Genomic DNA, 53,912 nt, shown 5'->3' with positions numbered 1-53,912 from the left:
ACCCGGAAGCTAAGCCCTCCAGCGCCGATGGTACTGCAACGGGGACGTTGTGGGAGAGTAGGACGCCGCCGGACAAACATCGCAGCTCAAGGCCCACCCCTCACGGGGTGGGCCTTGACGCGTATCCACACCCTTATTCGGGCCCCGTAGCGGGGCCCCTTTTTTATGCCCGCCGGCCGGCCGCCGGTGGTTTCCACCGCCGGCTCAAGCGTTGATCGCTGTCTGATGTCACGACCTCGGGTCCAACCGCAGTATCCGACCCGAAACAGCGATCAAGGAGCCAGTGCCCTGTTTGGGGTGGGCTCAGTGGTGTAGCAAGTGAAGGAGGCGTGCGGCTTGGGTGTCGGCGGCGCCTGGTGGGTTGCGGTGGGCGGAGCGGCCGCCGGGCAGAAGCAGCCGCAGCCAGAACATCGCCCACAGCCGGCGGGCCGCCAGCAGTCGCGAGCCGTCCACGTCGAACTTTGCGCAGAACGCCTCGGTGTCGGTCGCGCGCAGCGACAGGTGCTCGGACAGGATCGCCAGTTCCGTCGCGGGATCCGAGACTGCGGCATCCTCGAAGTCCACTATGCGCACCCGGTTCCCGTCCCACAGATAGTTGCCCAGGTGCGGATCGCGCTGCCCGAGCACCACGTCGGTCGGCGGCCTGCGCAGCGACTCCGGATCGGGGCCGTCCCACCAGGACACGGCGGCGTCGTACGCCTCGGCGGGGAGACCGCCGTCGGGTCGTGGCCCGTCAGTCAGCATCCGTGCATAACGGAGGTCATCCGACCAGGGCCAGGCAGTCGCCAGCTCCTCGTGCGGGACCCGCCAGAGCGCGGCCAGGGCAGCGTGGAGTGCACGTGCCTGTGCCGGGGTGAACGCGCCCGAGAGAGGCTCACCCGGCACGACCGACATGGTCACGGTCGGCGGCTTCGCGGTGAGATCCGCGTCCAGGGGCTGCGGCACCAGGCCGGGTTCGTGGCGGTGTGCCAGCTGCAGTGCCGTCCACTCGCGCAGATGCTCATCACGGTCCCAGGAGACGTAGCGCTTCGTCAGCCGCGTTCCCTCGACGGTCAACTCATGGGTATGGACCATGCCGGGCACCCTAGCCAACGCTGATCACCGCCGGGGACCCTTCGTCCGGGCATGGGCTCACCGGTAATCATCGTGCCGCCGCTGACACAGAACAGGGTGACAATCGCCATCGCCGTAGGGAGTTCGCATGGGCCCGCCGCCCGGCCGCGACGAAGACTGGTTCACCAAGATCTACGAGGACCACTATCAGCAGCTCCTCCAGTACGGCCGGCGTCGGCTGGCTGACGCGGACGCGCCCGCCGAGCTGGCACAGGAGGTGTTCGCCGTTGCGTGGCGTCGGCGCGACGAGGTGCCCGAACGTTGTCTGCCCTGGTTGTACGGGGTGGCTCGACGCCTGCTGGCCAACCATTGGCGGGCACTGCGGGCTGCGGGGCGGCAGGTGCCGATCGCGGAGGCGGACGTCCTGCGGGAACGGGGCGCGGTCGGTGCCGACGCGACCGTGATGGTGGCCGACGTCCGGGCTGCCATGCGTGCGCTTTCCGAACTCGACCAGGAGATCCTCCGGCTGATCGGCTGGGAGGAGCTGACGGTCTCCGAGGCCGCGCAGGTGCTCGGCTGCAGCCGTACCACCGCGGCGGTGCGGCTGCACCGTGCCCGTGGTCGGCTCACCGCCGCCATGTCGGCCGCGCACACCTCGCCCGTGCCACACCGCAAGCTGGCCCGATCGTGAAAGGACCTGTGATGTTCGGAGAGCAGCGGACCCGCACCCTCCTCGGCCCTGCCGACCCGGCTCGCCGTACGCCGCCCGAACCGCCCCGGCTCTCGGCACGCGAGCTCATCGCCTGGGCCGAGTCGACTGCCGAGTCGACTGCCGAGTCGACTGCTGAGCCGTCCGCCGTGCGGCGCGACGTGCGACTGCCCCGGCGGATGGTCTTCGCCACCGGGGCGATCGCCGTGGCCGCCGGAGCGGTGGCGGTGATCGTGACGCCGGACCTGCCCGCCGGTGTGGAGCCGGGTCCCGCCGATCCTTCCGGCGCGGGGGCGGGGCGGGTGCTCGTTCCGGTGGCGTACCGGCCGGGCACGGACGTGCCGGCGGGACCCCGGCTGCGCGCGCTGGCCGACGGGCTGGTCGACGCGCCGTACGAGAGCAGTGCGGGCAGGTTCACCTATCACCACAAGCAGGTATGGGGTGATCCGGTGATGACCTCGCCCGACGGCCGGTTCTCCATCGCCTTCTCCCGGGAGTCGAAGGTCTGGTGGACTCCCGGTGCCACGGGTCGGCAGACGACCACCATGGGTGTGCCGGAATACCCGGACCGGGCCTCGCGTGACTACTGGGCGGGCCGCCTGCCCGTCGCCGAGGCCTCCTCGACCGACGACCTCCCGCTGCCGGCGTTCGACCCCGTGCTGCCTTCGGCCCGGCCGGGGCTGACCGCACTGCTCAAGACCGACCTGGGTGCGGGGGTGGTCAGCAAGGAGACCGGCAATGTCTTCGGCCGGTACGCCGTCGCGCGGGGTACCCGCGCGGAGATCCTGCGCATCCTCGCCGACGTGCCGGGGTTCCGGTGGCGTGGTGAGGTGACCGACCGGGCCGGCCGCGCCGGAGTCGCCGTCACTTTCGACGACCGTGCGCACGGCCAGCAGCACCTGCTGATCTTCCATGCCGGTACGGGTGAGCTGCTCGCCTGTGAGCTGCTGACCGTCGGCCCGCTGCGGATGGCCGCCTACCAGGTGATCCTGGCGACCGACCGGACCGACCGCCTCGGCTGATCCCCGCATGCCGGGCCGCCTGCTTCGGGTGGCCCGGCAAACGCCAGGCGAGCGCGGTCGATCATGAGGTTATGGCGCCGACACGCCGTCGAACCGTGCCATAAGTTCATGATCAACGCGAGCGGGGTGGGTCAGGGGCGGGTGAGGGTGGTGGTGCGGATGGTGGTCATGAGGGGGGCGGCTTCGGCGGGGGTGCGGCCGGGGAAGAGGGCCAGGGCGATGCTGCCGTGGTCGGCCCAGCCGCAGACGGCCATCACACCGTCGGGGGCGTCGGCGGACCCGCACTTGAGGACGCCGCCCAGGTCGCCGGGTTCGTACTCCTTGAGGCCGGTGACGCCGCCGGTCTCGTCCTCCATGAGCTTGAGGACGGTGTCGAGTTCACGCTCGGGGCTGAACATCGTGGTGGTGCCGCCGAAGACCATGACGCTCTTGGCGGTGCCCTCGGCCGGGTCGGTGTAGATGCCCGTGGCGGTGGTGTCGAGCTCGATGTCGGCGGCCAGCGCGGTCAGCAGGTAGCCGGCGGTGTCCTTGGCCGCGGGGCTGTCGTCGCGGACCATCGCGCCGATCTTCTCCGGCATGGTGAGCTTGGCGTCGTTCTGCTGCGTGATCCGGAACAGGGTCGGGCCGAGCGTGAACGCGGCGGCCACCGCGCCCGCGCCGAGCACTGCCATCACGGTGAGGGTCCAGCGGCGGCGCTTGCTGTGCGCCGCGGGCTCGTCCTCGGGTTCCGCGGCCGCGGGGCCGGGCATCATCCGCACGGCGGGACGGGCGTACTGCGGGATCTCGTCGGGCAGCGCCGCTGGTTCCGGCGTCGCCGCTTCCTGGCGTACCTTCGCGTCCTGCTCTGACATGTGCCCACCTTCCGCCGACCCGCGGAGCCTAGCAAGCGATGGCCTGCCAGCGGTGGACGTAGTGACGCTTCGTAGACTTGGCGGGTGACCGAACTCAGCCAGCAGCCGCGCGAGCCGCGCGCCCCGTTGTCCTCCGAGCTTGCCGCCGCGTACCAGCCGGGCGAGGTAGAGCAGCGGCGGTACGAGTCGTGGGTAGCCGCCGGTCACTTCGACGCCGACGCCAAGAGTGACAAGCCGCCGTTCGCCATCGTGATCCCGCCGCCGAACGTGACGGGTTCGCTGCACGTCGGCCACGCGCTCGATCACACCATTCAGGACTCGCTGATCCGCCGCAAGCGGATGCAGGGCTTCGAGGCGCTGTGGCTGCCGGGCATGGACCACGCGGGCATCGCCACCCAGAACGTGGTGGAGCGCAAGCTCGCCGCGGAGGGTCTGTCGCGTCACGACCTGGGCCGGGAGACGTTCGTCGAGCGGGTGTGGCAGTGGAAGGCCGAGTCCGGCGGCGCGATCCTCGGGCAGATGCGCCGCCTCGGCGACTCCGTCGACTGGTCGCGTGAGCGTTTCACCATGGACGAGGGCCTGTCGCGGGCCGTACAGACCATCTTCAAGAAGCTGTACGACGACGACCTGATCTACCGCGCTGAGCGCATCATCAACTGGTGCCCGCGCTGCCTGACCGCGCTGAGCGACATCGAGGTGGAGCACAGCGACGACGAGGGCGAGCTGATCTCCATCCGGTACAGCGACGAGATCGTGGTCGCCACCACCCGGGCCGAGACGATGCTCGGTGACACCGCGGTGGCCGTGCACCCCGACGACGAGCGCTACAAGCACCTCATCGGCACCGAGGTGGAGCTGCCGCTGACCGGCCGGCGCATCCCGATCGTGGGCGACGCGCACGTCGACCCGGCGTTCGGCACCGGTTGCGTGAAGGTGACCCCGGCGCACGACCCGAACGACTTCGAGATCGGCCAGCGGCACAACCTGCCCTCGATCACGATGATGGACGAGCGGGCGATCATCACGGTGCACGGGCCGTTCCAGGGCCTGGACCGGTACGAGGCCCGCCCGGCCGTGGTCGCCGCGCTGCGCGAGCAGGGGCTGATCGTGGCCGAGAAGCGGCCGTACGTGCACGCGGTGGGGCACTGCTCGCGCTGCAAGACGACGGTCGAGCCGCGGCTGTCGCTGCAGTGGTTCGTCAACACCGGCCCGCTGGCCAAGGCGGCCGGCGACGCGGTGCGCGACGGCCGGACCAAGATCGAGCCCGCAGAGCTGTCCAAGCGCTACTTCGCCTGGGTCGACAACATGCACGACTGGTGCATCTCGCGCCAGCTGTGGTGGGGGCACCGCATCCCGGTCTGGTACGGCCCGGACGGCGAGGTCGTCTGCGTCGGCCCCGACGACCAGGTGCCGACCGGCGAGGGCTGGCGCCAGGACGAGGACGTGCTCGACACCTGGTTCTCGTCGGCGCTGTGGCCGTTCTCCACGCTGGGCTGGCCCGAGCAGACCGCCGACCTGGCGAAGTTCTACCCGACCAGTGTGCTGGTCACCGGGTACGACATCCTGTTCTTCTGGGTCGCCCGGATGATGATGTTCGGCCTCTATGCCATGGACGGCAGGCAGCCGTTCGACGTGGTGGCGCTGCACGGCATGGTGCGCGACCAGTACGGCAAGAAGATGAGCAAGTCGTTCGGCAACGTCGTCGACCCGCTGGACTGGATCGAGCGCTTCGGCGCGGACGCGACCCGGTTCACCCTGGCCCGCGGCGCGAACCCGGGCTCGGACGTGCCGGTCAGCGAGGAGTGGTGCCAGGGCTCGCGCAACTTCTGCAACAAGCTCTGGAACGCCACCCGGTTCGCGCTGATCAACGGCGCGCACACCGAGGGCGAGCTGCCCACCGAGCTGTCGACGGTCGACAAGTGGATCCTGTCCCGGCTGCAGCACACCATCGGCGAGGTCGACGAGTACTTCGAGAACTACGAGTTCGCGAAGGTCTGCGACAGCCTGTTCCACTTCGCCTGGGACGACGTCTGCGACTGGTACGTGGAGCTGGCCAAGCCGGTGCTGACCGGCGACGACGCCGCCGCGGCCGAGCGCACCCGCCGGGTGCTGGGGCACGTGCTGGACCAGCTGCTGCGGCTGCTGCACCCGGTCATCCCGTTCGTCACCGACGAGCTGTGGTGCGCCCTGAACAAGGTCGAGGGCGACAATTCGATCATGGTCGCGGCGTGGCCGACGGCGAACTCTGCGCTGATCGACGACACGGCCGAGGCCGAGCTGGAGACGCTGCAGCGGGTGGTGACCGAGGTCCGGCGCTTCCGTGCCGACCAGGGCCTCAAGCCCGGTCAGCGGGTGGCCGCGTCCCTGGACGGGCTGGCCGGCGCCGGTATCGCCGCGCACGAGCCGCTGATGCGCTTCCTGGCCCGGCTGGACGCGCCCGGGGACGGCTTCACGGCCACCGGCACGGTCGCGGTCGCGGGTGGCGTCACGGTGTCCCTGGACACCCGGGGCAGCATCGACGTGGCCGCCGAGCGGGCCCGCCTGACCAAGGACCGGGCCGCCGCGGAGAAGGAGATCTCCCAGGCGACGGCGAAGCTGGGCAACGAAGGATTCCTGGCCAAGGCTCCGGAGCAGGTGGTGGCGAAGCTGCGCGAACGGCTCGCCACGGCCGAAGCCGACGTGACTCGCATCGACGCCGCGCTCGCGCAGCTAGGGTGACATTCGTGAGCTCTTCCGCTCAAGACGGGCAGGACATGTCCTACGCCGAGGTGGAGGCCGCGCTGGACCGGCGCGGCTTCACCCGGATGGTGTTCGACCTCGGCCGCATCGAGGAGCTGCTGGACGTGCTCGGCAGCCCGCAGCGGGCGTACCCGTCGATCCATCTGACCGGCACCAACGGCAAGACCTCGACGGCTCGCATGATCGACAGCCTGCTGCGGGCGCACGGGCTGCACACCGGCCGGTACACCAGCCCGCACCTGGAGACGGTGCGGGAGCGGATCAGCCTGGACGGGCAGCCGGTCGACGAGGAGCGCTTCACCGCGGTGTACGCCGAGGTCGGCCCCCTCGCGGAGCTGATCGACGCGCGCAACGACGAGCCGCTGACGTACTTCGACATGACCACCGCGCTGGCGTTCGCGACCTTCGCCGACGCCCCGGTGGACGTCGCCGTGGTCGAGGTCGGGCTCGGCGGGGCCGAGGACGCCACCAACGTGATCCAGGCCGGCGTCGCGGTGATCACCCCGATCGGGCTGGACCACACCGAGTGGCTCGGTGACACGGTCGCCGACATCGCGCTGGCCAAGTCGGGCATCGTGCACGAGGGCGCCACGCTGATCTGCGCGCTGCAGCCGGAGGAGGCGATGGAGCCGATCCTGGAGCGCTGCGCCGAGGTCGGCGCGACCGTCGCCCGCGAGGGCAGCGAGTTCGGCGTCATCGAGCGCAACCTGGCACTCGGCGGGCAGGTGCTGACGCTGCAGGGCCTGGGCGGGGTGTACGACGAGATCTTCCTGCCGCTGCACGGCGCGCACCAGGCGCAGAACGCGGCCCTGGCGCTCGCCGCGGTGGAAGCCTTCCTGGGTGCGGGCAAGGACCGGCAGCTGGAGGTGGAGGTGGTCCGCGAGGGCTTCTCGTCCAGCTCCTCGCCCGGCCGGCTGGAGCGGGTCCGCAACGCGCCGACCGTGCTGGTCGACGCCGCGCACAACCCGCACGGCATGGCCGCCACCGTCGCCGCGCTGACCGAGGAGTTCTCGTTCCGCCGCCTGGTGGCCGTGGTCGGCATGCTCGGCGACAAGGACGCCGACGGGGTGCTGGATCTGCTGGAGCCGGTCGTCGACGAGCTGGTCTGCACCCGCAACTCCTCGCCGCGGTCGCTGCCCGCCGAGGAGCTGGCGGAGATCGCGTACGAGATCTTCGGTGAGGACCGGGTGCACATCCACCCGGAGCTGCCCGACGCGATCGAGGCCGCGGTGACCCTGGCCGAGGCGGACATCGACGCCGGCATCAGCGGCGTCGGTGTGCTCATCACCGGCTCGGTCGTCACCGTCGCCGACGCCCGGAAACTGTTCCAGCGATGAGCGAGCGGCACGGGGAGCGCGGATGACCGAGCACAGCCACCCGGACGAGGCCGCGGCCGGCACCGCCCCGGAGGGCCCGGCCGGCCACAAGCCCGGTGAGGCCCGGGAGCGGGACCTGCAGCTGACCCTCGGCGGCAAGCCCAGCGGCCTGCGCAACCCGTCCCGGGCGGTGCGCGGGCTGGGCGCGGGCACCCTGGTGCTGGAGGCGCTGGTGCTGCTGCTGGCGCTGCTGCCGATCTGGGTGCTGCGGCCGCCGGGCGGCAGCATGACCGCGGTGACCGTGGCGCTGGTCGCCGTGGTGGTGGCCGTGGCGCTGTCGGCGACGCTGCGCTTCCCGTGGGGCTGGTGGGCGGTCTCGGTGTTCCAGGTCGCGCTGTTGCTGCTGGGCTTCCTGCACTGGGCGTTCGCCGTGGTGGGCGTCGTGTTCGGGCTCACCTGGGCTTACGTGCTGTACGTGCGCCGGACCGTGGCCCGCTAGCCGCGCGCCTTCCACTCGATGACCGCGATGCCGTGGCCGTCGGGGTCCTTGAACGAGGCCGCCCACAGTTCGAGGCGCTCGCCGTGGTTGACCACGCGCGGGGCGTAGGTGAACTTGACGCCGCGCACCTTCAGCTCCCGGTAGACCGCGTCGACGTCGCCGACCTCCAGGTTGAGGTGCACGTGGCGGCGGTTCACCGGGGCCAGCTCCGGAGTGGTGCGCAGGACCAGGCGGGTGTCGCCGGAGGCGAGCACCAGGTTGCCCGGCCCGCCGTCGATCTCGTAGAAGCCGAGCAGGTCGTGGTAGAAGCCGCGGGAGCGGTCAAGGTCGGTGACCAGCAGCGTGATGCCCACACCCTGGATCGAACCGGCCGAGGCGGGGCGGGCGTGCGGTGACGCGACGAGCAGGTCGTCGATGCCGGCGCCGGTCGCGGGGGGCAGCGCCACCGGGCCGGTGAGGGTGTCCGAGATCGCGGGTGCGGTCGGCTCCGGCACGTCCGCGAAGTCGATCATGTCGATGTGCGTGAAGTCCGGCGACTCCGCGTCCATCGGGGTGCGCGGGCCGGGCACGTCGCCGGTGTACAGCTCGCCCTCCAGCACGGCGACCTGCGCGGGATCCGGCATGGGGTCCTGTGTGGGGTCATGGCGCGGCGCGGGCGGGCGGCGGTGCGGGCTCGGCTGGCGCCGGGGCAGCGGATCGTTCACCGGCACCGAGTCGAGGTCGATCGGGTCGTCGTCGCGGAAGCCGGCGTAGGTGTCGTCGGATCCGTGGTGGTCGTCGTGTCCCGGGTCGTCGTCATGGTGCGGGTCGTCGAAGTGCGGATCGTCGTAGTCGTCGCCCGGATCGTGGTAGAACTCGTCGTCGCCGTGGTCGAACGCCTGCTCGTAGCGCTCGCCGTGGGTGCCGACCTTCTCCCACTGGATCTTGATGCGCCGCGCGTCCGCGACGGCGACCAGGGCGGGCAGCGTGTCACCGGCGTCCGGCCACTTCAGCACCGGCACCCGGGGGTCGTTCATGACCACGGTCTGCCCGGGATGGCCGGGCGCGTCCACCAGCACCTGCATCTCGCAGCGGCCGTACTCGGCGCTCAGCGGCGGCTCGGAGGCCTTCACCACGTGCACGGTGCCCACCACGTACGCCTTGTCCGCGCCGAGCATCGAGGCGGTGGTCAGCAGGGCCACTGCGACGACGACCATCGCCGCGCCGACCGCGCCCAGCGGCCAGCTGCCCAGACCTGCGGACATCGAGATGACGAACAGCCCCAGCGCGCCCAGGCACACGGCGGTGGTGACCCGGCCGGGCCGGACCGGTTTGCGCCCTAACCGTGCCACGCGTGCCTCCCCGAGCGCTGTGTGCACGACCACAGCGCGCCGCCTCCCCGCAACGCTGTGTCTTCAATCCATGACCTTAGGCGGGTCCGTCGATCGAGGAAAGTGCAGTTCGGTAGGCTGATGAGCCCACCTCGTGTTGCCGCAGGTGGGGACATGTGTCGCCTTCAAGGAGGAAGTTCGTGGCGGAACGTTCGCTCGTGCTGATCAAGCCGGACGCGGTGCGCCGTGGCCTGGTCGGGGAGATCATCTCGCGCTTCGAGCGCAAGGGTCTGACCGTCGACGCGCTCGTGCTGCGCACGATGGACGCCGACCTCGCCGACGCGCACTACGCCGAGCACGTCGAGAAGGCGTTCTACCCGCCGCTCAAGGCGTTCATGACCGCCGGCCCGCTGGTCGCCGCGATCGTGTCCGGCGACGAGGCCGTCGCGGTGATCCGCCTGCTGGTCGGCGCGACCGACGGCCGGGCCGCGGCCGCGGGCACCATCCGCGGCGACCTCTCCCTGTCCAACCGGGAGAACCTGGTGCACGCCTCCGACTCGGCCGAGTCCGCCGAGCGCGAGATCAAGCTCTGGTTCCCCGAACTGTCGTAGCCCGTCCCTACGGTGGCCGCCATGTCGGTAGCCACCTATTCGTACCCGGGGCCCTCCGCGCTGACCGCGGAGGGTCTCGCGTTGCAGACGTCCGGCGGGTGCGGCACGCACCCCCGCTTCTTCGACGGGTTCATGACCACCCCGCAGACCGTCGCGATCGGCCTGCTCGCCGTCGCCGAGGTCGCCCGCGCCCGCTACCACCAGCGCACCGACTGGACCAGCCTGGACCCGGTGGTCACCGGCAGCGAGGACATGCTGCGGTTCGAGTCGTTCAGCGGCTGCTGCGGCGTGTACGCCCGGATGGACGTGCTGCCGTCCGGTCTGGACGGTGAACGTCCCGAGCACGGCACCACCAACGTCGACGTGAACGTGCCGCTGCAACTCGCGCTCGCCCGGGTCGGCGGCCTGGACCCCCTGCATCTGGCCGTCGGACCCCAGGATCTGACCGTGTCCACGATGGACGGCAGCGTCGTCGAGCGCAAGGTGCCGCTGCCCGGCCGCTGGCTGCGCGGCTTCGCGCAGGTGCACGCGGTCACCGCGGGCATGGAGCCGCGGGTGCGGATCAGCGCCGCTGCGGCGGCCGACTTCCTGCGCCGCCTGCCGAAGGGCCGCGACACGTTGTGGGTGGTGCCCGCCGGGCAGGGCCTGCGGCTGACCGCCCGGCCCGTGCCGGGAGCGGTCTGCCTGGCCGGCACGGACCGGCTCGGCGCGCTGCGCGGGCTCCTGCGGCACGCGGGCGACCTCACCGTGTACGGCCCGGCCGTGCGCCCCGGCAGCAGCGCCGTCGCCTCGGTGTGGGAGCTGGAGACGCCGACGCTGCGGCTGTCGCTGACGCTGTCGCCCGAGCCGTACCGCGGCTTCTCCGGCGAGGGCTCCGTGCTGTCCGCGCTGGCCTCCGACGACGCCGCCGACGCGGCCGACCGGATCAGCGAGCTGCTCGCCCTCGCGCCCACCCTCGACGCCGACGCGCTGGCCACCGCCACCGGCCTGACCGCGGCACAGGTCCGGTCCGGGCTGGCGCTGCTGGGCACCGCCGGGCGGGTCGGCTACGACGTCGCCGAGGCCACCTACTTCCACCGGGTGATGCCGTTCGGCACCGCGGCGGCGGAGAAGCTCAACCCCCGGCTGGCCGGGGCGCGGGCGCTGCTGGACGCCGGTGCGGTCACCGTGTCCGGCGACGTCGCGTCGGTGGGCGGCACCGAAGGGGTGTACCAGGTGCGGCTGGTCGGCGGCGCGCCCGCCGGATGCACCTGCCAGTGGTGGGCCAAGCACCGCGGCGACCGGGGACCCTGCCGCCACCAGCTCGCGGCCCGGCTCGCCGTCGCCGACCGGGTGCCCGCATGAGCGCCCCGGCCGACGTGCAGAAGCTGCATGCGGCGCTCGCCGCCAGGGATGCCCAGGCGGTGATCGCCTGGGTGCGGGCGGCGGACGAGAAGCAGCGCCGGGCGGCGTTCCCCGAGGTCGTCGCCTACCTGCGGACCGGGCGCCCGGACTGGCAGAACTGGCAGCGTGAGGCCACGACCCGCGCGGTCGCCGTGCTCGGCTGTGCGCCCACCGCGAAGCGGGCGGCGACTGTCCTGCGCCGCCGGGAGATCGCCTGGATGTCGTTGCCGGGCGACCCCGCGTGCGAGGTGCTGCGGGTGCGCGGCGTGCCGTGGGCCGGCGACCTCGCGCACGCCCTCGCCGCCCATCCGAGGGCCGGTGGCGACCACTGGACGCTGATCGACGCCCTGGTCCGGGAGAGCGGCTGCGCCGTGCCCACCACCGAGGGCTTCGTCGGCGGCTGGGTGAACACCGTGCAAGCTGCCGCCGACACCGACGCGGTGCTGCGGGATAGCCCGTACACGCGGGTGCTGCTGCCGGCCCTGTTCCACCACGACCGGCTCGGGTCGAGCATGGACCAGCCGTACGGGCGCAACGGATTCCTGCCCGCGCTGGCGCGGTTGAGCGCCGCGGACCCGTCGCTGCGCGAGTTGCTGCTGGCGGGTTGCCGGGCCCGGTTGCTGCGGGGCGGCAAGCCTGGCGAGCTGCGGGCGTACACCCGGTTGCACGAGGAGCTGGCCCCGTCCCCGGCCGAGGCGGCACCGAGCGTCGCCGATTACCTGAGGCTGCTGGAGGCGGGCAACGCCACCGTCGCGGGCATCGCGCAGCGGGTGCTGCGCGGGGTCGACGAAGCCGGTCTGCTGGCCTGGGACACGTTGCGCGAGGTCGCCGGGGTCGCGCTGGCCCGACCGGAGAAGACGCTGGTCAAGACGCAGACGACGTGGCTGAGGCAGGCCGCGCGGCGGCGGCCGGGGCACACGGCCGAGATCGGTGCGCTGCTGACCGGGCCGGTGGCCGAGCCGTCCGCGCCGGTGCCGGCCGCCCTGCCGGTGCCTGTTCCCGCACCGCTGGGCCCGCCGCTGGGTTCCGTGGCGGAACTGGGCGAGGAGCTGGCGGCGCTGCTCCACGGGGACCGGTCGGTGCCGACCGTGGAGCGGGTGCTGGCCGCGATCGCGTACTGGCGGGTGCGCGACCAGGAGGCGCTGGCGCGTACGGTGCGTCCGCTGGTGGACGCTGATCGGGGCTGGTGGGGCAAGCTGTCCGAGCAGCTGCGGGAGGTGCTGCTCACCGCCGCCGTCGCGAGTGGGCGGTCAGACCGGTGGCGGCAGCTCGCCGACCTGTTCCGCACCGGCGGTGGGGTGTCGGTCCAGGCGCTGCGCCAGATGCGTGGCAACAGCAGCGGGCTGCACCTGGTGCTCGCGGCGCGGCTCGCGGAGATGTCCGTGCAGCTGAACCGCCAGCCGGTGCCGCTGCTCATGGCCACGCCCACCCATGCCAACGGCCGATTGGAGCCGGCGGAGCTGCTGCGGCGGCTGGAGCAGGCCGAGCGTGACGGTTGGCAGCCGTGGGCGCTGGACTTCGAGCAGGCCCTGCTGCGGCTGCCCCGCCAGACCGATCCCCAGGTGGTCGCCGCGGCGCTGCGGCTGCGCTCGGCCGCCGGAGCCGCCTTCGCCCGGTGGATCAGCGGGCCCGTGCCCGACCCCGTGTCGCTGCGGCGAGACCAGTTCGCCGACCCCAAGCCGTCGAGCTGGTCGTGGCAGCGCCAGCCGGCGGTGCGGCGGGTGGTGGCGCTCAAGCCGCCGGAGCACGCGGGCCCGCTGGTCCTGGAGATGATGACGATCGCCCGGTGCGACCGTCCGACGTGGGCGCCCGGGCACATCGAGGAGCCGCAGCTGTGGGCGGCCGCGCTGCCGTCGCACCGGGAGGTGGTGGCCGCGTCGGCGCTGCCGATCCTCGCCGCGCAGGCCGACCTGGACTTCGAGGGCGGCGGGCTGCTGCTGGCCCATCTGGCGGAGTGCGGTGGACCAGTGGGCCCGGCGGTGACGCTGGCGCTGGCGTACGGCCTCGCGGCGCGCTCGGCGACCGACCGGATCGCCGCCGTCGACGGGCTGCTGGGCCTGGCGGCGACCGGCGACCTCGACGCGGCGGCGATCGGGCGGGAGCTGGGCGAGCTGGCCGCTGCTGGCGTGCTCAAGGTGAACCGCTTCGCGTCCGCGCTGGACGAGGCCGCACAGGCGGGTGCGGTTGCCGCCGTCTGGCAGATCGCCGTCGCGGCGCTGGCGCCCCTGCTGGCGCTGGACAAGGCCCGCCCGGCGACGGCCGACCTGATGGCGCTCGCCGTCCGGTGCGGCCGCGCCTGCGGGGTCGTGCAGCTGCCGTCCGAGGTCACGGCGCTCGCCGGGCGGGGCGGCACGAGCCGCCTCGTCGCCCACGCCCGCGAACTTCAGGCGCTGGTCGCGGCGTGACCGACGGCGCCGCGCGCTCGTCCGGCCACCAACCGACCGCAACGGCGCAGGCCAGGAACGAGCAAAGTTAAGAAGGGCACCTTCTTATACGCCCAGCGATAAGAAGGTGCCCTTCCTTCGGCTCGGTCAGCCCTTGCCGTTGCTGACCGAGGTGTTGGTGAGGGTGATCGCGGTGTCGGCGGCTACCTTGGTGCCGGCCTTGACGGACTGCTTGGTGACCTTCCAGCTGACCAGGAGGGTCAGTTCCTTGCCGTCGTCACCGACGAACTTCACGTTGGTGAAGCCGGCGTCGGTCAGGATCTTCTCGGCGTCGGTGGCCTTCTTGCCGACCACGTTCGGCACCGTGATCAGTGCCGGTCCGGCGGTCGGGGACGGCGACGGAGCGGCGGTGGGCGACGCGGCGGCGGTGGGCGACGCGCTCGCACCGGTGCCGGCGCTCGCACTGGCGTTGGGGTCGGTCGCGCCGCTGGGGCTGGCCGCCGGGGGCGCGACGGTGGCGGTGGCGGCCACGGTCGGCGACGCCGCCGGGTCCACGTCCTTCTTCTGCCACCACTTCATGTAGGCGAAGCCGCCGCACAGCAGCAGGAGCAGGATCAGCAGGAGGAGCAGCAGCAGGAGCAGCCAGCGCTTGCGGCCGCCCTTGTCGTCGTCGTCCTTGTCGTCCTTGTCCTTGTCGTCCGCGTGCACCGGCTTGTAGTCGCCGCCCTTGTCGTCAGCGGGCGGCGGGGTCGGGGAGGGGGTGGTCTCGTCGGGGTCTGACACGTCAGGTGCCTCTCGCTATCCGATGTGTACTCACGCAGCAGCACGTATGCAAACATCGGCCATGATGGCGGTCGCGGAACGCCAGGTCACTAGACCGCCGGTAGCGTCCCCGGCCACCGAACGGTCAACCCGGACCGGCGGACCCCCGCCCGACCGGCCCCGGCCGTGCTTTCGCGCCTGTCCGGCCCCTGCCGACGGGTCCTGCGCGGCACTGCCAGCACCTGCTGATCACTGTCGGATTCCCGCGTGTTGTGGCTTACGCCACCGATCGGCTGAGGTGGCACGTCCGAGGGATTGACTCCGATCTTTGTGACTTGTGTAATGGATCGTGAACTCATCGTGACGGGGTGTTGTGCTGTGCGCGGCTCTCCCCGCATCCCGCCTCCCGGAACGGAGGACCGCCGTGTTCGCCATCCCCCCGGTCGACTGCCCCCTCACCTCCCGCATGTCGCCGTATGTGGCGCTCGCCGAACAGGACCTGACCGGCTGGGCCCGCAAGTGCGGCCTGATCAGTGACGGCGACGGGCAGACCTGGCTGGCGGGTGAGGCGTACGCCGGACACGCGGGCCGGATCTTCCCCGATGCGCAACCGCCGGACCTAGCCCTGCTCGCGATGATCTTCGCGTGGTTCTACCTGGTCGACGACGTGTGCGACGGCACGGCGCACCCGGAGCCGCCCCGCCTGCGCCGCTTCGTCACCGAGCTGCTGGCCCTGCTGCACGGCTCCGACCGCCCGACCGAGGTCTTCGCCGGGCCGGCCCGGCTGATGCTCACCGAGATCTGGGCCGCGCTGCGCGAGCGCATGCCCGACACCTGGCAGGGCCGCTTCACCGACGCGGTGGCGGTGCACCTCGACGGGGTGATCACCGAGGCGGAGAACAAGGCCGCGGGTCACCTGCCGGGCGTCGACGAGTACGTCGAGCTGCGCCGGGCGGCGTCCGCGGCGGAGATCTCGCACCTGCTCACCGAGCTGGCCACGGACACCCACCTGCCGGACGCGATCTACCACCACCCGGCGCTGCGCGAGGTCCGGCTGGCCGGCACGGACCTGCTGTCCTGGTTCAACGACCTCTACTCGCTGGACCGGGACATCGCCACCGCGGGCGGCCACAATCTGGTGCTGGCGATCTCCCACGAGCGCGAGCTGTCCATCGAGGCGGCCGTGCAGGAGGCCGTGGACATGTGGCAGCAGCGCATGGACGGCTTCGCCCCGCTGCGCGCCCGGGTCCCGTCGTTCGGCACGCAGTTCGACCCGGCGGTCCATGCCCACCTGGACGGGGTGGCCGGTTCGGTACGCGGCACCCTGGACTGGACCGTGGTCAGCGGGCGCTACCGCGGCGACCCGCCGCCGACCCGGTAGGGCGACTCACCAGAAACCCGGTGGACGGTCGGGGGAGCGGCGGCGGTAACCTGGAGCGCACAGGCATCGACCCGGCCATCACCGGCGAGCCTCCGGAAGAACGGGCCGCTGGGCCTCAGTAGAACCGGACGGGACGGCCCGTTACAGCCGACACGAGCGGTCCGCCGTGCACCTGCGGCGGGCAAGCGAGGTGGTACCGCGGGCCTGACCGGCTCGTCCTCGCACTGTGAACCGACAGTGACGAGTGTGACGAGGGAGCCCCGCGATGGCTTATCCATTGCATGACGCGGCCGACGGTGTACCGGCGAGCCCGGACCTGCCCGCCCTGGAACGGCGCGTGCTCGACTACTGGGCCGCCGACAAGACCTTCGCGGCCAGCGTGGAGCAGCGCGACGCCGGGGCGAAGGGGTCGAACGAGTTCGTCTTCTACGACGGCCCGCCGTTCGCCAACGGCCTGCCGCACTACGGCCACCTGCTGACCGGATACGTCAAGGACGTGGTGCCGCGCTACCAGACGATGCGCGGACGCCGGGTCGAGCGCCGGTTCGGCTGGGACACCCACGGCATGCCCGCCGAGGTCGAGGCCGAGAAGCAGCTGGGCATCACCACCAAGGCCGAGATCCTCGACATGGGCCTGGCCGAGTTCAACGAGGCCTGCCGTAGTTCGGTGCTGCGCTACACCAACGACTGGGAGCGGTACGTCACCCGGCAGGCCCGCTGGGTCGACTTCGCCAACGACTACAAGACCCTCGACCTGGACTACATGGAAAGCGTCATGTGGGCCTTCAAGACCCTGCACGACAAGGGCCTGGTGTACGAGGGCTTCCGGGTGCTGGCGTACTGCTGGCGCTGCGAGACGCCGCTGTCCAACACCGAGACCCGGATGGACGACGTCTACAAGGACCGCCAGGACCCGACGCTGGCCGTGAAGTTCCAGCTCGACAGTGGCGAGAAGGTCGCGGTGTGGACGACCACCCCGTGGACCCTGCCGAGCAACCTGGCGCTGGCCGTCGGCCCGGACATCGACTACGCGGTGCTGGAGAAGGACGGCGAGAAGCTGCTGCTGGGCGCGGCCCGGGTCGGCTACTACGCCAAGGAGCTGGAAGGCTACGAGCAGACCGGCACCGTCAAGGGGTCCGACCTGGTCGGCAAGCGGTACACGCCGCTGTTCCCGTACCTGGTGGAGCACGCGGGCGAGAACGCGTACCAGGTGCTCGGGGCGGACTTCGTGACGACCGAGGACGGCACCGGGGTGGTGCACCTCGCGCCGGCGTTCGGTGAGGACGACCAGAACACCTGCAACGCGGCGGGCATCCCGACCGTGGTGACCGTCGACGAGCGGGCGCGGTTCACGGCCCTGGTCCCGGCGTACGAGGGCCAGCAGGTCTTCGACACCAACAAGGCGATCATCCGCGAGCTCAAGGACCGCGGCGTCGTGCTGCGCCACGAGACCTACACCCACTCGTACCCGCACTGCTGGCGGTGTGACACCCCGCTGGTCTACAAGGCGGTGTCGAGCTGGTTCGTGAAGGTGACCGCGTTCCGCGACCGCATGGTCGAGCTGAACCAGCAGATCAGCTGGACCCCGGAGCACGTCAAGGACGGCTCGTTCGGCAAGTGGCTGAGCAACGCCCGGGACTGGTCGATCAGCCGGAACCGGTTCTGGGGCTCGCCGATCCCGGTGTGGGTCTCCGACGACCCGAACTACCCGCGCACCGACGTGTACGGCTCGCTGGCACAGCTCGAAGAGGACTTCGGCGTCAAGGTCACCGACCTGCACCGCCCGTACGTCGACGAGCTGACCCGGCCGAACCCGGACGACCCGACGGGCAACTCGACCATGCGCCGGGTGCCCGAGGTGCTGGACTGCTGGTTCGAGTCCGGCTCGATGCCGTTCGCCCAGGTGCACTACCCGTTCGAGAACACCGAGTGGTTCGAGAACCACTACCCGGGCGACTTCATAGTCGAGTACATCGGACAGACGCGCGGCTGGTTCTACACCATGCACGTGCTGGCCACCGCGCTGTTCGACCGGCCTGCGTTCCGCAGCTGCGTGAGCCACGGCATCCTGCAGGGCAGCGACGGCCGCAAGATGTCCAAGAGCCTGCGCAACTACCCGGACGTCTACGAGATGTTCGACCGCTACGGCGCGGACGCGATGCGCTGGATGCTGATGAGCAGTCCGGTGCTGCGCGGCGGCGACATGGCGGTCAACGAGTCGGGCATCCGGGACTCGGTGCGCCAGGTGCTGCTGCCGCTGTGGAACGTGTACTACTTCTTCACGCTCTACGCCAACGCCGCCGGGCACACCGCCCGGCTCCGGACCGACTCCACGCACGTGCTCGACCGCTACGTGCTGGCCAAGACCCGGGAACTGGTGGAGACCACGACGGCCCAGCTCGACGCATACGACCTGTCGGCGGCCTGCGCCGGGGTGCGGACCTATCTGGACGCGCTGACCAACTGGTACGTGCGCCGCAGCCGGGACCGCTTCTGGGCCGGGGACGCCGACGCCTTCGACACCCTCTACACGGTGCTGGAGACGGTGGCCCGGGTGGTCGCACCGCTGGCCCCGCTGACCGCGGAGGAGATCTGGCGCGGCCTGACCGGGCAGCGCTCGGCGCATCTGGCCGACTGGCCGGACGCGGCGACGCTGCCGGCCGACCACGACCTGGTCGCCACCATGGACCGGGTGCGCGAGGTCTGCTCGGCGGCGCTGTCGCTGCGCAAGGCCAAGGGCCTGCGGGTACGGCTGCCGCTGTCCTCGCTGACCGTGGCGACGCCGGACGCGTCGGCGCTGCGCGGGTTCGCGGAGCTGATCGCCGACGAGGTCAACGTGAAGTCGGTCGAGCTGAGCGACGACCTGACCGGCCACTGCGAGCAGGTGCTCACGGTGGTGCCGCGGGTGCTCGGCCCGCGCGTCGGCGGCTCGGTGCAGCAGGTGATCAAGGCGGTCAAGGCGGGGGAGTGGACGCTGGTCGACGGCGCTCCCGTCGCCTCCGGGGTCACCCTGCAGGAGGGCGAGTACGAGCTGAAGCTGGTCGCGGCCGACGCGGAGCACTCGGCCCCGCTGCCCGGCGACGCCGGTGTCGTCGTGCTGGACACCGCGGTCACCCCGGAGCTGGAGGCCGAGGGCCTGGCCCGGGACGTGGTCCGGGTGGTGCAGCAGGCCCGCCGTGAGGCGGATCTGGCCATCACCGACCGGATCGCGCTGACCGTGCAGGCCTCCGACGAGGTGGCGACGGCGGTGCGTACGCACCAGGCGTTCCTGGCGGCCGAGACGCTGGCCGACAGCGTGAGCTTCGGCGCGGTCGACGGCGGCTTCACCGGCGAGGCCGGCGACGGCGGCGACGTCACGGTGGCGGTCGTCCGCAGCTGACCGTCGGGATTCACCGATCGAGGCGCGCCCCCTGTGCCGGAAATGTCACAGGGGGCGCGCCGTTCCGTATCCGGTGCAAAATATGCCCAGCTCAAGGCCGTAGCGAAGGCCTCGTCGGGGTCGCGGAGTATCTCAGACTCCGGGCGCATAGGCGATCTGTTCCGGGGGTATGGGCCCGCTCAGAGGACTACGGTAAGTTCACTGGCCGGCTAGCTCATCACCTGTGGAGGCAGAAAGTGCCGGTGCTCTATACGGTCGGATTGTGGACGGTGGCGCCCGCGATCAAGCTCGGCTGGCGCCCCACGATCGAGGGCGCGGAGCACATCCCCGCCACCGGCGGCGCGATCTTCGCGGGCAACCACCTCTCCGTGGCGGACGAGCTGTTCCTCGGCTCCGCGGTCGGCCGGCACATCTCCTTCTGGGCCAAGGAGGACTACTTCGTCGGCACCGGCCTGAGCGGCCTGTTCTTCCGCACGCTGATGGGCGGCCTGGGCGCGATCCCGGTGCACCGCTCCGGCGGCCGGGCCGCGCTGAGCGCGTTCGACGCGGCCATCCCGGTGCTCCAGGAGGGCGGCCTGGTCGCCGTCTACCCCGAGGGCACCCGGTCGCCGGACGGCCGGCTCTACCGCGGGCGCACCGGCGCCGCGCGGCTCGCGCTCGCCGCCGACGTCCCGATCATCCCGGTCGGCATGATCGGCACCGAGAAGGTGCAGCCCATCGGCCAGGCGCTGCCGTCGCTGAAGCCGGGCCAGGTCACCGTGAAGTTCGGTAAGCCGATCGAGGTCGGGGCATGGAAGGACGCCGAGTCCGCCAGCACCGCCGCGCGTGAGATCACGGACACCGTGATGATGGCCATCCAGCAGATGACCGGCCAGGAGTATGTGTCCCGGTACGCTCCGAAGCGAAGCTCCGGCGACGCGGAACAGTAGACACGCAGGTCGCAACCGGACACCGGGTTCGTTATCGCCCGAGGTCCGGTGCTCGTGTGCGACCGCGTACCCTTGATACCCATGCGTGGCGAGTCGGTATTTCCCCAGCTTGAGCAGTTGCTGCCTCTGGTCAGCAAGCCGATCCAGTACATCGGTGGTGAGCTGGGCGCCGTGGTCAAACCATGGGAGTCGGCCACTGTCCGCTGGGTGCTGTCGTACCCGGACGCCTATGAGGTGGGCCTGCCCAACCAGGGCGTGCAGATCCTGTACGAGGTGCTCAACGAGCGCGACGACGTGCTCGCCGAGCGCACCTACGCGGTCTGGCCGGACCTCGAGCAGCTGATGCGCGAGCGCGGCGTGCCGCAGTTCACCGTCGACAGCCACCGCGCGGTCGGCGACTTCGACCTGTTCGGCCTGTCCTTCTCGACCGAGCTGGGCTACACCAACATGCTCACCGAGCTGAGCCTGGCGCAGATCCCGCTGGTGGCCGCCGACCGCGACGACTCGCACCCGATCGTGGTCGCGGGCGGCCACGCCGCGTTCAACCCGGAGCCGATCGCCGACTTCATCGACGCCGCCGTGCTCGGCGACGGCGAGGAAGCCGTGCTGGAGATCACCGACATCGTCGCCGCGTGGAAGCGCGAGGGCAGCCCCGGCGGCCGCGACGAGATCCTGCTGCGCCTGGCGAAGACCGAGTCGGTGTACGTGCCGCGCTTCTACGACGTGGACTACCTGCCCGACGGCCGCATCCAGCGCGTGGTGCCCAACCGTCCGGGCGTGCCGTTCCGGGTGCACAAGCGCACCACCATGGACCTCGACGCGTGGCCGTACCCGAAGAAGCCGCTGGTGCCGCTGGCCGAGACGGTGCACGAGCGGTTCGCCGTGGAGATCTTCCGGGGCTGCACCCGGGGCTGCCGCTTCTGCCAGGCCGGCATGATCACCCGTCCGGTGCGCGAGCGCTCCATCACCACGGTGGCGCAGATGGTGCACGACGGGCTGGAGTTCTCCGGCTTCACCGAGGTGGGCCTGCTGTCGCTGTCCAGCGCCGACCACTCCGAGATCGGCGACATCTGCTCCGGGCTGGCCGACCAGTACCAGGGCACCAACGTGTCGCTGTCGCTGCCCAGCACCCGGGTGGACGCGTTCAACATCGACCTGGCGCAGGAGCTGTCCCGCAACGGGCGGCGCACCGGTCTGACCTTCGCGCCCGAGGGCGGGTCGGAGCGCATCCGCAAGGTGATCAACAAGATGGTGTCGGAGGAGGACCTGATCCGCACCGTCACCACGGCCTACTCCAACGGCTGGCGGCAGGTGAAGCTGTACTTCATGTGCGGCCTGCCCACCGAGACCGACGAGGACGTGCTGCAGATCGCCCGGCTGGCGCACAACGTCATCAAGTCCGGCCGCCAGGCCACCGGCAGCAAGGACATCCGCTGCACCGTGTCCATCGGCGGGTTCGTGCCCAAGCCGCACACCCCGTTCCAGTGGGCCGCGATGGAGCGCCCCGAGGTCATCGACGCGCGGCTCAAGGCGCTCAAGAACGAGATCAACTCGGACCGCTCGCTGGGCCGGGCCATCGGCTTCCGCTACCACGACGGCGAGCCCTCGCTGATCGAGGGCCTGCTGGCGCGCGGTGACCGCCGCGTCGGCGCGGTCATCCGCAAGGTGTGGGAGGACGGCCAGCGCTTCGACGGCTGGAGCGAGCACTTCTCGTACCGCCGCTGGGTGGACGCCGCCGAGGCGGTGCTGCCGGGCTTCGGCGTGGACCTGGACTGGTTCACCATCCGCGAGCGCGAGCAGGCCGAGGTGCTGCCCTGGGACCACCTGGACTCGGGCCTGGACAAGGACTGGCTCTGGCAGGACTGGCAGGACGCGCTCACCGAGTACGAGCAGGACGACTGCCGCTGGACGCCGTGCTTCGACTGCGGCGTGTGCCCGTCGATGGACACCAGCATCCAGATCGGGCCGACCGGCCAGAAGCTGCTGCCCATCACGCCGGTCAACACCGGCCTGCGCGTGCCCGCGGAGGCCTGACGTGGGACGCACCAAGAACCAGCCGACGGGCGGTCAGGCCCCCGTCGTGCAGCGCATCCGGCTCCGCTACACCAAGCGCGGCCCGATGCGCTTCACCTCGCACCGCGACTTCGCCCGCGCCGTCGAGCGGGCGATCCACCGGGCGGGCATCCCGATCGCCTTCTCGCAGGGCTTCACCCCGCACCCGAAGATCTCCTTCGCCAGCGCCGCGCCGACCGGGGTGGCCTCCGAGGCGGAGTACCTGGAGATCGGCCTGCGCGAGCGGGTCGACCCGGCGGACCTGGCCAAGGCGCTCGACGCGGCGCTGTCGCCCGGCCTGGACGTGACCGAGGCCGTGGAGGCGGTCACGACCGGCAGCCTGGCCGACCGGATCACCGCGTCGTCGTGGCGCATCGAGCTGCCCGGGGTGACCGACGAGCAGCTCGCCGCCGCCGTGGCGGCCTTCGTCGCGCAGAGTGAGGTGCTGGTCGAGCGCATGACCAAGCAGGGCCGGCGCACGTTCGACACCAGGGACGCCGTGGCGTCCATCGCGGCCGTCTCGTCACAGACCTCACCACCTGGCGTGGTCGTGACCGCCCCGTGTGCGATACTCGACCTTGTCGTGCGGCAGGTCACTCCCTCCGTACGGCCCGATGACGTCCTGTCCGGCCTGCGCGTGGTTGCGGACCTGGAGCCGTCGGCGCCCCATTCACTGAAAAGTGCCAGGGCGACCCGGCTGGCACAGGGCACGCTGACCCCCCAGGGGGAGATCGTGGATCCGCTCGACGCGGATCGCGAGCCCGTCGCCATCGGCGAGCGTTGACCCGACCGGTCACCGCTCTCGGCAGACTTCGGCGGATGCCCGTCTGAGCGCCTCCACAGGCGCTTGTACGGGCGACCCCGGCGGCAAACACCGGTGTGCTCCTGAGTGGCTGCGTTGTTACGCGCCCGGGACCGCCAGAACTGGAGAACAGTCCGGATGCTCGACCACGAGCCCGCAGATCGGCACGAGAATGCCGACAACGTTTCGCAGACCCCGCCCGGTGCGGCCCCGGCTGACCAGCCTGGCTCCGTGACCGGCGAGAACACCGGCGGCGACGCCGTCACGGGCGCGCCTGCGACGCCCGAGCCCGCTCGCGCGACGCCTGAGCCCGCGATGGCCCAGCCCACGACGCCGGCCCCTGACGCACCGGCTGAGGACGCGGAGCCTGAGGCTGCGCCCGCTCGTCGGCGCACCCGCAAGCGCACCGTCGCGGCCGTGGCCGCGGAGGCCGCGGACGACACCGAGGCGGCCTCGGAGGAGGCGGCACCGGTCAAGAAGGCGACCCGCCGTCGGAAGAAAGCCGCAGAGCCGGACATCTCCGGCGAGTCTGGGGCGAACGACGTAATCGAGCCTGTACTCCCGGCCGTCGACGAGCTCGCGCCCACCGTGGCCGAAGCGCTCGCCGAGGAAGCCGAAGAGGACGAGGAGGCGGTCGAAGCCGCCGCCGCGGCGGCCGAGCAGGTGGGCGGAGCCCCGCGCCGGCTGGCCCCGTCGGTGCTGTTCATGGCGCCCGAGGCGACGGCCGCGCCGGTGCGCCCCGTGGTCGCCGCACGCCCCGTCGTCGAGGAGCCCGTGGAGGCGGTGGAGCCGGCCGAGACCAGCCGCCGCCGCAAGCGCCGCCGCGGCCGGGACGAGGAGGAGGCCGTCGTCGAGGCGGAGGCCGCCGAGCCCGTCGCCGCCGACGAGGAGGCCGACGAGGACGAGACCGAGGAGAACGCGCGCGCCCGCCGCCGCCGGGGCCGTCGTGGCCGTGGCCGGGGCAAGGGCGGCGCGGACGACAACGGCGACGAGGAGCAGCCCGAGGCCGTCGAGGCCGAGGAGGAGGCGACCGACGAAGACGGTGAGCCGCTGACCCGCCGCCGTCGCCGTCGCCGCCGCAAGGGCGCCGGGGACGAGGGCGGCGAGGCCGAGGACGGCGTGCACACCGTGGTGCGCATCCGCGAGCCGCGCGCCGTCAGCGACGAGGTGCAGGGCGTCTCCGGGTCGACCCGGCTGGAGGCCAAGCGCCAGCGCCGCCGGGACGGCCGCGAGCAGCGCCGCACCCGCCCGCCGATCCTGACCGAGTCCGAGTTCCTGGCCCGCCGCGAGGCGGTCGACCGGGTCATGGTCATCCGCGAGAACCCGGACCGCACCCAGATCGCGGTCATGGAGGACGGCGTGCTCGTCGAGCACTACGTCACCCGGGCCGCCACCGCCACCATGGTCGGCAACGTGTACCTGGGCAAGGTGCAGAACGTGCTGCCGAGTATGGAGGCCGCCTTCGTCGACCTGGGCCGGGGCCGCAACGCGGTGCTCTACGCCGGTGAGGTCAACTGGGACGCGGCTGGGCTGGAGGGGCGGGCCCGCTCCATCGAGCAGGCGCTGAAGTCCGGCGACTCCGTGCTGGTGCAGGTGACCAAGGACCCGATCGGGCACAAGGGCGCGCGGCTGTCCAGCCACGTCGCGCTGTCCGGCCGGCACCTGGTGTACGTGCCCAACGGCAACGCCTCCGGCATCAGCCGCAAGCTGTCCGACGTGGAGCGCAAGCGGCTGCGGGACATCCTCAAGAAGCTGGTCCCCGAGGGCGCGGGCGTGATCGTGCGCACCGCCGCCGAGGGCGCCTCCGAGGAGGACCTGGAGCGCGACGTGCTGCGGCTGCAGTCGCAGTGGGAGGACATCCAGGCCAAGGCGTCCGAGGGCGGCGCGCCCGCGCTGCTCTACGGCGAGCCCGACCTGGTCGTCCGGGTGGTCCGCGACCTGTTCAACGAGGACTTCAAGGAACTCGTGGTGCAGGGCGACAACGCCTACGACACCGTGCAGGGCTACCTCGGGCACGTGTCGCCGGACCTAGTGGACCGGGTGCACCGGCACACCGGCGTCTCCGACGTGTTCGCGACGTACCGCATCGACGAGCAGATCCTCAAGGGCCTGGACCGCAAGGTGTTCCTGCCCTCCGGCGGCCACCTGGTGTTCGACCGCACCGAGGCGATGACCGTCGTCGACGTCAACACCGGCAAGTACACCGGTGTCGGCGGCAACCTGGAGGAGACGGTCACCCGCAACAACCTGGAGGCGGCCGAGGAGATCGTGCGCCAGCTGCGGCTGCGCGACCTCGGCGGCATCGTGGTGATCGACTTCATCGACATGGTGCTGGAGAGCAACCGCGAGCTGGTGCTGCGCCGGCTGACCGAGTGCCTGGGCCGGGACCGGACCAAGCACCAGGTCACCGAGATCACCTCGCTGGGCCTGGTGCAGATGACGCGCAAGCGCATCGGGGCCGGCCTGCTGGAGGCGTTCAGCGAGCCGTGCGAGCACTGCAAGGGCCGCGGGGTCATCATCCACACCGAGCCCGTCTCGGAGCGCCGGGCGCCGGTGCAGCAGGCCGCGCCGCCGGTGGAGCGGCCGCCCGCGCAGGTCAAGCAGGCCGCCGCGGCGCCGCCCGCGCCGAAGCAGCAGAAGGCCGCGGAGCCCGCGTACTTCGACACCGAGGGTTACGACCTGTCCCGGTACGAGTCGGCGGCCGTCGAGGACGACGACGAGGTCGGCGAGGTCGGCGAGGCGGGCGAGGAGCCCGGTGAGGACGGCGGCGACACGCCCACCAGGCGGCGCACCCGCCGCGGCGGTCGGCGGCGCACCCGCCCGTAGACCGACTTCAGATCGCTCGCGGCTGATACGCCGGCGGGGGACTTGCGTAAGCTGCCCGGGGTATGTGCACATCCCCCGGGCAGTTCGCTGTCCGGCACCCCTGAAGAGCCCTGGAGGACCCCCATGCGACGCATCCTCGCCGCCGCCGTGCTCGCCGCGGCGCTGTTCACCGCCACCGCCTGCTCGGGCGACCCGGTGCGGCCGGACGCCGGCTCGGTGCCCTCCGCGGGCGCGTCGACCGACGTCAGCCCGGGTGCGGGCGTCGCGCCCAGCACCTCCGGCGCGGTCACCGGCAGCACCGACCCGAAGGCGACCTGCGCCGCGGTGATCGCCGAGAGCAAGAAGTTCGTCTCGAAGCTGGTTACCAGGGCCCAGGAGCTGGGCGAGTCGCTGAGCGACCCGGACAAGGTCAAGGTCTTCTTCGACGAGCTGACCAAGGACTACGTGGGGCTGTCCACCACGGTGAAGGCCGAGGCGGCCAAGACGTCCGACCCGAAGCTGCGCAAGGCGCTGGAGGACGTCGCCAAGGCGCTGGACGCCTCGGTGGCCCAGCTGGGCGACCCGCAGAAGCTTGCCGAGGACCCCTCGAAGATGCAGCAGATCCTGTTCAGCCCGGAGCTGACCAAGGCCAACGAGGCGCTGAACGACATCTGCCCGGCAGCCTGACGACGTACGGCGACCGCGCCGCCCCTCATGGCACGGTCGTCCCGCCCCACCCCTGAAGGAGCCACCCCCTCATGCGACGTTTTCTGACCGCCGTCCTGGTGGGCGCGTCCCTGCTCGGCGCGACCGCATGCGCCGACGACAAGCCCGCCCCGGCGACGGCGCCCAGCGCGGCCGCCCTGCCCGCGCCGAGCGGCTCGACGGACGCCAAGGCGGTCTGCGCCGAGTTCGACAAGGTCTTCAACGGCAAGGCCCGTACCGACCTGACGACCGCGATCGGCGGCCTGCTCACCGCGCGGGCCGGCACCGACGAGGCGAAGAAGCAGGCCGCGGAGACCAAGCTGCGCGACGCGCTCACCGCCCTGGAGACCCAGATCACGGGAGTCGGCGCGGTCGCCGTCGACCCGGCGGTCAAGGCCGCCTTCGACCAGGTGGCCGCGAACGTCCGGCAGACCGGCGTCGACCTGGCGTTCCTCGACGGCGTCACCAAGATCTCCGAACTTGAGGCGAAGCTCACGCCGGCGCTGCTGGCCTGGATCATGCCGCTGGCCAGGATCTGCCCCTGACGTCTGTTATCCGGCCGTCATCCGGCTTCCCTAAGCTGCCCCGGGCGAGCCACGCCCGGGGCAGCTTCGTCGCTGCCGTCACCTCTTCCGCACCGAAGGAAGCCTTCCGCACATGCGCCGTGTTCTGACCACCGCCGTCCTCGGCCTGACCCTGCTCGGTGCGGCCGCCTGCACCGCGGACCCGGCCGAGACCGCAGCCGGCCCGTCGTCGGCCGCCCCGGCCCCGGCCGCCTCCTCAGCCGCGCCGGCCGCGCCGGCCGCGCCCACCGGGACCAAGGGCAAGGACGCGACCTGCCTCGCGTACACCCAGCTGAGCCTCGGCACCGGCCTGGCCGTGCTGGCGGCGACCACCAAGATCGTGGGTGCGGCCCTCGACGACTCGGCGAAGGCGAAGCCCCACCTGCCGGAGCTCGCCAAGGCGCTCAACGACTACAGCTCCGCGCTTGCCGAGATCGCCGCGGACACCGCCGACGCCGGCCTTAAGGCGGCCCTCGACACGGATCTCGCGACCTTCATCGCGGGGCAGCAGGCCGTGGCCGCCGCGGGCGAGGACGTCGACAAGGTGATCGAGGTCCTCGACGGCGAGCAGTTCGACATCCACGAGAGCAAGACCATGGCGATCTGTGCCCCCTGAGGCTCCTGGTGATCTCTGTGACCGTCGTGGCTAGGCTGCCACGGTGGCCGCAGACGCGGGTTCGGTGTGTACGAAGCTGAATCCGCGGCCATACAGCAAGTACCAACGGGTGTCGCTGCCGACGGCGACGCGCCCGTATCACCCCGTATAGATAGGGAAGAACATGCGACGGATTCTGGCCACCGCCACCCTCGGCCTCGCCCTGTTCGGCGCCGCAGCGTGCGCGGACACCGAGCCCGAGGCGACCAGCACCCCCACCCCCGGCGCGGCGACCTCTGCGGCCGCCCCCGCCGGTGTCGACAAGAAGACGGCCTGCGCCAACCTGACCAAGGCCGCCGCCGATTTCAAGACCCAGGGCGCGGTCATCCTGCCGGAGATGCTCAACCCGGCCACCCAGCAGGCTGCGGTGCCGAAGCTCACCAAGCTGCTCACCGACTTCCAGGCCGCGTACAGCAAGGACGTCAACACCATCGCGGACGCCGAGCTGAAGGCGGCCGTCGAGGCCGACCTCAAGGCGCTGCAGAACGCCGGGGCTGCCGTGGTCGCCGCCAACGGTGACGCCACCAAGATCGAGGCCGCCCTGTCCTCGCCTGAGTTCAGCTCGGCGGGCGAGAAGGTCGAGACGCTCTGCAAGAGCGCCTGACGAACCGACCCGGCCCCGGCGCGCGGTGATCGCCATCACCGCGTGTCGGGCCAGGGGGTGCCCGGTTTGGGCATCGGGTCGGGCATGACGTAGTCTTCTCCACGGTGCCCATCACAGGGCGCTGCATGCGTGCGTGTGTGCCGGCCGTCTTCGGCCAGGACTGCCGAGCGCAACAAGTAGTGAAGACTCGGCCCGCCTCGCGGGTCGATGAACCAACCGCCAGCACCTACGACAGGAGTCCGCGTCTCATGTACGCGATCGTCAAGACCGGCGGCAAGCAGTACAAGGTCGCCGAGGGCGACGTGATCGAGGTCGAGAAGCTCGCGGGCGCGCCCGGCGACGTGGTGGCGCTGTCCGCAGTGCTGCTTGTTGATGGCAGCGACCTGGTGACCGACGCGGCGAAGCTTGCCAAGGTTTCTGTTTCCGGCGAGGTCGTGGCCCACACCAAGGGCCCGAAGATCCGGATCCACAAGTTCAAGAACAAGACCGGCTACCACAAGCGGCAGGGTCACCGTCAGCCGCTGACCCAGGTCAAGGTCACCGGCATCAAGAGCGGGAAGTAGGCCTCGAGATGGCACATAAAAAGGGTGCATCCAGCTCGCGCAACGGTCGCGACTCCGCCGCCCAGCGACTCGGCGTGAAGCGCTTCGGCGGTCAGGTCGTCAGCGCCGGCGAGATCCTCATCCGCCAGCGCGGCACCAAGTTCCACCCGGGCGACCTGGTCGGCCGTGGCGGCGACGACACGCTGTTCGCGCTCGCCGCGGGCTCGGTGCAGTTCGGTCTCAAGCGGGGCCGCAAGACCGTGAACATCGTTCCGGTCCAGGCCTGACAGTTCGTCAGAGGCGGGAGGGCGCGCGAAGCGCCCTCCCGCCTCTTGCCATTTCCGGCGTCAGTCGTGGCCGCTGAGCCGCCCCCGGAAGCGGCGCAGTGAGACGCGGCTAACGCCGCAGCCCGGAACACCCGGCCCCCACCGTGCGCTGCCCTAGGGGGCACGCCCGCGCCGACCGGCCGCGCCGCCCTTCGACCCCCCGTGCCGCAAGTCTTGAAGACATGCGGCTTCGGGAAGCCGACGAGGCCGCGACTCTTTAAGAGTTGCGGCAGGGGCGGGGGCGGGCTGGGTGGGTGTAAGCGGGCATATGCTGTTTTTTGGATCGACGTATGTGGAGGATGGAACGTGGCGACGTTCGTGGATCGTGTGGTGCTGCACCTGCAGGCGGGTGACGGCGGCCACGGCTGCGTGTCCATCCACCGCGAGAAGTTCAAGCCGTTCGGGGGACCGGACGGCGGCAACGGCGGGCACGGTGGCGGCATCCTGATGGAGGTCGACCCCAACGTGCACACGCTGCTCGACTTCCACTTCCACCCGCACATCAAGGCGACCAACGGCAAGGGCGGCGCGGGCAACAACCGCGAGGGCGCCAACGGCGGCGACCTGATCCTCAAGGTGCCCTCCGGCACGGTCGTGCAGACGCTGGACGGCCAGATCATCGCCGACCTCGTCGGCCCCGGCACCACGCTGGAGATCGCCCGCGGTGGACGCGGCGGACGCGGCAACGCGGCCCTGGCCAGCTCCCGGCGCAAGGCGCCCGGTTTCGCCGAGCTCGGCGAGCCCGGTGACCACCTCGACGTGGTCGTCGAGCTGAAGAGTGTCGCCGACGTGGGCCTGGTGGGTTTCCCGAGCGCGGGCAAGTCCTCGCTGATCTCGGTGATCTCCGCGGCCAAGCCGAAGATCGCCGACTACCCGTTCACCACGCTGGTGCCGAACCTGGGCGTGGTGCAGGCCGGCGAGCACGTGTTCACCGTCGCCGACGTGCCGGGCCTGATCCCGGGCGCGGCCACGGGCAAGGGCCTGGGCCTGGAGTTCCTGCGCCACATCGAGCGCACCGCGGTGCTGGCCCACGTGGTGGACACCGCGACGCTGGAGACCGACCGCGACCCGGTGGCCGACATCGAGGCTCTCGAATCGGAGCTGGCGCAGTACGGCGGGCTCGGGGACCGGCCCCGGATCATCGTGCTGAACAAGATCGACGTTCCGGACGGCCGGGACCTGGCCGACATCACCACCCCTGACCTGGAGAAGTTCGGCTGGCCGATCTACCAGGTCAGCGCGGCGACCCGCGAGGGCCTCACGGAGCTCGTGTACGCGCTGGCCCGGATGGTGGAGGAGCACCGCGCGGCCACGCCCGTGCTGGAGCCCACCCGCATCGTGCTGCGCCCGAAGGCCGTCGACGACTCGGGCTTCGACATCACCCAGGACCGCGCGGGCGTCTGGGTGGTCAGCGGCAGCAAGCCCGAGCGCTGGGTCCGCCAGACCACGTTCGACAACGCCGAGGCCGTCGGCTACCTCGCCGACCGGCTGGCCCGGCTGGGCGTGGAGGACAAGCTCCGCAAGCTGGGCGCGCAGCCGGGCGACCCGGTGCGCATCGGCGAGCGCGAGTTCGACTGGCAGCCCACGATCTACGCGGGCAAGGACTTCACGCCTGGCAACCGCTACACCGACGAGCGCCTCGAGGACGACATCACCCGGCCGCGGGCCGCGGAGCGGCTCGCCGCCCGCAAGGCGCGACGTCAGCGCGAGGAAGGCGACACCGCGGGCGACGAGTGGCTGCCCGACGAGAAGGACATGCCGCTCGCCGACGAGGACGACGACGATCTTTAGGCTGCGGTACCAGGGCGGACACTGTTAAGTAAAGGTTCGGTGACAGTGTCCGCCATCTCACCGTGTACGGCCTCGCTGTGCGGTTTGTGAAACAACGCGGAAACATGCCCTGTCTAGCGTCCTGACGGTGTTGATCCAGCACCGTGAGATCACCCACCCTGATGTCACCGCGCTCGTGCTCGCCGCTGAGGACGAACTCTTCACGCGGTATCCGGGCACCACCCGCTCGCCCCTCGACCCGCACGCCCGTTTCGTCGTGGCGTACGTGCTGGGCAGGCCCGTCGGCTGCGGCGCGATCGTGGCCTCCGGCCCGGGTGTCGGAGAGATCAGGCGGATGTACGTAATGCCGGCGCATCGCCGCGCCGGGGTGGCCCGCCGCATCCTCGCGGCAATCGAACGACGGGCCACCGCCCAGGGCTGGGACTCGATCATCCTCGAGACCGGCGTGAACCAGCCTGAGGCGATCGCGCTGTACGAGTCGTCCGGTTACCAGCGGACCGAGCCGTACGGCAGGTACATAGACAACCCCTACTCGGTCTGCTTCGTGAAGAAGCTCCTCAGAAGCTGACGAGTCCTATCGCCGCGCCGGCTCGCCGCAACGTCGCGGCGGCCCGCGGGCGTGCCCGCAACGCGCCCTCGCGCAGCACCCGCTCGACCGTCTCCGGCCGTCGGCGCAGCGTCTCGTAGCGCTCCTGGATCGGCGTCAGCACCGCGACCACGGCCTCCGCGGTCTCCCGCTTGAGCTGCCCGTACGAGGCGAAGTGTCCGGTGGATCCGGTGCAGGCCTGGTAGATCTCCAGCAGGTTGGTCACACCGGGCTGGTTCTCCCGGTCCCGGCGCACCGTGCTCCCGCTGTCGGTGACCGCGCGCATCACCTTGCGGCGCACCACGTCGGGTGCGTCGAGGATGCTGATCACCCCGGCGCCGACCACATTGGTCTTGCCCATCTTCGCGGTCGGGTCGGCCAGGTCCATCACCCGCGCGGCGACCGGGGCGGGCACCGCCGCCGGCACCGTGAAGGTCGGGCCGTAGCGGCCGTTGAACCGGTTCGCGACGGCGCGGGCCAGCTCGACGTGCTGCATCTGGTCGTCGCCGACCGGCACCTGCTCGGTGTCGTGCAGCAGGATGTCGGCCGCCATCAGCACCGGATAGGTGAGCAGGCTGAGCCGCACCTGCTCGGCCCGTGCCGCCTTCTCCTTGAACGCGACCATGCGCTGCGCCTCGCCGTAGCCGGTGGCGCATTCGAGCAGGTAGTGCAGTTGGGTGTGCTCGGGCAGGTGGGATTGGACGTAGAGGGTGCAGCGCTCCGGGTCGACCCCGGCGGCGAGCAGCACCGCGGCCTGTTCCAGGGTCAGCGTGCGTACCGCGGCGGGGTCGTGCTCGACGGTCAGCGAGTGCAGGTCGGCGAGCATGGTGATGGTCTCGCTGTCGTCCTGGCCGGCCACCAGCGGCGCGATCATGCCGAACAGGTTGCCGAGCTGCAGGTGCCCGGTGGGCTTGCAGGCGGACAACCGGCGGGCGCGGACGCGGGTCGGGGCGATGGTCATGTCGGTCTCCTCGGGAGTCGGGCCACCCCGTCCGGAGACCTCGGCGCACGGCATGAGCCGTGCACGAAGAAGGCCGCCCGGAGGGGCGGCCTGGGTCGTCTACTGGGTTCGCGGAAGCGGGCCGCCCGTCAGGGCAGCCGCCACATGGTGCTCGTCGTCCGCATGGCGACAAGTATCCCCGCACCCGCCTTGATCGGCAAGAACGTTGCTGAGCGTAAGGGGTTACCGGCCGTTCACCACCCGCTGCCGTCAGGCAGGATGGGCGTCATGTCGCATCGTTGCCTCAGCCACCTCGAAGCCGTCGCGCGGGCCGCCACCGTCCGGGACCTCGCGTACGCCCTGGACGTGGAGCTGACCACGGGAGACGAACTCTTCCGCTCGGTCACCACCGTCCGCTTCACCGCCGACCCCGGCGCCGAGACCTTCCTGGAGGCGAGGCCGGAGCGTCTGGTCGGCGCCACCCTCAACGGCGTCGCGCTGCCCGCCGACGCGTACGCCGAGGGCCGGCTGCGGCTGGCGGACCTCGCCGCGGACAACACCGTCGTGGTGACCGGGGAGTACGCCTACACCCGCACCAGCGAGGGCGTGCACCGCTTCACGGACCCGACCGACAAGCAGGTCTACGTGTACGCGCAGCCCTCGATCACCGACGCGCCGCGCTTCATGGCCTGCTTCGACCAGCCCGACCTCAAGGCGCCGGTGACCCTGTCCGTCACCGTCGACCCGTCCTGGCTGGTCCGGGCCAACGCGGAGGGCGTGCAGACCGCCCCGGGCCGCTGGGAGTTCCCCGCCACCAAGCCCGTGGCGACCTACCTGATCACGTTCGTGGCGGGTCCTTACGTCGCGGTGACCGACAGCCATGACGGCATCCCGCTGGGCGTGTACGCGCGCGCCAGCTACGCCGAGGTGCTGGAGCGCGACGCGCCCGAGATCCTCTCGCTGACCAAGGCGTTCCTGGACCGCTACCACGAGCTGTTCGGCGTGCGGTACCCGTTCGGCAAGTACGACCAGGCGTTCGTGCCCGAGTTCAGCTGGGGCGCGATGGAGTTCCCCGGCTGCGTGGTGTTCCGCGACGAGCTGCTGTTCCGGGCAGCGGTGACCGACACCGAGCGGCTGGAGCGGGCCGCCATCATCGCCCACGAGATGGCCCACATGTGGTTCGGCGACCTGGTGACCATGCGCTGGTGGGACGACCTGTGGCTGAACGAGTCGTTCGCCACCTACATGGGCTACCGGCTGGTCGGCGAGGTCACCCCGTGGCCCCAGTCCTGGACCCGCTTCGGCGTCGGCCGCAAGGCCTGGGGGTACGCCGCCGACCAGCGCCCCTCGACGCACCCGATCGCGCCCACCGAGGTGGCCGACACCGACGCGGCGTTCGCCAACTTCGACGGCATCTCCTACGCCAAGGGCTGCTCCGCGCTGCGGCAGCTGGTCGCGTTCATCGGCGACGAGGCGTTCCTGACCGGCCTGCGGGCGCACTTCGACAAGCACGCCTGGGGCAACGCCACCCTGGCCGACCTGCTCGGCGCGCTGTCGCTGGCCAGCGGGCGGGACCTGGACGCCTGGGCGCAGGCGTGGCTGCGCACCCCGCAGGTGAACACGCTGCGCCCGGTCGTCGAGTGGGCGGCCGACGGCTCGTACGCCTCGGTCACGGTCGAGCAGACCGCGTCCGAGCAGTACCCGACGCTGCGCCCGCACCGGATCGGCCTGGGCTGGTTCGACGAGCACGGCGCCTGGCAGCACACCGAGATCGAGGTCACCGGCGCGCTCACCCCGGTGCCGCAGCTGTCCGGCGTACGCGGCCGCGGCCTGCTGGTCAACGACGGCGACCTCACCTTCGCCAAGATCCGGCTGGACGAGCGCACCCGGGCCGAGCTGCCCGCGCTGCTGGCCGAGCAGCCCGACTCGCTGTCGCGCTCGCTGTGGTGGAACAGCGCCTGGGACGCCGTGCGCGACGCCGAGTGGCCCGCCACGGAGCTCGTCGAGCTGGCCGCAGCGGCGCTGCCCGCCGAGCCCGACGTCACCATCGTGGAGTCGATCTTCGGACTGGCCCGGTACGCGGCCAGCCGCATGGTGCCCGCGGACCGGCAGGCGGCGGCCCGCGAGGCGCTCGCCGGCGCGGCCAAGACCCTGCTGGCCACCGCCGCCCCGGGCAGCGGCCACCAGCTCGCCGCGGCGCGCACACTCATCTCCACCGCCGCCGACGCCGACCGGGCCGTGCTGCGCGGCTGGCTGACCGGCGCGGACGTGCCCGCGGGGCTGGCGGTCGACGCCGAGCTGCGCTGGGCGATCCTGGGCCGGCTGGCGGTCCTCGGCGACGTCACCGAGGACGAGATCGACGGCGAGCTGCAGCGGGACCCGAGCGACAAGGGCGAGCAGGAGGCCGTACGGGTGCGGGCCTGCCGCCCCGACCCGGCTGCGAAGGAGCAGGCGTTCGATCTGGTCGTCACCGAGCAGGGCCAGTCCAACCGGATCGCGGCCGCGGCCGGCGCGGGCCTGTGGCAGCCCGAGCACGCCGAGCTGACCGCCCCGCTGGTGGCCCGGTACTTCGCCGAGCTGCCGCGCTCGCAGGGCCGTTCCGGCGACCTGCTCGCGCACCTGGCGAAGGCGACCTATCCGGTGTACGCCGTGTCGGAGGACACAGTGGCCGCCGCCCGGTCGGCGCTGGCCGGGGACATGCACCCGCTGCTGCGCCGCGCGCTGGCGGACGAGACGGACGACCTGGCCCGCGCCCTGCGCGCCCAGCAGACCGCCTGACCTGCCCCGCGACCGCGTCCCGCCGAACCGCTCGGCGGGACGCGCGTCTGAGTCCCCGCCTTACGTAGACGTCGGCCTATCTGGATGACTCCGATCGCCGAAAAGTCATCCAGATAGGCCAACGTCTATGAACAACCGGGACGTCGGACGAGCGGGCATAGAATCGGCGCGTGGCGACACGTATCGGGATCATGGGCGGAACCTTCGACCCCATCCACCACGGTCACCTCGTCGCGGCCAGCGAGGTGGCTGACCGGTACGCGCTCGACGAGGTCGTCTTCGTGCCGACGGGACAGCCGTGGCAGAAGACCGAGCACGCGGTCACCCCGGCAGAGGACCGCTATCTGATGACCGTCATCGCGACCGCGTCCAATCCGCGGTTCAGCGTGAGCCGGGTCGACGTCGACCGGGTCGGGCCGACGTACACGGTCGACACGCTGCGCGAGCTGCGCGACCAGTACGGCGAGAAGACCGAGCTGTTCTTCATCACCGGTGCCGACGCGCTCTCCAGGATCCTCTCTTGGAAGGACGCGGACCAGCTGTTCGAGCTGGCCCACTTCGTGGGGGTCACCCGTCCGGGGTTCATGCTCACCGACGCGCACCTGCCCGCCGACGTGGTGAGCCTGGTCCAGGTGCCGGCCATGGCGATCTCGTCGACGGACTGCCGCCGGCGCGTCGCGTCGGGCCAGCCGGTGTGGTACCTGGTACCGGACGGGGTAGTGCAATACATCACAAAGCGGCATCTATACCGTTGATTCCGGGTGTCCGGGCCCACCGCGTGACTATCTCGGCGGCGTACCGGGTAATCCTTGTGAGACTCTGGATGCTGAGCCTGATCGCGAGCATCGCGGACAGGCCACCGACGAAAGGACCAAGGTGCCCGCAACCGAGCGTGCCGTCGAGATGGCCCTGGCCGCCGCGCAGGCGGCCGCCGACAAGAAGGCCGAGGACATCGTCCTGATGGACGTGGGCGAGCAGCTCGTCCTCACCGACGTCTTCGTGGTCGCCTCCGCTCCGAACGAGCGCCAGGTCCTGGCCATCGTCGACGCTGTCGAAGACGCCCTGATGCAGCTGCCCGAGAAGGCCAAGCCGATCCGCCGCGAAGGCGAGCGGGCCGGCCGCTGGGTGCTGCTCGACTTCGGCGACATCGTCGTGCACATCCAGCACAGCGAGGAGCGCGAGTTCTACGCCCTCGACCGGCTCTGGAAGGACTGCGCCCGGATCGAGTTCGTCGACCGGGACCTGGCCACCCAGGACGCTGCGTGAGCCTGGAAAGGGGGCAGGAGGCGATCACTCGCGTCCTGCTGTGGCGGCACGGCAACACCGACTGGAACGCCGAGCAGCGGGTCCAGGGACAGCTGGACGTGCCGGTCAACGACCGCGGCCGGGCGCAGGCCCAGGCCGCGGCCGTGATGCTCGCGCGCAGCGGGGCCTCGCGCATGATCACCAGCGACCTGAGCCGTTGCACGATGACCGCCGCGCCGCTGGCCGAGCTGACCGGGCTCACGCCCGAGCGCGACGCCCGGCTGCGCGAGCGGCACTTCGGCTCCTGGCAGGGGCTGACCACCCCGGAGGTGCGCGAGCGCTTCCCGGACTCGTACGCCCGCTGGCGCGCCGCTGACCCGGATCCGGGCGACGGCGTCGAGTCGCTGCCCGACCTGGGCAAGCGGGTCAGCGAGACGATCCGGCAGGCCGCCGAGCGGGCACCCGGGGCCACCACGGTCCTGGTCAGTCACGGCGGCGCCATCAAGTACGGGGTGGCCGCGCTGCTGGGCTGGCCCGAGGAGATGCTGCCGACGGTCGCGCCGGTGCAGAACTGCCACTGGGTCGACCTGATCCTGCAGTCGTCGTACGGGTGGCGGCTGTCGGCGTACAACGTCGGCGTGTGACCCACTCGCGCAACTTGCGCCAGGGCGGTAGCGTCCGAACTGACATGACCACGCGAAGCCCCCTCACTCATCTGTTGCTGACCGGCGCGCTGCTGGGCGGTCTCCTGCTCACGGCCTGCGCCCCGACCGAGGAGCCGGAGGTGGGCAGTTCCGTGACCCCGCAACCGTCGGCCTCCGCCGTGCCGCCCGTCAGCCCGGGTGGCAAGCCGAAGCCGAGCATGTCCGGCCCCGTGGTGCCGCCGCCCGCCAAGGACGGCCAGGTCATCTCGGTGCGCGGCCGGGTCGAGCGGGTGGAGCTGGAGGGCGGCTGCACCGTGCTGCGCGCCGACACCGGCACCACGTACCAGCTGATGGGCGGTGACCCGAACATCGTCAAGCCCGGCGCCACCGTGTCGATCCGCGGCCGGCTGCGCGACGACGTCATGACGATCTGCCAGATGGGCCCTGTGCTCGAGGTCATCTCGGCGCAGTCGTCGTGACCGGTTAACGTGCCCGCATGTCCGTAGCGGTCGTCACCGACTCCACTGCCTACCTGCCCGCCACCGTCGCGGACGGGTCGCTGACCGTCGTGCCGCTGCACGTCGTGCTCGGCGGCGTGTCCGGCCGGGAAGGTGTCGAGGTCAGCCCGGCCGAGGTCGCCGTCGCGCTGGCCGCCCGCCGGGTCGCGGTGACCACCTCCCAGCCCACCCCGGCCGAGTTCGCCCAGGTCTACGACAAGCTGTTCGCGACCGGGGTGGACGGCATCGTCTCGGTGCACCTGGCCGGTGCGCTGTCCGGCACGCTCGGGGCCGCGTCGACCGCGGCCGGCGAGGCGGCCGGGCCCGTCGAGGTGATCGACTCCTGCTCGGCCGCGATGGGCGTGGGCTTCCCTGCCCTGGCCGCGGTGCGGGCCGCGGCGCAGGGCGAAGACCTGGCGGGGGTACGCGACGCGGCCCTGCACACCATCGAACGCACCAGCACCTTCTTCTACGTGGACACGCTGGAGCACCTGCGCCGCGGTGGCCGCATCAACGCCGCCTCCGCCCTGCTGGGCACCGCGCTGGCGGTCAAGCCCCTGCTGGAGGTCTCCGCGGGCGGCATCACCATGCGCGACAAGGTGCGCACCGCCGCCCGTGCGCTGGACCGGCTGGTCGCGCTCGCGCTGGAGGCGGCCGGTGACGGGCCCGTCGAGGTGGCCGTGCACCACCTGGCTGCCGCGGAGCGGGCCGAGTGGATCGCGGGGGCGCTGCGTGAACGTCTTGGCGACCGGCTGTGTGAGCTGTACACCAGCGAGGTCGGTGCCGTGGTGGCCGCGCATGTCGGCCCCGGCCTGGCCGGTGTCGTCGTGCACCGCCTCCCCGAGGCGGCCCAGTCCCTCCTCGACGACCAGCTCTGACCCGCCCCGCGCGGTCGGCGCGGTTCGCGGCCTGTGGCCGGTGGCTCACGGCTCGTGCCTTTCATAGACGTCGGCCTATCTGGATGACTTCGATCGCAGAAAACTCATCCAGATAGGCCAACGTCTATAGCGGGCGAGGGGTGGGGCGCATCGCGTGGCCCGGATGGGTAGCGCCTGGGCGGGGGAGTGTCGATACTCAGCGTTCATGGAGAAGGCTCGTTCTGAACTTCTCGGCCGGGACCTGGCGCATGCGCTGCGTACCGGCCCGTTCTCCGCCGCCCTGCACCTGGCCATCGAGGACCGGGGCATCCGGCCGGAGGAGATCCAGGAGAAACTGTCCGCCGCCGGCATCAGCGTCAGCCTGGCCACCCTCAGCTACTGGCGGCGCGGTCGCAGCCGTCCCGAGCGTCCCGAGTCCATGAAGGCCGTGCGGATGCTGGAACAGATCCTGTCACTGCCCGCCGAATCGCTCATCGCCCAGCTCGGCCCGCGCCGGCCCCGCGGCCGCTGGCTCAACCAGCCGCCGGGGACCATCGACATCGACCGGCTCTTCGAGGACGGCAACAGCGTCTCGAAGATCATCCGTGAGCTGGACCGGTGGACCTATCACGAGCTCACCCGGATCAGCCTGCACGACCTGTACCAGGTGGGGGCGCAGCGTCAGGAGCTGCGGCTCAACTGCCGCCAGGTGTTGCGGGCCAACGTGGACCGGGTGTCGCGCACCGTCGGCATCTTCCGCACCGACGACCTGGGCGCGCCCACCGGCGTGCACGCCCTGCGCAACTGCCGGCTGGGCCGGGTGCGCTCGGATCCGGAATCGGGCCTGCAGGCCGCCGAGATCATTTTCGACCGGATGCTCTCGCAGGGCGACACCGTCGTCGTCGAGTACGAGTTCGAGAGCGGCTCGCTGGTCGCCACCGACAACTACTACCGCGGCTTCTCGGTGCCGGTCGGGGAGTACGTGCTGCAGGTGCAGTTCGACCGCGACGCGGTGCCGGCCCGCTGCTACCGCTTCGAGCGGCGCGGCCTGCACGCCCCCGACCAGGGCGTACGCGAGGTGTGGATCGGCTCGACGCACGGTGCGCACCTGGTCGCGGCGGACATCCCGCCGGGCATCGTCGGCATGCGCTGGGAGTGGGAATGAACGGCCGGGCATCGTCGTGAGATGCCCGGCCGCTCGTTCCCCCCGTCCCCGTCCCCTGGTCAGGAGACGTTGATGGTCACATCGTCGATGACCCAGCTGGTCTGCAGCGACTGGTCCTCGACGCCGTTGAACTTCAGCGTCACCGTCTGCCCGGCGAACTGGCCCACGTTGACGACCTTCTCCACGTAGGCGGAGTTGGCGTCGAGGTTGGTGGCGGTGGCCACGGTCGTGCTGCCCATGGTCACCGTCAGCCGGTCCCAGACCTGTCCGTCGGTCTCGGCGGTGGTGATGCGCACCCAGTAGCGCAGCGTGGCGCTGGTGCAGCCGGCCGGGATCGTCACCGACTGCTGTACCCAGTCGGTCTGGGTCTGGCCCTGGCCGCCCAGCCACGCGCTGCGGGTGCCGGTCTTGCCCGGGTAGCCCGAGCCCGCCCAGGCGCCGACGACGCCCGTGTCGGCCGTCCACGGCGTGGTGCCGCTCTCGAAGCCGGCGTTGCCGACGACCTGCGCCGCGGTGCAGCCGCCGCCACCGGTGGTGATCGTCCAGGTGAAGTTCGTCGACCCGGTCTTGCTCGCCGAGTCGGTGACCGTCACCGTGACGTTCGAGGTGCCCGCGGTGGTCGGGGTGCCCGAGATCAGGCCGCTGGACGAGCTGATCGACAGCCCGGCCGGCAGGCCCGAGGCGCTCCAGGTGTACGGCGACGTGCCGCCGGAAGCCTGCATCTGGAGGCTGGCCGACTGCCCGACCACGCCGCTCTTGTTACCCGGGTTGGTGACCGACGGGTTGTTGGGGTTGGTCCCGCCGTTCATGAAGCCCGTGTAGAGCAGCCGGTTCGGCGAACCCGTCCCCGGCGAGGTGACCTTGCCCGTGGTGGCGTTGTTCACCAGCGCGTCCCGCACCTGGGCGGGCGTGGCGTTGGGGTTCAGGCCCAGGTACACCGCGGCGGCGCCGGCCGTGTGCGGCGAGGCCATCGAGGTGCCGGTCATCGTGGCGGTGCCGGTGTTGCTGGAGTACGACGCCGACACGATGCTCGTGCCCGGCGCGAAGATGTCCAGGCAGGAGCCGTAGTTGCTGCTGCTGTTGCGGGCGTCGTTGCTGCTGGTGTTGCCGACGGTGACCGCCGCGGCGACGGCCTGCGGGCTGTAGTAGCAGGCGTCGTCGGAGGAGTTGCCCGCCGCCTGGACGAACTGCACGCCCGACGAGATGAGGCTCGACACGGCGCTGTCCATGGCCTGGCTGGTGCAGCGGCTCTGGCAGCCGATGCTGTAGTTCACCACGGCCGGCTTCTGGGCGTTGGTGCGCACCCAGTTGATGCCCGCGATGAGGTCGTCGTTGGTGCCGCTGCCCTGGCAGTTCAGCACCCGGACGGATGCCACGGAGGCCTTCTTGGCCACGCCGTAGCTGGTGCCCACGGCGGTGCCGGCCACGTGCGTGCCGTGTCCGTGGCAGTCCGTCGGCGTGCTGTCGTCGTCCACCATGTCCGTGCCCTGCTTGACGCGGCCGGTGAACTCGACGTGGTTGGCGTTGATGCCGGTGTCGAGCACATAGACCGTCACCCCCTGACCCGGGTTGGTGGGGTACGTGTACGCCTGGTTCAGTGGCAGGTTCGCCTGGTCGATGCGGTCGTCGCCCCAGTTCGGGGGATTGTTCTGGGTGTCCAGGATGCCGATGCGCTGCACCGCCTCGACGGAGGCGACCGCGGGGTCGGCGGCCAGCTTGCGCGCCTGCGCCGCGGTCATGCCGACCGAGAAGCCGCGCAGACCGGCGGTGTAGACGTGGCGCGTCTTGCCGCCGAAGCGGCCGGCCAGGTCACGTGCCTTGGTGCCGACGGTGCTCGCGGGCACCGCGGAGTCCTTGAACACCACGATGTAGCGGTCGGCGACCGCACCCGGGCTGTCGGCGTACAGGATGCTGGCCTCAGCGCCGGCGGGGGCGGCGTTTGCCGGCCCACCGGAGCCGAGCGCCCCGGCGAACGCGACGATGATCGCGAAGCCCAGGGCGGAAACTCGATGCCGCAAGGTTCTCTCCTCCCAGAGATCCCACCCCGCGGCCGGGTCCCGATGACGCCGACCGCGAAGGGGTGACGCAGAACCTAGGAGCAGATGAATCCGTTGCGGCAGTGCGGTTAACAGCGATCGATGATTCGTAACGTCAAAACTGTTTATTGAGGTGGCGTGACACCGGCAGTCGTGATCGGACGAATACTCGCCCCTGCTGCGGCCATAACACACCAGGGCCTTGATCAGGCGGTTGTCCACAACCGGCCCGTCGTCCACAGGCACAAGAATTGAGGCGTACGCCCACCGCGCGCCCGCCCCTACCGTGGCCCCGTGCCGTCGTCCCCGTTCCGTAAGCCGCCGCCCGCCGAGGCCGACCTCGGCCGGCTGCACCGCGTACTCACCCCGGCCAGCGCGTCGCCGCCCTGGCCGGACCTCCTGGACGCGCCGTTCCTCGACGTCCTGCCCGATTTCGCGCTGTCCCGGCCCGCTCGCCAGTTGTTGCCGCTGGACCCGACCGCCTCGGGCGACCCGCACACCCATGTCCTGTCGCCGTCTGGCGCGCCGCGGGTGGCCAAGCCGCCGGCGGCGGTCGTCCACGGTGTGCTGCCGGTGGCGACGTCGCACGGCGTGCTCCCGATGCACCCCGCGACCGCCGCTGAAGCCGTGCTGCCAGTGGCCACGTCGCGTGGCGTGCTCCCGGCGCACTCCACCGCCGCCACCGAAGTCGTGCCGAACGCCGCCGTCCCGACCGCTTTCCCGGGTCGCGCGCTACCGGATGCGGAAGGTGTTCCGGTGGTGGGCGAATCGCCGAGCGCGCTGCCGGGCCGGGCGGCGTTCGATCCTGGGAGGCGCGGGCTGCGGGCACTGGCAGCCGTCGCCGCGCTGGTGGTTGCGGGTGCGGCATACCTGGCCTGGCAGGCGCGCCCGTCCGTCGAGCCTGTGCCCGAACCCGTGCCGGTGCCGGTCGCGGAGTCGGGCCGACCGGTCGCGTCGCCGTCGCCGACGCTGCTGGTCGTGGCGGTGACCGGGCGGGTTCGCAAGCCGGGCCTGGTCATGCTGCCTGCGGGTGCCCGGGTCGCGGACGCGGTCGAGGCGGCGGGCGGGGTGCTGCCTGACACCGACCTGTCCGCGGTGAACCTGGCCCGCAAGGTCACCGACGGCGAGCTGATCGCGATCGGGGTGCCGGGCGTGGCCGCCGCGGACGGTCCGGCCGCCGGGACAGGGCCGGGTGCAGGACCGGTGAACCTGAACACCGCGACTCTCGCTCAGCTCGACGCGCTGCCGGGGGTGGGCCCCGTGCTGGCACAACGCATCCTGGACCACCGGGCCCGGCATGGAGACTTCCGCAGCGTCGGCGACCTGCGCCAGGTCGAAGGCATCGGGGAGTCGAAGTACGCCCAGCTCAAGGACCTGGTCACGGTCTGATGGACGGTCCCGACCTGCGGCTGGCCCCGTTCGCCCTGGGCTGCTGGGCGGCATCGCTCACCGCGCTGTTCACCGGCCTCGGCGTCACTCTGGTCCTCGGTGCCGTCGGTGCACTCGGCACCGCCCTGCTCTTCGCCCGCGACCACGTCTCACGGCGGGTGCGCCGCCGCTTCGGTCTGCAGTTTCGGGGAAACTGCACGAACGACGACCACGTTTCGCGCAGTTTCCCCGAAACTGCGAGCGAGGCGTGGCGTGGCTCGTGGCGGTGGATCGTGGCCGGGATTTTTCTCGGGGTGCTGTGTGGTGCGGCGGCGACCGGGGCGCGGCTGGCGGCGCGGGATGCGGCGGAGATCGTCGCGCTGGTGGACGGGCACGTCTCGACGACTGTGGTGCTCACCATGCGGGATGATCCGCACCGGTCGCCCGGGGTGGTCGGGCGGCCCGCGACCTGGGTGGTGGGGGCGGACCTGGAGCAGGCGGGCGACCTGCGTACCGATGTCGGGGTGCTGGTGTTGGCCAGTGGGGACGGTTGGGCGGGGCTGCTGCCGGGGCAGCGGGTGCGGGTGCCCGCGCGGTTCGGGCCGTCCCGGGGCGGTGACCTGCGGGCGGCGGTGCTGTCCACCGAGCGGCCGCCGGAACTGCTGGGTGAGGCGTCGTGGACGCAGCGCGCGGCAGGTGGGCTGCGTGCGGGGTTGCAGCGGGCCTGCGCGCCGCTGGACGCGGCTACGGGCGGGCTGCTGCCGGGTCTCGTGGTGGGTGACACCAGCCGCCTCGACCCGGCGGTCGAACAGTCCTTTAGGGACACCGGGATGACCCATCTAACAGCTGTTTCGGGCAGTAACGTAGCAATCGTCACCGGGGCAGTGCTGCTGCTGGCCCGCTTCAGCCGAGCCGGGCCACGGCTGATCGCGGTGGTGTGCGCGCTGTCCGTGGTCGGGTTCGTGATCCTGGCGCGGCCGTCGCCGAGCGTGCTGCGGGCCGCGGTGATGGGTGGGATCGCGCTGCTGGCGCTCGCGTCCGGCCGGTCCCGGGCGGCGCTGCCCGCGCTGTCGGCGGGTGCGGCGATCCTGCTGATGGCCGATCCCGAGCTGGCCGCCGACGCGGGGTTCGCGCTGTCGGTGCTCGCGACCGCCGGGCTGCTGCTGCTCGCGCCGCCGATGCGCGACGCGCTGCGCCGCCGGAGGGTCCCGGCGGGCGCCGCTGAGGCGCTGGCCGTGCCCGCCGCCGCGCAGCTGGCCTGCGCCCCGGTGGTCGCGGGCATCAGCGGCACGCTGAGCCTGGTCGCCGTGCCGGCGAATCTGGTCGCGGTGCCCGCGATCGCGCCCGCGACCGTCACCGGCGTGGCCGCCGCGCTGCTGTCACCGGTGTGGCCGGCCGGGGCCGAGTTCGCCGCCTGGCTCGGCAGCTGGCCCGCCTGGTGGCTGGTCACGGTCGCGAGAGTGGGTGCCGAGGTGCCCGCGGGTGTGCTGCCGTGGCCGGGCGGGCCGCCGGGAGCGCTGCTGCTGGCCGGGCTGACCGTGCTGCTCATGATCGGTTTCCGGCGTCCCGCGGTACGTCGGCTGGCCGCCGTCATCGCGCTGGCGGCGGTCCTCGGCGCGCTGCCGGTGCGGGTGCTCACCGGCGGCTGGCCTCCCGACGACTGGCTCGTCGTGGCGTGTGACGTGGGGCAGGGCGACGCCACCGTGCTCAACGCGGGCGACGGCGCGGCCGTGGTCGTCGACGCCGGGCCGAAGCCCCGCGACGTCGACCGCTGCCTGCGCGAGCTGGACGTGGACGAGGTGCCGTTGCTGCTGGTCAGCCACTTCCACGTGGACCACATCGGCGGGCTGGACGGCGTGCTCGCCGGGCGCCGGGTCGGCGCGGTGCTCACCACACCATGGCCCGAACCTGCCATGGGCCGGGAGGCTGTCGTCCGGGCCGCGGCCGCGCACCGGGTTCCGGTGTCCGACGCGCCGGAGTCCGGCGGCTGGACGGTCGGCGACGTACGGCTGGAAGTGCTGCCCGCGCCGCCTGAGCGGGGCACCCGCAGCGACCCGAACAACAACTCCCTCATGCTCGTGGCGACCGTGCGCGGAGTACGGGTGCTGCTGACCGGGGACGCCGAGTCCGAGCGGCAGCAGGCGCTGCTGGGAGCGGGCGTGGACGTGTCCGCCGACGTGCTCAAGGTCGCCCACCATGGCAGCGCGTTTCAGGAACCGTCCTTCCTGGACGCTGTCGCGCCGAGGATCGCGCTGGTCAGCGTGGGGGAGGGCAACGACTACGGCCATCCGAGCGCGTCGGTGCTGGCGCGGCTGGCCGGGCGGGGCGCGCGGGTGCAGCGCACCGACGTCAGCGGGGACCTGGCGGTCGTGCTCGCCGACGGGAAGCTTTCCGTCGTGCTCCCGACGCGCCCGTTGGAGTGACGGTGGGCGGCGGCCAGTTCGCACATGCGACGATAGCGAGGTGGTGAGCCAGGTTCCGCCCCCCGTCCTGACACCCGTGGTCCTCGTGCTGGGCGACGAGGAGCTGCTGGTCGCGCGCGCGATCGCCGACGCGGCCGCGCAGGCGCGCGCCGCCGATCCGACGGCCGAGGTCCGCGAGGTGGAGACGGGCGCGATGCTCGTCGGTGAACTAGCCGAACTGCTCAGCCCGTCGCTGTTCGGCGGGGTCCGGGTGGTGGTGCTGCGCGCCGCCCAGGACGCCAAGAAGGACGTCTCGGCGGTGCTGCTGGACTACGCGAAGTCGCCCGACCCCGACGTGACGCTGGTCGTCGCGCACGCGGGCGGCGCGAAGAACAAGGCGCTGGCCGACTCGCTGACCAAGGCCGGCGCGTCGGTGGTGCCCGCGGCGAAGCTGACCAAGCACCGCGACCGGGTGGACTTCGTCACGGGGGAGGTGCGCCGCCTCGGTGGCCGCTGCGCCCCCGACGCGGCCGAGACGCTGATCGAGGCCGTGGGCAACGACCTGCGCGAGCTCGCCGCGGCCTGCAACCAGCTGATGGCGGACACCGGCGGCCGGATCGACCAGGCCACGGTGGCCCGTTACTACCGGGGCAAGGCCGAGGTGAGCGGGTTCGCGGTCGCCGACGCCGCGGTCGCCGGGGACGTGCCGGCCGCGCTGGAGGCGCTGCGCTGGGCCCGGCACAGCGGCGTGGACCCGGTGCCGATCGCGGACGCGCTGGCCGACGGTGTGCGCACCGTCGCGCGGGTGGCCTCGGCGGGACGCGGCAACGCGTACCAGCTGGCCTCGACGCTCGGCATGCCCGCCTGGAAGATCGAGAAGGCGCAGCGGCAGGCGCGCGGCTGGACCCCGGACGCGCTGGTGCTCGCGATGCGGGCCGCCGCCGACTGCAACGCCGCGGTGAAGGGCGGCGAGGAGGATCGCGACTACGCGCTCGAACGCACCATCGTGGCGTTCGCGCAGGCCAAGCAGGCGGGAGGTGGGCGATGACCGCGGGTACCAGGTCCCGGCGCGCCGGGGGCATCAGCCCTGAAGAGGCACGCCACCGGCCGCTCTACGCCCGGGTGCTGGGCCTGCAGTACGTGCGCCCCAGCAACCTGATGTGCTTCCTGTTCTTCGAGGGCACCGTGGCGCTGGCCGTGCTGCTGTCACTGGCCGAGTTGACCGGCTGGTGGGCGGTGGCCGTGCTGCCCGCCTCGGTGGCGGTGATGGTGAAGCTCAACGACGTGATCGCGGGCGCGACGACCCGATCCGGCGGCACGTCGGCCCGCTCGCGGGGCACGGCGACCCGGCCGAAGTCCGCCACGCGTCGGGCGCCGGCCCAGCCGACGGTGCGGCTGCGCGTGGCCGCACCGGCCGAGACGGCGCCACCACCCGAGACCGTGCCGCCGCAGCGGCCCGCAGGTGACGAGCGCGACCCGTACGCGAACCGCCCCGGATACAGCGAGCCGGAGGGGTTCGCCGCTCGTTCCGGCAACGGCGGCCAGGACTCGTACACCGGCCGGACCGGTTACGGCGAGCAGGAGATGTACGCAGGTCAGGCCGCATACGGCGAGCAGGAGACCTACGCCGGTCAGTCCGCGTACGGGTACGCCCAGGACGGGTATGACGAGCAGGAGACCTACGCCGGACAGTCCGGGAACTCCCGACACGGCGCGCCGGGGCATGCGGCCTCGGCCGAGCCGGACGGCGAGGAGCCGTGGCTGGGCACGGCCGAGCAGCGTGCCCGCCAGTCGGCGGCATACCGCTACGAGTAGTTCCCGCTGGAATACACCGATGCCCGGCTCCCACTGGGGGACCGGGCATCAGGTGATGTCTCGGCGGTGCCGCGAAGGCACACTGCGACGATCAGGCAGAGAGCGAAGCCAGCTTCTTGGCGATCGACGACTTGCGGTTCGCCGCCTGGTTCTTGTGGATCACGCCTTTGCTGACGGCCTTGTCCAGCTTGCGCGAGGCGTCGCGCAGCAGCGCGGTGGCGTTCTCGACGTCACCGGCGACGGTCGCCTCGTTGAACTTGCGGACAGCGGTCTTCAGCGACGACTTGACCGACTTGTTGCGCAGCCGGGCCTTCTCGTTCTGCCGGTTGCGCTTGATCTGGGACTTGATGTTCGCCACGCGACAGCCTCGTCCTGCTCGTTTCGGTTGACTGGTTCAGATGGGCCGGCGCAACGAAGCACCAGCCGCGAGGTGCCAGGTTACCAGGTGGCCTGGGCGCCGACCAAAACAGGCCGACGTGACACCCGTCGCGGTGCCCTACCCCAACAGCCTACCGCGACGGCTCCGCCGCCGGCCCGCTACCCGGTTTCGCCGTGGTAGGCGGGTGATGATCGCTGTTTCGGGGCGAAAAGTGCGGTCCTGCTTCACTTTCCGACCCGAAACAGCGATCTTGCCCCCGACCCGACCCGACCCGACTCCGCCGACCCGGCGCGGGGACCGTACGGGTGACGGGACGCGACACCCGCTCGTAGATCGAGGAAGGGCGCGGCCCGGATGGCAGACTGTGTTGTTGTGGACATCGAGCGGTTCTGGGCTCTGATCGAGCAGGCGCGTACGGACGTCGAGGGTGACATCGGCGAGGACGGCACCGGGCTGGCGAAGGCGCTGACCGCGCGGCTGTCGGCGCTGAGCCTGCCGGACATCGCGGCCTTCGCGACGCGGTTCAAGACGCTGCGCGACGCCGCCGACCGCTACGACCTGTGGGGTGCGGCGCACCTGATCGGCGGCGGCTGCTCCGACGACGCCTTCGTCGACTTCCGCAGCGGGCTGATCGCGGCGGGTCGAAAGTGGTACGAGGCGGCGCTGGCCGACCCGGACTCGCTGGCCGGGCACCCGTCCGTGGTCGAGGCCGTGGAGTGGGACGACGACAGCGCGATCTTCGCCGAGCTGGTCGGGTACGCGGCGGCCGACGCCTTCCGTGAGGTCGCCGGGGCCGAGCTGGTGCTGCCCGAGGTGGCCAAGGCGCCCACCGCGGGCGAGGACTGGGACTTCGAGGACGACGACCAGATGCGGCACCGGCTGCCCCGGCTGAGCGCGCTGGTGCTGGGCTGGCCCGCGAACGAGGGCTGCCGCTGCTGAACGAGGGTGCTGCCGCCGGTTCGGCGGCGGTAACGTTGAAGCCCGCTTCGGCACGGTCGGCGGGCGTGGGATCATAGGGGCGGCAATGACCGCCTCACGCCGAACGCGGCCCGTCGCCAGCGAACCGCTTTCCGCCTCACGCTCATAGAACGGATCACCGTGCCTCCGCTGCTCGGATCTAACAAGCCCGGCGACACTGACCCGGCCGCCATCCGCAACTTCTGCATCATCGCCCACATCGACCACGGCAAGTCGACGCTGGCCGACCGCATGTTGCAGATCACCGAGGTGGTGGACCCGCGGCAGATGCGGGCGCAGTACCTCGACCGGATGGACATCGAGCGCGAGCGCGGCATCACCATCAAGAGCCAGGCGGTGCGCCTGCCGTGGACCGTGCGCGACGGCGACCGGACCGGCGAGCAGGTCGTGCTCAACATGATCGACACCCCGGGCCACGTGGACTTCACCTACGAGGTCTCGCGCAGCCTGGCCGCCTGCGAGGGCGCGATCCTGCTGGTGGACGCCGCCCAGGGCATCGAGGCGCAGACGCTGGCCAACCTGTACCTGGCGATGGAGAACAACCTCACCATCATCCCGGTGCTCAACAAGATCGACCTGCCCGCGGCGCAGCCGGAGAAGTACGCCGAGGAGCTCGCGCACCTGATCGGCTGCGAGCCCGAGGACTGCCTGCGGGTGTCCGGCAAGACCGGTGACGGCGTGTCCCACCTGCTCGACGAGATCGTCCGGCAGCTGCCCGCCCCGACCGGCGGTGACGCCAAGGCGCCGGCCCGCGCCATGATCTTCGATTCGGTGTACGACGTCTACCGCGGTGTCGTCACCTACATCCGGGTCATCGACGGCCGCCTGGACGCCCGCGACCGGATCAAGATGATGTCCACCGGCGCGGTGCACGAGCTGCTGGAGATCGGCGTCATCTCGCCGGAGCCGATCAAGTCGCCGTCGCTCAGCGTCGGCGAGGTCGGTTACCTGATCACCGGTGTGAAGGACGTGCGGCAGTCCCGGGTCGGCGACACGGTCACCCTGAACTCGCGGCCCGCCACCCAGGCGCTCGGCGGCTACAAGGACCCCAAGCCGATGGTGTACTCGGGTCTCTACCCGCTGGACGGGTCCGACTACCCGGAGCTGCGCGAGGCGCTGGACAAGCTGAAGCTCAACGACGCGTCGCTGGTGTACGAGCCGGAGACGTCGGCGGCGCTCGGCTTCGGCTTCCGCTGCGGCTTCCTCGGCCTGCTGCACCTGGAGATCATCCAGGAGCGGCTGGAGCGCGAGTTCGGCCTCGACCTGATCGCCACCGCGCCGAACGTGGTCTACCGCGTGGTCACCGACGACGGCAAGGAGATCACGGTCACCAACCCGAGCGAGTACCCGCACGGCAAGGTCGCCGAGGTGTACGAGCCGGTGGCGCGCGCGACGGTGCTGACGCCCAACGAGTACGTCGGCGCGGTGATGGAGCTGTGCCAGGGCCGGCGCGGGGTGCTGCAGGGCATGGACTACCTGTCCGCCGACCGCGTCGAGCTGCGTTACACGCTGCCGCTCGGTGAGATCATCTTCGACTTCTTCGACCAGCTGAAGTCGCGCACCAAGGGCTACGCCAGCCTCGACTACGAGCCCAGCGGCGAGCAGGCGTCCGAGCTGGTCAAGGTGGACATCCTGCTGCAGGGCGAGCCGGTCGACGCGTTCAGCGCGATCGTGCACAAGGACAAGGCCTACGCGTACGGCACGACCATCGCCTCGAAGCTGCAGAAGCTGATCCCGCGCCAGCAGTTCGAGGTGCCGATCCAGGCGGCCATCGGTTCCCGGGTCATCGCCCGCGAGACCATCCGCGCCATCCGCAAGGACGTGCTGGCCAAGTGCTACGGCGGTGACATCAGCCGTAAGCGCAAGCTGCTGGAGAAGCAGAAGGAAGGCAAGAAGCGCATGAAGATGGTCGGCCGGGTCGAGGTGCCCCAGGAGGCCTTCATCGCCGCGCTGTCCACCTCGGAGGCTCCCGAGGGCGGCAAGAAGAAGTGACCTTCGCGGGACACTGCTTCCGCTGCGGCGCGGCCCTGGTGGCCGCGCCGCCGTCCGTCTGCGGGGCATGCGGGTACGAGCAGTATCTCAACGCCCGCCCCACGGCCAGCCTGATCGTGCTGGACGGCGCCGGCGGGTTCCTGGCGCTGCGCCGGGCCCGCCCGCCCCGCCAGGGGCTGTGGGAGACGCCGGGCGGCTTCTGCGACGCCTGGGAGGAGCCTGCCGACGCGGCCCGCCGGGAGGCCCGCGAGGAGCTCGGCGTCGACGTCGAGCTGGGCGCGTTCGTCGGCATGTATGTCGGCGACTACGAGTTCCAGGGCGAACGCCTGCCGGTCCTGGACTGCTTCTTCGTCGCCACCCTGCCGCCCGGCGCCCGCCTGCGCCTGGACCCCGACGAGTCGACGGAAGCCGCCTGGCTCCCGCTCGCCGACCCCCCGCCGATGGCCTTCACCACCATGGACCGCGCCCTGCGTGCCGCCACGACCATCGCCCCCTGACCGCACCCTGACCCGTCCCCGGTCGGCACCCCCGCCGCCCCGCCCCGCCGCCAGGCGCCCCATCCGCCAGGCGTCCCACCTGCCGCGAGGCGTCCCACCTGCCGCAAGGCATCCCACCTGCCGCAACTCTTAAAGAGTTGCGGCATTTCTCGTCCGCCGAGGCCGCGACTCTTTAAGAGTTGCGGCAGAGTGGGTGAGCGGGCCGGCTCGCGAGGTGGATGCCTGTCGCTCGTGTGGGTTATGGCTGTTTGGTCGATGGGGTTGGCCGCTTGGCCAAGATCTGCTGACAAAAGGCCTGGAGCCGTAGTAACTGGGCAATCTACCCATCGTTACCCCAAGTGCAGTGTTTTGCCGCTTTCGCCCGATATGAGGGCAAAGCAGGTTCCAAAGTCGCACAAGGAGTGACGATGCAGATGAAGAAGGCCGGAGTCGTCGCCACGGGCGCTCTCGCTACAGTGGCGATCATGGGGGCTCCTGCCGCTGCGGCGCCCAGCACGGACGCCTCTGCGCTGACGAACGCCAGCACCTCCACCACCGAAGGCAAGACCTCCGCGATGCGGCAGGTCGGGGCCAACCAGCTGAACCTCGCCCGCGGCGGTGGCTTCGACAACAACGGCTGGGACGCGCCGTGGGACGTCGACCCGCAGGCCCTGGTCGCCCTGCTCAACGGTTCGGTCGTCAACGTGGCCGCCCTGCAGCAGTGTGGCTCCACCAGCGGCAACGTCGTCGGCATCTCGGTGCCGATCACGTCGCCGAACACCGTGGTGTCGGGCTTTGGCGGCCACGGCGGCTACGGGGACGAGAACGATGTCGCCTGCGCCAACGGCAACATCAAGATCAAGCAGACCGACAAGTACCCGCTGATCGGTGTCGCCAACGACTCGGCCGTGGGTATCGCCACGATCCAGTCCTGTGGCTCCACCGACGGTCAGATCGTCGGTATCACCATCCCGATCACCTCGCCCAACACGGTCATCGGCGACTGCCAGAACGGCAACGTCGAGATCAACGACTCGGACGACTGGAACGAGGGCAACCACTGGAACGAGTCGGCTCGCGTCGAGGCCGCGCCGCTCGGCCAGACGCTGGCCATGGACCAGGCCCGCCAGGCTCTGGTCAAGAAGGTCAGCGCGCTGAAGAACCGCGACGCGTGGGCCAAGCGCAGCAACGCCAAGGTGGCGCCGCAGGCGCGTGGCGGCGGCTGGGACGCCCCGTGGGACGTCGACCCGTTCGGCCTGGTTTCGGCGCTCAACGGCACCTCGGTGCTCGCGGCGACGCTGCAGTCCTGCGGTTCGACCTCGCCGGACATCATCAGCGTGGCGGTTCCGATCACCTCGCCGAACACCGTCATCGGTGACTGCAAGAACGCCAACGTGAAGATCGACAAGGAGGGCCCGAAGGGCCTGGTCGCGATCGCGGACAACACGTCGCTGAACATCCTGCCGCTGCAGTCCTGCGGCTCGACCTCCTCGAACATCATCGCCGCGGCGGTTCCGATCACCTCGCCGAACACGGTCATCGGCAGCTGCTACAACGCCAACACGGTCATCGACTAATCGCTGGTCCGAAACGGCAGACGGGGCGGGTCGCGCCAGCGCGACTCGCCCCTTCGAATGCTCGCCAACGACAACTCATGCCGCGCTGCCGTGTGTCTGCTACTCGGGCGCCGGCGGCAGAAATCCTACAAGGAGTGACGATGCAGATAGGCAAGGCCGGGGTCGTCGCGGCCGGAGCGCTCGCTACGGTGGCGGTGATGGGTTCGGCGGCGACCGCCGCACCCGCGGCCGGACCGGCGCACGCGGATCCCGTCAGGACCGCCGCGACCACCTTGAAGCAGGCGGCGATCAATCAGGCAACCGGACAGGCGCGCGCCGCGGTGGACGCGGTCGCCCGCGGTCCGCAGGCGGATGTGCGTCAGCCGCTGATCTCGATCGCCAACGGCACCGCCCTGACCGCCGCCGCGTGGCAGACGTGTGGCTCTTCCTCGTCCCAGGTCGCCGGGGTATCGGCGGCAGTCACCTCTCCGAACACCGTGTTGGGTGACTGCGCCAACGGCAACGTGCTGATCCGGCAGAACCAGGTGCCGGGCATCATCTCGATCCTGGACGACACGTCGGTCAACGCGCTGCCGATCCAGATCTGCGGCTCCAACGCGGCGATCGCCGGTGTCACCGCCGCGATCAGCTCGCCCGCCACCGTGGTGGGCGACTGCTTCAACGCCAACACGCTCATCGCCGAGCCCAAGGAGGGCGCGCAGAAGGCCCCGCGCAGCGTGGTCTCCCTGCTCAGCGGCTCCGTGGTCAACGCCGCCGCGGTCCAGGTCTGCGGCTCCACCGCCGCGATCGTGGGAGTGCCGGTGGCGGTCCGGTCGCCTACGACGGTGCTCGGCGACTGCTACAACAGCAACAGCACCATCCAGAAGCGCGACGACGCGGCGGTGATCCCGCTGCTCAGCAACCAGGTGCTCGACATCCTGCCGCTGCAGACCTGTGCGGCGTCCGGCCTGATCGGCCAGCTCGGGCCCGCGCTGCCGATCGGCAGCCCGGCGTTCGTCGCCGGC

General features: G+C 71.5%; 45 protein-coding genes and 1 rRNA gene (1 of these 46 cut by a window edge). 39 read left to right on the top strand and 7 right to left on the bottom strand.

Going from position 1 to position 53,912, the window contains the following annotated elements; translation table 11 throughout:
* Window positions 1-74 (top strand): 5S ribosomal RNA (gene rrf, locus F6W97_RS35520); the annotation flags it as partial.
* A gap of 229 nt (window positions 75-303) precedes the next feature.
* Here the strand turns inward: rrf and F6W97_RS35515 are convergent.
* Entirely contained in the window at window positions 304-1,074 is a 771-nt protein-coding gene (locus F6W97_RS35515) for a phosphotransferase (protein WP_230687245.1), read from the bottom strand.
* A 127-nt stretch (window positions 1,075-1,201) separates the two neighbouring features.
* Between F6W97_RS35515 and F6W97_RS35510 the strand changes: the two genes are divergently transcribed.
* Together F6W97_RS35510 and F6W97_RS35505 are read left to right on the top strand one after the other, a co-directional pair.
* Window positions 1,202-1,744, top strand: a complete 543-nt coding sequence (locus F6W97_RS35510; RefSeq protein ID WP_155374941.1) for an RNA polymerase sigma factor — start codon at window positions 1,202-1,204, stop codon at window positions 1,742-1,744.
* A gap of 11 nt (window positions 1,745-1,755) precedes the next feature.
* Window positions 1,756-2,784 (top strand): CU044_5270 family protein, encoded by a 1,029-nt coding sequence (locus F6W97_RS35505; RefSeq protein ID WP_155374940.1) that lies wholly within the window; start codon window positions 1,756-1,758, stop codon window positions 2,782-2,784.
* Window positions 2,785-2,915: 131 nt separating this feature from the next.
* Here F6W97_RS35505 and F6W97_RS35500 read toward each other — a convergent pair whose 3' ends face one another.
* Window positions 2,916-3,635, bottom strand: coding sequence for a hypothetical protein (locus F6W97_RS35500; protein WP_155374939.1), 720 nt, complete (start codon window positions 3,633-3,635; stop codon window positions 2,916-2,918).
* A 126-nt stretch (window positions 3,636-3,761) separates the two neighbouring features.
* Between F6W97_RS35500 and F6W97_RS35495 the strand changes: the two genes are divergently transcribed.
* Genes F6W97_RS35495 through F6W97_RS35485 form a run of 3 tightly spaced genes read left to right on the top strand, consistent with a single transcriptional unit; the run spans window position 3,762 to window position 8,189 of the window.
* Entirely contained in the window at window positions 3,762-6,353 is a 2,592-nt protein-coding gene (locus F6W97_RS35495) for a valine--tRNA ligase (RefSeq protein ID WP_155374967.1), read from the top strand.
* Window positions 6,354-6,388: 35 nt separating this feature from the next.
* Window positions 6,389-7,711, top strand: coding sequence for a bifunctional folylpolyglutamate synthase/dihydrofolate synthase (locus tag F6W97_RS35490; protein WP_155374966.1), 1,323 nt, complete (start codon window positions 6,389-6,391; stop codon window positions 7,709-7,711).
* 22 nt (window positions 7,712-7,733) lie between these two features.
* A complete protein-coding gene (locus F6W97_RS35485) occupies window positions 7,734-8,189 on the top strand; it encodes a DUF4233 domain-containing protein (protein WP_155374938.1) in 456 nt (151 codons plus the stop codon).
* Here F6W97_RS35485 and F6W97_RS35480 read toward each other — a convergent pair.
* On the bottom strand, window positions 8,186-9,520 hold the full coding sequence (locus F6W97_RS35480; RefSeq protein WP_155374937.1) for a VOC family protein: 1,335 nt from the start codon (window positions 9,518-9,520) through the stop codon (window positions 8,186-8,188). The two genes, F6W97_RS35485 and F6W97_RS35480, sit on opposite strands and share 4 nt — an antisense overlap.
* 179 nt (window positions 9,521-9,699) lie before the next feature.
* Here F6W97_RS35480 and ndk point away from each other — a divergent pair, with 179 nt between their 5' ends.
* Genes ndk through F6W97_RS35465 form a run of 3 tightly spaced genes read left to right on the top strand, consistent with a single transcriptional unit; the run spans window position 9,700 to window position 13,898 of the window.
* Window positions 9,700-10,110, top strand: coding sequence for a nucleoside-diphosphate kinase (ndk, locus tag F6W97_RS35475; protein WP_155374936.1), 411 nt, complete (start codon window positions 9,700-9,702; stop codon window positions 10,108-10,110).
* Between the two features lie 21 nt (window positions 10,111-10,131).
* Window positions 10,132-11,454 carry an SWIM zinc finger family protein gene (locus tag F6W97_RS35470; protein WP_155374935.1) on the top strand — a complete coding sequence of 441 codons (1,323 nt, stop codon included), beginning with the start codon at window positions 10,132-10,134 and terminating at the stop codon, window positions 11,452-11,454.
* A complete protein-coding gene (locus tag F6W97_RS35465; protein WP_155374934.1) occupies window positions 11,451-13,898 on the top strand; it encodes a DUF7824 domain-containing protein in 2,448 nt (815 codons plus the stop codon). Before F6W97_RS35470 ends, F6W97_RS35465 begins: the two co-directional genes overlap by 4 nt.
* 126 nt (window positions 13,899-14,024) lie before the next feature.
* Here the strand turns inward: F6W97_RS35465 and F6W97_RS35460 are convergent, their stop codons facing one another.
* A complete protein-coding gene (locus F6W97_RS35460) occupies window positions 14,025-14,660 on the bottom strand; it encodes a PASTA domain-containing protein (RefSeq protein ID WP_155374933.1) in 636 nt (211 codons plus the stop codon).
* 403 nt (window positions 14,661-15,063) lie between these two features.
* Between F6W97_RS35460 and F6W97_RS35455 the strand changes: the two genes are divergently transcribed.
* From F6W97_RS35455 to F6W97_RS35390, 14 genes are all read left to right on the top strand, one after another.
* Entirely contained in the window at window positions 15,064-16,020 is a 957-nt protein-coding gene (locus tag F6W97_RS35455) for a terpene synthase family protein (RefSeq protein WP_155374932.1), read from the top strand.
* Window positions 16,021-16,285: 265 nt separating this feature from the next.
* On the top strand, window positions 16,286-19,399 hold the full coding sequence (ileS, locus tag F6W97_RS35450) for an isoleucine--tRNA ligase (RefSeq protein ID WP_155374931.1): 3,114 nt from the start codon (window positions 16,286-16,288) through the stop codon (window positions 19,397-19,399).
* A gap of 236 nt (window positions 19,400-19,635) precedes the next feature.
* Window positions 19,636-20,328, top strand: a complete 693-nt coding sequence (locus tag F6W97_RS35445) for a lysophospholipid acyltransferase family protein (protein ID WP_155374930.1) — start codon at window positions 19,636-19,638, stop codon at window positions 20,326-20,328.
* Window positions 20,329-20,409: 81 nt separating this feature from the next.
* The gene (locus tag F6W97_RS35440) at window positions 20,410-22,362 is read left to right on the top strand and encodes a TIGR03960 family B12-binding radical SAM protein (protein ID WP_155374929.1); all 1,953 of its coding nucleotides are present in this window, start codon (window positions 20,410-20,412) and stop codon (window positions 22,360-22,362) included.
* Window positions 22,363-22,408: 46 nt separating this feature from the next.
* Complete coding sequence (locus F6W97_RS35435) at window positions 22,409-23,164, top strand: TIGR03936 family radical SAM-associated protein (RefSeq protein ID WP_155374965.1); 756 nt, start codon at window positions 22,409-22,411, stop codon at window positions 23,162-23,164.
* A 156-nt stretch (window positions 23,165-23,320) separates the two neighbouring features.
* The gene (locus tag F6W97_RS35430; protein WP_155374928.1) at window positions 23,321-26,008 is read left to right on the top strand and encodes an Rne/Rng family ribonuclease; all 2,688 of its coding nucleotides are present in this window, start codon (window positions 23,321-23,323) and stop codon (window positions 26,006-26,008) included.
* A 123-nt stretch (window positions 26,009-26,131) separates the two neighbouring features.
* Window positions 26,132-26,674, top strand: coding sequence for a hypothetical protein (locus tag F6W97_RS35425; protein WP_155374927.1), 543 nt, complete (start codon window positions 26,132-26,134; stop codon window positions 26,672-26,674).
* 71 nt (window positions 26,675-26,745) lie between these two features.
* Window positions 26,746-27,237: a hypothetical protein gene (locus tag F6W97_RS35420; protein ID WP_155374926.1), complete on the top strand. Its 492-nt coding sequence runs from the start codon at window positions 26,746-26,748 to the stop codon at window positions 27,235-27,237.
* A gap of 112 nt (window positions 27,238-27,349) precedes the next feature.
* Entirely contained in the window at window positions 27,350-27,871 is a 522-nt protein-coding gene (locus F6W97_RS35415) for a hypothetical protein (protein ID WP_155374925.1), read from the top strand.
* 163 nt (window positions 27,872-28,034) lie between these two features.
* Window positions 28,035-28,514 (top strand): hypothetical protein, encoded by a 480-nt coding sequence (locus tag F6W97_RS35410; protein ID WP_155374924.1) that lies wholly within the window; start codon window positions 28,035-28,037, stop codon window positions 28,512-28,514.
* A 248-nt stretch (window positions 28,515-28,762) separates the two neighbouring features.
* The gene (rplU, locus tag F6W97_RS35405) at window positions 28,763-29,077 is read left to right on the top strand and encodes a 50S ribosomal protein L21 (RefSeq protein WP_155374923.1); all 315 of its coding nucleotides are present in this window, start codon (window positions 28,763-28,765) and stop codon (window positions 29,075-29,077) included.
* Window positions 29,078-29,085: 8 nt separating this feature from the next.
* Window positions 29,086-29,343 (top strand): 50S ribosomal protein L27, encoded by a 258-nt coding sequence (rpmA, locus tag F6W97_RS35400; protein ID WP_155374922.1) that lies wholly within the window; start codon window positions 29,086-29,088, stop codon window positions 29,341-29,343.
* Window positions 29,344-29,688: 345 nt separating this feature from the next.
* The gene (obgE, locus tag F6W97_RS35395; protein ID WP_155374921.1) at window positions 29,689-31,173 is read left to right on the top strand and encodes a GTPase ObgE; all 1,485 of its coding nucleotides are present in this window, start codon (window positions 29,689-29,691) and stop codon (window positions 31,171-31,173) included.
* Between the two features lie 127 nt (window positions 31,174-31,300).
* Entirely contained in the window at window positions 31,301-31,741 is a 441-nt protein-coding gene (locus F6W97_RS35390) for a GNAT family N-acetyltransferase (RefSeq protein WP_196279464.1), read from the top strand.
* Here the strand turns inward: F6W97_RS35390 and trpS are convergent.
* On the bottom strand, window positions 31,731-32,720 hold the full coding sequence (gene trpS, locus F6W97_RS35385) for a tryptophan--tRNA ligase (protein WP_155374919.1): 990 nt from the start codon (window positions 32,718-32,720) through the stop codon (window positions 31,731-31,733). The two genes, F6W97_RS35390 and trpS, sit on opposite strands and share 11 nt — an antisense overlap.
* Before the next feature lie 267 nt (window positions 32,721-32,987).
* Here trpS and pepN point away from each other — a divergent pair, with 267 nt between their 5' ends.
* The 7 genes from pepN (at window position 32,988) to F6W97_RS35350 (ending at window position 39,885) form a co-directional block, all read left to right on the top strand.
* Window positions 32,988-35,477, top strand: coding sequence for an aminopeptidase N (gene pepN / locus F6W97_RS35380; protein WP_155374918.1), 2,490 nt, complete (start codon window positions 32,988-32,990; stop codon window positions 35,475-35,477).
* Window positions 35,478-35,647: 170 nt separating this feature from the next.
* Window positions 35,648-36,232 (top strand): nicotinate-nucleotide adenylyltransferase, encoded by a 585-nt coding sequence (gene nadD, locus F6W97_RS35375; RefSeq protein WP_155374917.1) that lies wholly within the window; start codon window positions 35,648-35,650, stop codon window positions 36,230-36,232.
* Window positions 36,233-36,353: 121 nt separating this feature from the next.
* The gene (gene rsfS / locus F6W97_RS35370) at window positions 36,354-36,743 is read left to right on the top strand and encodes a ribosome silencing factor (protein WP_155374916.1); all 390 of its coding nucleotides are present in this window, start codon (window positions 36,354-36,356) and stop codon (window positions 36,741-36,743) included.
* Between the two features lie 23 nt (window positions 36,744-36,766).
* Window positions 36,767-37,366, top strand: a complete 600-nt coding sequence (locus F6W97_RS35365) for a histidine phosphatase family protein (protein WP_155374964.1) — start codon at window positions 36,767-36,769, stop codon at window positions 37,364-37,366.
* Window positions 37,367-37,410: 44 nt separating this feature from the next.
* A complete protein-coding gene (locus tag F6W97_RS35360) occupies window positions 37,411-37,845 on the top strand; it encodes a DUF5818 domain-containing protein (protein WP_155374915.1) in 435 nt (144 codons plus the stop codon).
* A 17-nt stretch (window positions 37,846-37,862) separates the two neighbouring features.
* Window positions 37,863-38,741 carry a DegV family protein gene (locus F6W97_RS35355; protein WP_155374914.1) on the top strand — a complete coding sequence of 293 codons (879 nt, stop codon included), beginning with the start codon at window positions 37,863-37,865 and terminating at the stop codon, window positions 38,739-38,741.
* 205 nt (window positions 38,742-38,946) lie between these two features.
* Complete coding sequence (locus tag F6W97_RS35350; RefSeq protein WP_155374913.1) at window positions 38,947-39,885, top strand: hypothetical protein; 939 nt, start codon at window positions 38,947-38,949, stop codon at window positions 39,883-39,885.
* Window positions 39,886-39,944: 59 nt separating this feature from the next.
* Here F6W97_RS35350 and F6W97_RS35345 read toward each other — a convergent pair whose 3' ends face one another.
* Window positions 39,945-41,903 carry a S8 family peptidase gene (locus tag F6W97_RS35345; RefSeq protein ID WP_230687239.1) on the bottom strand — a complete coding sequence of 653 codons (1,959 nt, stop codon included), beginning with the start codon at window positions 41,901-41,903 and terminating at the stop codon, window positions 39,945-39,947.
* A gap of 618 nt (window positions 41,904-42,521) precedes the next feature.
* Here F6W97_RS35345 and F6W97_RS35340 point away from each other — a divergent pair.
* Genes F6W97_RS35340 through F6W97_RS41585 form a run of 4 tightly spaced genes read left to right on the top strand, consistent with a single transcriptional unit; the run spans window position 42,522 to window position 47,506 of the window.
* The gene (locus F6W97_RS35340; protein ID WP_155374963.1) at window positions 42,522-43,310 is read left to right on the top strand and encodes a ComEA family DNA-binding protein; all 789 of its coding nucleotides are present in this window, start codon (window positions 42,522-42,524) and stop codon (window positions 43,308-43,310) included.
* The gene (locus tag F6W97_RS35335; RefSeq protein WP_155374911.1) at window positions 43,310-45,712 is read left to right on the top strand and encodes a ComEC/Rec2 family competence protein; all 2,403 of its coding nucleotides are present in this window, start codon (window positions 43,310-43,312) and stop codon (window positions 45,710-45,712) included. The genes F6W97_RS35340 and F6W97_RS35335 overlap by 1 nt, the downstream gene beginning before the upstream one ends.
* A 43-nt stretch (window positions 45,713-45,755) precedes the next feature.
* Complete coding sequence (gene holA / locus F6W97_RS35330; RefSeq protein WP_155374962.1) at window positions 45,756-46,739, top strand: DNA polymerase III subunit delta; 984 nt, start codon at window positions 45,756-45,758, stop codon at window positions 46,737-46,739.
* Entirely contained in the window at window positions 46,736-47,506 is a 771-nt protein-coding gene (locus F6W97_RS41585) for a hypothetical protein (RefSeq protein WP_407924640.1), read from the top strand. The genes holA and F6W97_RS41585 overlap by 4 nt, the downstream gene beginning before the upstream one ends.
* A 91-nt stretch (window positions 47,507-47,597) precedes the next feature.
* Here the strand turns inward: F6W97_RS41585 and rpsT are convergent, their stop codons facing one another.
* Window positions 47,598-47,864 (bottom strand): 30S ribosomal protein S20, encoded by a 267-nt coding sequence (gene rpsT, locus F6W97_RS35320; protein ID WP_155374910.1) that lies wholly within the window; start codon window positions 47,862-47,864, stop codon window positions 47,598-47,600.
* A 393-nt stretch (window positions 47,865-48,257) separates the two neighbouring features.
* Here rpsT and F6W97_RS35315 point away from each other — a divergent pair, with 393 nt between their 5' ends.
* The 5 genes from F6W97_RS35315 to F6W97_RS35295 all read left to right on the top strand — a co-directional run.
* Entirely contained in the window at window positions 48,258-48,824 is a 567-nt protein-coding gene (locus tag F6W97_RS35315; RefSeq protein WP_155374909.1) for a DUF4240 domain-containing protein, read from the top strand.
* Window positions 48,825-48,983: 159 nt separating this feature from the next.
* Window positions 48,984-50,855 carry a translation elongation factor 4 gene (gene lepA, locus F6W97_RS35310; RefSeq protein WP_155374908.1) on the top strand — a complete coding sequence of 624 codons (1,872 nt, stop codon included), beginning with the start codon at window positions 48,984-48,986 and terminating at the stop codon, window positions 50,853-50,855.
* Complete coding sequence (locus F6W97_RS35305; protein ID WP_155374907.1) at window positions 50,852-51,352, top strand: NUDIX domain-containing protein; 501 nt, start codon at window positions 50,852-50,854, stop codon at window positions 51,350-51,352. The genes lepA and F6W97_RS35305 overlap by 4 nt, the downstream gene beginning before the upstream one ends.
* A 407-nt stretch (window positions 51,353-51,759) precedes the next feature.
* Window positions 51,760-52,908 (top strand): hypothetical protein, encoded by a 1,149-nt coding sequence (locus tag F6W97_RS35300; protein WP_155374906.1) that lies wholly within the window; start codon window positions 51,760-51,762, stop codon window positions 52,906-52,908.
* A 140-nt stretch (window positions 52,909-53,048) separates the two neighbouring features.
* Window positions 53,049-53,912: the 5' portion of a hypothetical protein gene (locus F6W97_RS35295; protein ID WP_155374905.1), read on the top strand. Its footprint extends 36 nt past the window's final position; the window shows 864 of its 900 coding nt (coding positions 1-864); it begins with the start codon at window positions 53,049-53,051; the stop codon falls past the right edge of the window.

Origin of the sequence: Catellatospora vulcania (genome assembly GCF_009720385.1) — a bacterium.
Lineage (GTDB): Bacteria > Actinomycetota > Actinomycetes > Mycobacteriales > Micromonosporaceae > Catellatospora > Catellatospora vulcania.
Note: the sequence above shows the minus strand (reverse complement) of the source record. Positions and strands in the feature narration are given on the sequence as shown.

What these genes read in the sequence shown, in the direction of transcription:
- F6W97_RS35425 (WP_155374927.1), top strand. Translation starts at nt 26,132, where the DNA reads ATGCGACGCATCCTCGCCGCCGCCGTGCTCGCCGCGGCGCTGTTCACC.
- F6W97_RS35500 (WP_155374939.1), bottom strand. Translation starts at nt 3,635, where the DNA reads ATGTCAGAGCAGGACGCGAAGGTACGCCAGGAAGCGGCGACGCCGGAA.
- F6W97_RS35335 (WP_155374911.1), top strand. Translation starts at nt 43,310, where the DNA reads ATGGACGGTCCCGACCTGCGGCTGGCCCCGTTCGCCCTGGGCTGCTGG.
- F6W97_RS35470 (WP_155374935.1), top strand. Translation starts at nt 10,132, where the DNA reads ATGTCGGTAGCCACCTATTCGTACCCGGGGCCCTCCGCGCTGACCGCG.
- F6W97_RS35510 (WP_155374941.1), top strand. Translation starts at nt 1,202, where the DNA reads ATGGGCCCGCCGCCCGGCCGCGACGAAGACTGGTTCACCAAGATCTAC.
- F6W97_RS35430 (WP_155374928.1), top strand. Translation starts at nt 23,321, where the DNA reads ATGCTCGACCACGAGCCCGCAGATCGGCACGAGAATGCCGACAACGTT.
- F6W97_RS35300 (WP_155374906.1), top strand. Translation starts at nt 51,760, where the DNA reads ATGCAGATGAAGAAGGCCGGAGTCGTCGCCACGGGCGCTCTCGCTACA.
- ileS (WP_155374931.1), top strand. Translation starts at nt 16,286, where the DNA reads ATGGCTTATCCATTGCATGACGCGGCCGACGGTGTACCGGCGAGCCCG.
- F6W97_RS35360 (WP_155374915.1), top strand. Translation starts at nt 37,411, where the DNA reads ATGACCACGCGAAGCCCCCTCACTCATCTGTTGCTGACCGGCGCGCTG.
- F6W97_RS35465 (WP_155374934.1), top strand. Translation starts at nt 11,451, where the DNA reads ATGAGCGCCCCGGCCGACGTGCAGAAGCTGCATGCGGCGCTCGCCGCC.
- rpmA (WP_155374922.1), top strand. Translation starts at nt 29,086, where the DNA reads ATGGCACATAAAAAGGGTGCATCCAGCTCGCGCAACGGTCGCGACTCC.
- trpS (WP_155374919.1), bottom strand. Translation starts at nt 32,720, where the DNA reads ATGACCATCGCCCCGACCCGCGTCCGCGCCCGCCGGTTGTCCGCCTGC.
- F6W97_RS35440 (WP_155374929.1), top strand. Translation starts at nt 20,410, where the DNA reads ATGCGTGGCGAGTCGGTATTTCCCCAGCTTGAGCAGTTGCTGCCTCTG.
- F6W97_RS35340 (WP_155374963.1), top strand. Translation starts at nt 42,522, where the DNA reads ATGCACCCCGCGACCGCCGCTGAAGCCGTGCTGCCAGTGGCCACGTCG.
- F6W97_RS35515 (WP_230687245.1), bottom strand. Translation starts at nt 1,074, where the DNA reads ATGGTCCATACCCATGAGTTGACCGTCGAGGGAACGCGGCTGACGAAG.
- F6W97_RS41585 (WP_407924640.1), top strand. Translation starts at nt 46,736, where the DNA reads ATGACCGCGGGTACCAGGTCCCGGCGCGCCGGGGGCATCAGCCCTGAA.
- pepN (WP_155374918.1), top strand. Translation starts at nt 32,988, where the DNA reads ATGTCGCATCGTTGCCTCAGCCACCTCGAAGCCGTCGCGCGGGCCGCC.
- F6W97_RS35355 (WP_155374914.1), top strand. Translation starts at nt 37,863, where the DNA reads ATGTCCGTAGCGGTCGTCACCGACTCCACTGCCTACCTGCCCGCCACC.
- F6W97_RS35350 (WP_155374913.1), top strand. Translation starts at nt 38,947, where the DNA reads ATGGAGAAGGCTCGTTCTGAACTTCTCGGCCGGGACCTGGCGCATGCG.
- F6W97_RS35485 (WP_155374938.1), top strand. Translation starts at nt 7,734, where the DNA reads ATGACCGAGCACAGCCACCCGGACGAGGCCGCGGCCGGCACCGCCCCG.
- F6W97_RS35505 (WP_155374940.1), top strand. Translation starts at nt 1,756, where the DNA reads ATGTTCGGAGAGCAGCGGACCCGCACCCTCCTCGGCCCTGCCGACCCG.
- rplU (WP_155374923.1), top strand. Translation starts at nt 28,763, where the DNA reads ATGTACGCGATCGTCAAGACCGGCGGCAAGCAGTACAAGGTCGCCGAG.
- F6W97_RS35420 (WP_155374926.1), top strand. Translation starts at nt 26,746, where the DNA reads ATGCGACGTTTTCTGACCGCCGTCCTGGTGGGCGCGTCCCTGCTCGGC.
- F6W97_RS35410 (WP_155374924.1), top strand. Translation starts at nt 28,035, where the DNA reads ATGCGACGGATTCTGGCCACCGCCACCCTCGGCCTCGCCCTGTTCGGC.
- F6W97_RS35490 (WP_155374966.1), top strand. Translation starts at nt 6,389, where the DNA reads ATGTCCTACGCCGAGGTGGAGGCCGCGCTGGACCGGCGCGGCTTCACC.
- F6W97_RS35415 (WP_155374925.1), top strand. Translation starts at nt 27,350, where the DNA reads ATGCGCCGTGTTCTGACCACCGCCGTCCTCGGCCTGACCCTGCTCGGT.